General features: G+C 67.5%; 58 protein-coding genes, 1 tRNA gene and 1 pseudogene (2 of these 60 running past the window's edge). 40 read left to right on the forward strand and 20 right to left on the reverse strand.

Translation table 11 applies throughout. The features are described from left to right. The 5 genes from ACWEWT_RS14070 to ACWEWT_RS14090 all read left to right on the forward strand — a co-directional run. On the forward strand, positions 1-931 hold the 3' portion of the coding sequence (locus ACWEWT_RS14070; protein WP_452558967.1) for an L-aspartate oxidase. The gene continues 671 nt to the left of window position 1, outside the view; the window shows 931 of its 1602 coding nt (coding positions 672-1602); the start codon falls outside the window, past its left edge; its stop codon occupies positions 929-931. 103 nt (positions 932-1034) lie between these two features. Next, entirely contained in the window at positions 1035-1895 is an 861-nt protein-coding gene (gene nadC / locus ACWEWT_RS14075) for a carboxylating nicotinate-nucleotide diphosphorylase (RefSeq protein ID WP_452558969.1), read from the forward strand. A gap of 597 nt (positions 1896-2492) precedes the next feature. Further along, a complete protein-coding gene (locus tag ACWEWT_RS14080; protein ID WP_452558970.1) occupies positions 2493-3110 on the forward strand; it encodes a hypothetical protein in 618 nt (205 codons plus the stop codon). Between the two features lie 54 nt (positions 3111-3164). Next, the gene (locus tag ACWEWT_RS14085; RefSeq protein WP_452558972.1) at positions 3165-3482 is read left to right on the forward strand and encodes an inositol monophosphatase family protein; all 318 of its coding nucleotides are present in this window, start codon (positions 3165-3167) and stop codon (positions 3480-3482) included. Between the two features lie 133 nt (positions 3483-3615). Next, a complete protein-coding gene (locus ACWEWT_RS14090) occupies positions 3616-4479 on the forward strand; it encodes an arylamine N-acetyltransferase family protein (RefSeq protein ID WP_452558973.1) in 864 nt (287 codons plus the stop codon). A 48-nt stretch (positions 4480-4527) separates the two neighbouring features. Here ACWEWT_RS14090 and ACWEWT_RS14095 read toward each other — a convergent pair whose 3' ends face one another. After that, entirely contained in the window at positions 4528-5049 is a 522-nt protein-coding gene (locus ACWEWT_RS14095) for a nuclear transport factor 2 family protein (protein WP_452558974.1), read from the reverse strand. A gap of 98 nt (positions 5050-5147) precedes the next feature. On the opposite strand from ACWEWT_RS14095, the gene ACWEWT_RS14100 reads away from it, so the two are divergent. Then, entirely contained in the window at positions 5148-5600 is a 453-nt protein-coding gene (locus tag ACWEWT_RS14100; protein WP_452558976.1) for a MarR family winged helix-turn-helix transcriptional regulator, read from the forward strand. 101 nt (positions 5601-5701) lie between these two features. On the opposite strand, the gene ACWEWT_RS14105 is transcribed toward ACWEWT_RS14100, so the two are convergent. Continuing rightward, complete coding sequence (locus ACWEWT_RS14105; protein ID WP_452558978.1) at positions 5702-6340, reverse strand: GNAT family N-acetyltransferase; 639 nt, start codon at positions 6338-6340, stop codon at positions 5702-5704. Positions 6341-6372: 32 nt separating this feature from the next. Next, on the reverse strand, positions 6373-7551 hold the full coding sequence (locus tag ACWEWT_RS14110) for a winged helix DNA-binding domain-containing protein (protein ID WP_452558980.1): 1179 nt from the start codon (positions 7549-7551) through the stop codon (positions 6373-6375). An 89-nt stretch (positions 7552-7640) separates the two neighbouring features. On the opposite strand from ACWEWT_RS14110, the gene ACWEWT_RS14115 reads away from it, so the two are divergent. Beyond that, on the forward strand, positions 7641-8615 hold the full coding sequence (locus ACWEWT_RS14115; protein WP_452558981.1) for an alpha/beta hydrolase family protein: 975 nt from the start codon (positions 7641-7643) through the stop codon (positions 8613-8615). A gap of 10 nt (positions 8616-8625) precedes the next feature. Here ACWEWT_RS14115 and ACWEWT_RS14120 read toward each other — a convergent pair whose 3' ends face one another. Next, the gene (locus ACWEWT_RS14120; RefSeq protein WP_452558983.1) at positions 8626-9429 is read right to left on the reverse strand and encodes an SDR family NAD(P)-dependent oxidoreductase; all 804 of its coding nucleotides are present in this window, start codon (positions 9427-9429) and stop codon (positions 8626-8628) included. Between the two features lie 52 nt (positions 9430-9481). On the opposite strand from ACWEWT_RS14120, the gene ACWEWT_RS14125 reads away from it, so the two are divergent. Beyond that, a complete protein-coding gene (locus tag ACWEWT_RS14125) occupies positions 9482-9883 on the forward strand; it encodes a MerR family transcriptional regulator (RefSeq protein ID WP_452558984.1) in 402 nt (133 codons plus the stop codon). Between the two features lie 171 nt (positions 9884-10054). Here the strand turns inward: ACWEWT_RS14125 and ACWEWT_RS14130 are convergent, their stop codons facing one another. Next, positions 10055-10660 (reverse strand): TetR/AcrR family transcriptional regulator, encoded by a 606-nt coding sequence (locus tag ACWEWT_RS14130; RefSeq protein WP_452558985.1) that lies wholly within the window; start codon positions 10658-10660, stop codon positions 10055-10057. Positions 10661-10771: 111 nt separating this feature from the next. Between ACWEWT_RS14130 and ACWEWT_RS14135 the strand changes: the two genes are divergently transcribed. Continuing rightward, on the forward strand, positions 10772-11587 hold the full coding sequence (locus tag ACWEWT_RS14135) for an SDR family NAD(P)-dependent oxidoreductase (protein ID WP_452558987.1): 816 nt from the start codon (positions 10772-10774) through the stop codon (positions 11585-11587). A gap of 18 nt (positions 11588-11605) precedes the next feature. On the opposite strand, the gene ACWEWT_RS14140 is transcribed toward ACWEWT_RS14135, so the two are convergent. Further along, positions 11606-12196: a DUF402 domain-containing protein gene (locus tag ACWEWT_RS14140; RefSeq protein WP_452558989.1), complete on the reverse strand. Its 591-nt coding sequence runs from the start codon at positions 12194-12196 to the stop codon at positions 11606-11608. Positions 12197-12382: 186 nt separating this feature from the next. Here ACWEWT_RS14140 and ACWEWT_RS14145 point away from each other — a divergent pair, with 186 nt between their 5' ends. Then, the gene (locus ACWEWT_RS14145; RefSeq protein WP_452558990.1) at positions 12383-12901 is read left to right on the forward strand and encodes an imine reductase family protein; all 519 of its coding nucleotides are present in this window, start codon (positions 12383-12385) and stop codon (positions 12899-12901) included. A gap of 56 nt (positions 12902-12957) precedes the next feature. Here the strand turns inward: ACWEWT_RS14145 and ACWEWT_RS14150 are convergent, their stop codons facing one another. Further along, positions 12958-13839, reverse strand: a complete 882-nt coding sequence (locus tag ACWEWT_RS14150) for an alpha/beta fold hydrolase (protein WP_452558991.1) — start codon at positions 13837-13839, stop codon at positions 12958-12960. 104 nt (positions 13840-13943) lie between these two features. On the opposite strand from ACWEWT_RS14150, the gene ACWEWT_RS14155 reads away from it, so the two are divergent. After that, the gene (locus ACWEWT_RS14155) at positions 13944-14546 is read left to right on the forward strand and encodes a TetR/AcrR family transcriptional regulator (RefSeq protein ID WP_452558993.1); all 603 of its coding nucleotides are present in this window, start codon (positions 13944-13946) and stop codon (positions 14544-14546) included. Positions 14547-14973: 427 nt separating this feature from the next. Next, positions 14974-15411, forward strand: coding sequence for a DoxX family protein (locus tag ACWEWT_RS14160; RefSeq protein WP_452558994.1), 438 nt, complete (start codon positions 14974-14976; stop codon positions 15409-15411). A gap of 140 nt (positions 15412-15551) precedes the next feature. On the opposite strand, the gene hisH is transcribed toward ACWEWT_RS14160, so the two are convergent. The 7 genes from hisH to ACWEWT_RS14195 all read right to left on the reverse strand — a co-directional run bounded on the left by hisH (position 15552) and on the right by ACWEWT_RS14195 (position 22326). Beyond that, positions 15552-16184: an imidazole glycerol phosphate synthase subunit HisH gene (hisH, locus tag ACWEWT_RS14165; protein WP_452558996.1), complete on the reverse strand. Its 633-nt coding sequence runs from the start codon at positions 16182-16184 to the stop codon at positions 15552-15554. Between the two features lie 181 nt (positions 16185-16365). Beyond that, complete coding sequence (hisB, locus tag ACWEWT_RS14170) at positions 16366-16998, reverse strand: imidazoleglycerol-phosphate dehydratase HisB (protein ID WP_452558998.1); 633 nt, start codon at positions 16996-16998, stop codon at positions 16366-16368. Positions 16999-17018: 20 nt separating this feature from the next. Beyond that, entirely contained in the window at positions 17019-18176 is a 1158-nt protein-coding gene (locus tag ACWEWT_RS14175; protein WP_452559000.1) for a histidinol-phosphate transaminase, read from the reverse strand. Beyond that, a complete protein-coding gene (gene hisD / locus ACWEWT_RS14180; RefSeq protein WP_452559002.1) occupies positions 18173-19510 on the reverse strand; it encodes a histidinol dehydrogenase in 1338 nt (445 codons plus the stop codon). Before hisD ends, ACWEWT_RS14175 begins: the two co-directional genes overlap by 4 nt. A 228-nt stretch (positions 19511-19738) precedes the next feature. Beyond that, a complete protein-coding gene (locus ACWEWT_RS14185; protein ID WP_452559004.1) occupies positions 19739-20170 on the reverse strand; it encodes a hypothetical protein in 432 nt (143 codons plus the stop codon). Positions 20171-20205: 35 nt separating this feature from the next. Then, positions 20206-20796 (reverse strand): maleylpyruvate isomerase N-terminal domain-containing protein, encoded by a 591-nt coding sequence (locus ACWEWT_RS14190; protein ID WP_452559006.1) that lies wholly within the window; start codon positions 20794-20796, stop codon positions 20206-20208. Between the two features lie 9 nt (positions 20797-20805). Beyond that, positions 20806-22326 (reverse strand): serine/threonine-protein kinase, encoded by a 1521-nt coding sequence (locus ACWEWT_RS14195; protein WP_452559007.1) that lies wholly within the window; start codon positions 22324-22326, stop codon positions 20806-20808. Between ACWEWT_RS14195 and ACWEWT_RS14200 the strand changes: the two genes are divergently transcribed. The 5 genes from ACWEWT_RS14200 to hisI all read left to right on the forward strand — a co-directional run bounded on the left by ACWEWT_RS14200 (position 22267) and on the right by hisI (position 25688). Continuing rightward, complete coding sequence (locus ACWEWT_RS14200) at positions 22267-22443, forward strand: hypothetical protein (RefSeq protein ID WP_229718726.1); 177 nt, start codon at positions 22267-22269, stop codon at positions 22441-22443. The two genes, ACWEWT_RS14195 and ACWEWT_RS14200, sit on opposite strands and share 60 nt — an antisense overlap. A gap of 225 nt (positions 22444-22668) precedes the next feature. After that, the gene (gene priA / locus ACWEWT_RS14205; protein ID WP_058856659.1) at positions 22669-23400 is read left to right on the forward strand and encodes a bifunctional 1-(5-phosphoribosyl)-5-((5-phosphoribosylamino)methylideneamino)imidazole-4-carboxamide isomerase/phosphoribosylanthranilate isomerase PriA; all 732 of its coding nucleotides are present in this window, start codon (positions 22669-22671) and stop codon (positions 23398-23400) included. Positions 23401-23425: 25 nt separating this feature from the next. Next, positions 23426-24292, forward strand: coding sequence for an inositol monophosphatase family protein (locus ACWEWT_RS14210; RefSeq protein ID WP_452559009.1), 867 nt, complete (start codon positions 23426-23428; stop codon positions 24290-24292). A gap of 272 nt (positions 24293-24564) precedes the next feature. Further along, positions 24565-25338: an imidazole glycerol phosphate synthase subunit HisF gene (hisF, locus tag ACWEWT_RS14215; protein WP_452559173.1), complete on the forward strand. Its 774-nt coding sequence runs from the start codon at positions 24565-24567 to the stop codon at positions 25336-25338. Then, entirely contained in the window at positions 25338-25688 is a 351-nt protein-coding gene (gene hisI, locus ACWEWT_RS14220) for a phosphoribosyl-AMP cyclohydrolase (RefSeq protein WP_452559010.1), read from the forward strand. Before hisF ends, hisI begins: the two co-directional genes overlap by 1 nt. Before the next feature lie 8 nt (positions 25689-25696). Here hisI and ACWEWT_RS14225 read toward each other — a convergent pair whose 3' ends face one another. Further along, entirely contained in the window at positions 25697-26188 is a 492-nt protein-coding gene (locus tag ACWEWT_RS14225; protein WP_452559012.1) for a MarR family winged helix-turn-helix transcriptional regulator, read from the reverse strand. 142 nt (positions 26189-26330) lie between these two features. Next, complete coding sequence (locus ACWEWT_RS14230) at positions 26331-26795, reverse strand: peroxiredoxin (protein ID WP_452559013.1); 465 nt, start codon at positions 26793-26795, stop codon at positions 26331-26333. Between the two features lie 78 nt (positions 26796-26873). On the opposite strand from ACWEWT_RS14230, the gene ACWEWT_RS14235 reads away from it, so the two are divergent. The 9 genes from ACWEWT_RS14235 (at position 26874) to ACWEWT_RS14275 (ending at position 37043) form a co-directional block, all read left to right on the forward strand. Then, on the forward strand, positions 26874-28478 hold the full coding sequence (locus tag ACWEWT_RS14235; RefSeq protein ID WP_452559175.1) for an anthranilate synthase component I: 1605 nt from the start codon (positions 26874-26876) through the stop codon (positions 28476-28478). Further along, a complete protein-coding gene (locus ACWEWT_RS14240) occupies positions 28475-29410 on the forward strand; it encodes a TIGR02234 family membrane protein (protein ID WP_452559014.1) in 936 nt (311 codons plus the stop codon). The genes ACWEWT_RS14235 and ACWEWT_RS14240 overlap by 4 nt, the downstream gene beginning before the upstream one ends. Positions 29411-29553: 143 nt before the next feature. Further along, the gene (gene trpC, locus ACWEWT_RS14245; protein ID WP_452559015.1) at positions 29554-30372 is read left to right on the forward strand and encodes an indole-3-glycerol phosphate synthase TrpC; all 819 of its coding nucleotides are present in this window, start codon (positions 29554-29556) and stop codon (positions 30370-30372) included. Next, positions 30369-31664, forward strand: coding sequence for a tryptophan synthase subunit beta (gene trpB / locus ACWEWT_RS14250; protein WP_452559017.1), 1296 nt, complete (start codon positions 30369-30371; stop codon positions 31662-31664). Before trpC ends, trpB begins: the two co-directional genes overlap by 4 nt. Continuing rightward, entirely contained in the window at positions 31661-32461 is an 801-nt protein-coding gene (trpA, locus tag ACWEWT_RS14255; RefSeq protein WP_452559018.1) for a tryptophan synthase subunit alpha, read from the forward strand. Before trpB ends, trpA begins: the two co-directional genes overlap by 4 nt. An 81-nt stretch (positions 32462-32542) precedes the next feature. Next, positions 32543-33802 (forward strand): prolipoprotein diacylglyceryl transferase, encoded by a 1260-nt coding sequence (gene lgt, locus ACWEWT_RS14260; protein WP_452559176.1) that lies wholly within the window; start codon positions 32543-32545, stop codon positions 33800-33802. A gap of 105 nt (positions 33803-33907) precedes the next feature. Next, positions 33908-34417 (forward strand): TM2 domain-containing protein, encoded by a 510-nt coding sequence (locus tag ACWEWT_RS14265; protein ID WP_452559019.1) that lies wholly within the window; start codon positions 33908-33910, stop codon positions 34415-34417. Between the two features lie 288 nt (positions 34418-34705). Further along, a complete protein-coding gene (gene pyk / locus ACWEWT_RS14270) occupies positions 34706-36124 on the forward strand; it encodes a pyruvate kinase (protein WP_452559021.1) in 1419 nt (472 codons plus the stop codon). A gap of 187 nt (positions 36125-36311) precedes the next feature. After that, the gene (locus ACWEWT_RS14275; RefSeq protein WP_452559178.1) at positions 36312-37043 is read left to right on the forward strand and encodes an acyl-CoA thioesterase; all 732 of its coding nucleotides are present in this window, start codon (positions 36312-36314) and stop codon (positions 37041-37043) included. Positions 37044-37062: 19 nt separating this feature from the next. Here ACWEWT_RS14275 and ACWEWT_RS14280 read toward each other — a convergent pair whose 3' ends face one another. Continuing rightward, the gene (locus tag ACWEWT_RS14280) at positions 37063-37470 is read right to left on the reverse strand and encodes a hypothetical protein (protein ID WP_452559022.1); all 408 of its coding nucleotides are present in this window, start codon (positions 37468-37470) and stop codon (positions 37063-37065) included. 235 nt (positions 37471-37705) lie between these two features. Beyond that, on the reverse strand, positions 37706-38335 hold the full coding sequence (locus ACWEWT_RS14285; RefSeq protein WP_452559023.1) for an arsenate reductase/protein-tyrosine-phosphatase family protein: 630 nt from the start codon (positions 38333-38335) through the stop codon (positions 37706-37708). Positions 38336-38674: 339 nt separating this feature from the next. Between ACWEWT_RS14285 and ACWEWT_RS14290 the strand changes: the two genes are divergently transcribed. The 5 genes and pseudogenes from ACWEWT_RS14290 to ACWEWT_RS14310 all read left to right on the forward strand — a co-directional run. Next, a complete protein-coding gene (locus ACWEWT_RS14290) occupies positions 38675-40042 on the forward strand; it encodes a DUF1214 domain-containing protein (protein WP_452559025.1) in 1368 nt (455 codons plus the stop codon). Between the two features lie 40 nt (positions 40043-40082). After that, on the forward strand, positions 40083-40391 hold the full coding sequence (locus tag ACWEWT_RS14295) for a PadR family transcriptional regulator (RefSeq protein WP_452559026.1): 309 nt from the start codon (positions 40083-40085) through the stop codon (positions 40389-40391). Continuing rightward, positions 40391-41014, forward strand: coding sequence for a hypothetical protein (locus ACWEWT_RS14300; protein WP_452559027.1), 624 nt, complete (start codon positions 40391-40393; stop codon positions 41012-41014). Before ACWEWT_RS14295 ends, ACWEWT_RS14300 begins: the two co-directional genes overlap by 1 nt. Positions 41015-41738: 724 nt before the next feature. Beyond that, on the forward strand, positions 41739-41870 hold the full coding sequence (locus tag ACWEWT_RS14305; RefSeq protein WP_357426378.1) for a hypothetical protein: 132 nt from the start codon (positions 41739-41741) through the stop codon (positions 41868-41870). Between the two features lie 427 nt (positions 41871-42297). Beyond that, positions 42298-43141: pseudogene (locus ACWEWT_RS14310) on the forward strand (tyrosine-type recombinase/integrase); the annotation flags it as partial. Between the two features lie 42 nt (positions 43142-43183). Here the strand turns inward: ACWEWT_RS14310 and ACWEWT_RS14315 are convergent. Further along, positions 43184-43270, reverse strand: a tRNA-Leu gene (locus ACWEWT_RS14315). A 219-nt stretch (positions 43271-43489) separates the two neighbouring features. On the opposite strand from ACWEWT_RS14315, the gene ACWEWT_RS14320 reads away from it, so the two are divergent. The 9 genes from ACWEWT_RS14320 (at position 43490) to ACWEWT_RS14360 (ending at position 55146) form a co-directional block, all read left to right on the forward strand. Continuing rightward, positions 43490-44086 (forward strand): ANTAR domain-containing response regulator, encoded by a 597-nt coding sequence (locus ACWEWT_RS14320; RefSeq protein ID WP_452559029.1) that lies wholly within the window; start codon positions 43490-43492, stop codon positions 44084-44086. A gap of 186 nt (positions 44087-44272) precedes the next feature. After that, the gene (locus tag ACWEWT_RS14325) at positions 44273-45520 is read left to right on the forward strand and encodes a branched-chain amino acid ABC transporter substrate-binding protein (protein WP_452559030.1); all 1248 of its coding nucleotides are present in this window, start codon (positions 44273-44275) and stop codon (positions 45518-45520) included. A 94-nt stretch (positions 45521-45614) separates the two neighbouring features. Beyond that, on the forward strand, positions 45615-46652 hold the full coding sequence (locus ACWEWT_RS14330; protein ID WP_452559032.1) for a branched-chain amino acid ABC transporter permease: 1038 nt from the start codon (positions 45615-45617) through the stop codon (positions 46650-46652). Beyond that, positions 46649-48049, forward strand: a complete 1401-nt coding sequence (locus ACWEWT_RS14335) for a branched-chain amino acid ABC transporter permease (protein WP_452559033.1) — start codon at positions 46649-46651, stop codon at positions 48047-48049. Before ACWEWT_RS14330 ends, ACWEWT_RS14335 begins: the two co-directional genes overlap by 4 nt. After that, on the forward strand, positions 48046-49092 hold the full coding sequence (locus tag ACWEWT_RS14340; RefSeq protein ID WP_452559034.1) for an ABC transporter ATP-binding protein: 1047 nt from the start codon (positions 48046-48048) through the stop codon (positions 49090-49092). Before ACWEWT_RS14335 ends, ACWEWT_RS14340 begins: the two co-directional genes overlap by 4 nt. Further along, the gene (locus ACWEWT_RS14345; RefSeq protein WP_452559036.1) at positions 49089-49850 is read left to right on the forward strand and encodes an ABC transporter ATP-binding protein; all 762 of its coding nucleotides are present in this window, start codon (positions 49089-49091) and stop codon (positions 49848-49850) included. The genes ACWEWT_RS14340 and ACWEWT_RS14345 overlap by 4 nt, the downstream gene beginning before the upstream one ends. 242 nt (positions 49851-50092) lie before the next feature. Next, positions 50093-52840, forward strand: a complete 2748-nt coding sequence (gene polA / locus ACWEWT_RS14350; protein WP_452559038.1) for a DNA polymerase I — start codon at positions 50093-50095, stop codon at positions 52838-52840. Between the two features lie 615 nt (positions 52841-53455). Next, entirely contained in the window at positions 53456-54193 is a 738-nt protein-coding gene (locus ACWEWT_RS14355) for an MspA family porin (RefSeq protein ID WP_452559040.1), read from the forward strand. A gap of 512 nt (positions 54194-54705) precedes the next feature. Next, positions 54706-55146, forward strand: coding sequence for an alpha-isopropylmalate synthase regulatory domain-containing protein (locus tag ACWEWT_RS14360; protein ID WP_452559041.1), 441 nt, complete (start codon positions 54706-54708; stop codon positions 55144-55146). 100 nt (positions 55147-55246) lie between these two features. Here the strand turns inward: ACWEWT_RS14360 and trxA are convergent, their stop codons facing one another. After that, positions 55247-55539, reverse strand: the 3' portion of a protein-coding gene (gene trxA, locus ACWEWT_RS14365; RefSeq protein WP_452559043.1) for a thioredoxin. 91 nt of this gene lie beyond the right edge of the window; the window shows 293 of its 384 coding nt (coding positions 92-384); the start codon falls outside the window, past its right edge; the stop codon is at positions 55247-55249.

The raw sequence follows: 55539 nt of genomic DNA on the forward strand, positions 1-55539 counted from the left end.
GGATCTGGAATTCGTGCAGTTCCATCCCACCGTCCTGTACACACCCGACGGGTTCGGGCGGCAACCGCTGATCAGCGAGGCGGTCCGCGGCGAGGGCGCGCGCCTGGTGGACGCACGGGGTGAATCGGTGACCGAAGGTGTCCATCCGCGCGGCGACCTGGCGCCCCGGGACGTGGTGTCGCGGGCCATCGCGGCGCGGATGCGGCTGCGCGGCGAGGACCATGTGTACCTCGACGCCCGGGCGATCCCCGAATTCGGCCGGCGTTTCCCGACGATCACCATGTCCTGCCGTGCCGCGGGAATCGACCCGCGCCGGGAGCTGATCCCCGTCGCGCCCGCGGCGCACTACCAATGCGGCGGCGTGCTCACCGATCTGCAGGGGCGGACCGGTGTGCCCGGCCTGTACGCGGCCGGAGAGGTCGCGCGTACCGGATTGCACGGTGCCAACCGATTGGCCTCCAACAGCCTGCTCGAAGGTCTGGTGATGGGCGAGCGGGCCGGGCTCGCGGCCCTCGAGCGATTGGGCGAACCGGCGGGTATCGCCGGCGGATCCGGGACAGTCCGGCCCGCGGCGGCCCGCGGTGTACTCCAGCAGACCATGACCGAACACGCCTCGGTCGTCCGCGACGGTGCCGGTCTGGCGCGAGCGGCCCGGGTACTGGACACCGCGGGTGCCCCCGAGTCGTCCGCCGTCCCCCCGCGCCGGACGAGTGGCGACCTCGTGGCTCGATTCGAAGACGCCGCACTCACCGTGACAGCACGCGCACTGCTGCTGGCGGCGCGGGTGCGCGCGGAGAGCCGCGGCTGCCACACCCGCTCGGATCATCCGCGGGCAGTGCCGAGCTCGGCCCGGGCGATCGTGGTGCGACTCGACGACGACGGTGCGCCGCGGGTGATCGCGGAACCGACTCCGTTGCCGGCGCCGTCGTGACATCGAGAGATACGGCCGGCACCGGTCCGACAGGCCCGTCGTCCGATAACTGAGCGATCCCCCGCGCACGTGCCGTGGCGGATACGGAAATGAGGAGAAGGCAATGACATTGGACCCCGGCCTGGATCCCGCGGAAGTCCGCGGCGTCATCCGCGCGGCGCTGGACGAGGATCTGCGGTACGGGCCCGATATCACCACCGCGGCCACCGTGCCCGCGGACGCGGTGGTGAAAGCCGCGGTGGTGGCCCGGCAGCCGGGTACGGTCGCCGGGATCGATATCGGACTTCTCGTACTGGACGAGGTGATCGGTGCCGGCAGTTACGAGGTCACCGAGCGGGTGCCCGACGGTACCCGGATCGCGCCCGGTGAGACGGTCCTCGGGCTGGTGGCGCCGACCCGCGGTCTGCTGACCGCCGAACGCACCATGCTCAATCTGATGTGTCACCTGTCGGGTGTCGCCAGCGCCACGGCCGCCTGGGTGGACGCGGTCGAGGGAACCGGCTGCCGGATCCGGGACAGCCGCAAAACCCTGCCCGGCCTGCGCGCCCTGCAGAAGTACGCGGTCCGCGCCGGCGGTGGCGTGAACCACCGGATGGGCCTGGGTGATGCCGCGCTGATCAAGGACAATCACGTCGTCGCCGCGGGCTCGGTGGTGGCGGCGTTGCGCGCGGTACGCGCGGCCGCGCCGGATATCGACTGCGAGGTGGAGGTCGACGATCTCGACCAGCTCGACGCGGTACTGGGGGAGAACGTCCAACTGGTCCTGCTCGACAATTTCCCGCTCTGGCAGACGCAGGCCGCGGTGCAGCGTCGCAACGCCACCGCCCCCGGCACGAAACTGGAATCCTCCGGCGGTCTCAGCTTGGACATGGCCGCCGGCTACGCGCGGACCGGGGTCGATTTCCTGGCCGTCGGCGCCCTGACCCATTCGGTCCGGGTACTCGACCTCGGCCTCGATATGTAGCGGTATCGACTCCTCCGTTCCGGGACCACGGAGTCATTCGGGTCTCAGTATCGGTGGATACCAACCGCGATCCAGGATCCGTACACCCGCCCACAGACAGTGGCCGCCGCGATGCGCGCCGATCCGGTCGGCTGCTACGGGCGCGAGGCTTCGGCAACCACCTGGGCACTTGATCGCCCGGATCGGGCCGCCGGGGTGCCCGTCGGCCCGCAGCACGATCCGCAGCTGCCTTGTGGTGATGTACGGCTCGCACGCACAACTGGACACGGTCGTGGCCACTCGTACATCGACCCATGGGCAGGGACCGGGAACATTGCGGAAATGGAATGCGATCCGCCCGGCGACGACAGGCGCACCGCGCAGGCAGAAGTCCGTCTCAGGGCACCGCACGAGCACCATTCCCTCGGTGTACCGGATCTGGCCGAGCATCTGCGCAACGATCCACGGGTCGGTGTGGTGTTGGCATACGACATCACCGGTCACGGTTCTCCTCGTTCGAACGACTTTCGCGCCAGCGGTCGATCACACGATCGATCTCGCATTGCAGACGTGCGGTATCCCGGTGGCCGGTTTCCCGGTGCCGGCCGTCGGGGTCGAGTGATAGCGCTCGAATCGCAGCAGCTCGAGTTCAGCCTGGCGGCGCCGACCATCGAATACGGAAACCCCGAGATCATCGCCTTCACCTTGCCGAATCCTCGGCCCGGCCAGCTGCTCGATCTGAACTGGGAGACGTTCGGCTACGGTGTGGAGCGGCTGGCATCGCAGATCAAGAATGCCGGGCGGCAACTGGATGTCGACATATGTTTCGGTGTGAACGAAGCTGGGCTGGTCATGGCGTCTTTTCTTGCCTCCACCAGCTTCTCGCGCTGCGAGATCGGATACCTCCGCTGCAACAAGGTTCGGGACGGGATCGATCTCGACGCTGCCTCCTTCTTCCCGGATACCGAAGGCGTTACCAGCATTGTGATCTGCGACTTCGAGGTGAAGCATGCAGATGTCATCGGATACCTCACCGGCCGGTTACGTGCCCGGTACCCGAAGGCCGAGCTGTATTTCGCGGTGTTCGGTGCCATGACCAAGAGTCGTGACCTGCGAGTCGAGAGCTTCGACGAACTGACCGGGGCCGTGATCATGCGCGCCGCCGATCTGGCGGCGGTATTCATCGCTGCCACCATGAGTCCGCCCGGAATCGAGCCGCCGCTGGAGTTGCGATGACCGGCCGCCCAGCGGTTCGAGCCGCTCGCTCGGCAACGCGATTTCGTCCACGCGTTGAGTGGTGGCGGCAGCGGAAAGGCTCGTATCGGTGTCGATTTCGGATCGATCGGGCTGTGTCATGTGGCGGCCGGTTTCTCCGACGCCATGATCGAGTTCGCCAAAGGGTTCGCGGTCTGGGACCTGTCTCCTGGTCACTATGTGCTGCACGCGGCAGGCGGGACCGCTGTCGACCTGGACGGTTCGGAACTCTCGCTGGACTACGATCTGGGTTCGATGGAAACCATCAATCGCGCGATGGGCCGGCGCCAGAAGTTCATCGCCGCCGGTAACCCGGCCCTGGCCGATGAGATACGCCGAACATTGCACGTCTGAGCGGCCGGCCCGACCCGGGAGATCACCGCAATTCGCAGTCGGCTCCGGTCCCCGCAGCTGTCCGCGCGGGGTACGGAACATCTGCGGGGTTCGTGCGGTTGCTCGAGTCGGACCCGGACGAAAGAGGACAGCCATGTCGAAGCCCGCGGATGCCGCCTATCACTGGAACGGCGACGCACTGGATCTGGACGCGTATCTCGCGCGGATCGGATACACCGGCCCGCGCACGCCCACGCTGCCCGTACTGCGCGAGTTGGTCGCCGCGCACACCACGGCCGTACCGTTCGAGAATCTGGAGGCGGTGCTCGGCCGGCCGGTACCACTCGATCTGGAAACTCTGCAGGACAAGCTGATCCGGCGGCGGCGCGGCGGCTACTGCTATGAGAACGTCGCGGTGTTCGCGGCGGCGCTGGAACGCTTCGGCTTCGGCGTCACCGGATTGTCCGGGCGGGTCACCATGGGTTCGGGTGGTCTGCGCCCGGCCACCCACGCCCTGCTACGGATCACCGCCGCGGACGACGACCGGGTGTGGCTGGCCGATGTGGGCTTCGGCGCCGGACCGTCCGAACCCTATGAGCTGATCGACCGGCCGGACGAGTTCCTGCTCGGAGGCTGGCGGTTCCGGCTCGAACGCACCCGGGGCGAATCGGGTGGTGACGAGTGGATATTGCACCAGTTCGCCGGAGCCGGCTGGGTCGATCGCTACACCTTCACCACGAACCCGCAGTACCGGATCGACTACGAGGTGGGGAACCATTTCGTATCGACTTCGCCGCGTTCCCCGTTCACTCAGCGGCCCTTCGTCCAGCGTTTCCTGCCCGGAGTGCATCACACGCTGGACGGTCGCACCCTGACCACCGAACATCCCGACGGGACGAGTGCTTCCCGGGAACTGGAGCTCGCGGAGTTGCCGAAGGTGCTCGCCGAGGTATTCGATATCGATCTCTCCGGCGAAGCCGCGGAGGAGCTGATCAACGCGTCCTGGACCACGCGCTGAGCGCGGCCCGCCCGCCGGGGATCCGCGGCGCCGACGGTCCGGTACCGGTCAGAATCGGGTGCCGACGGACCAGATCGGTGTCGAGTGCACGCGGGTCAGCCGCCAGCCCTCGGGCTCGCGCCGCGCGGAGAAACGGTAGATCTCGCCCAGTGTGAAGCCGGGTGTCGGCAGGGCGGCGTCGGTGGTGGCGGGGGCGAATACGGCGAGCAGGTTCGCTCGGATCTCGGCCGTATCGGTGGCCAGGCCGATCGCGATATTGCTGACGAAATGCTGGATCACCTTGTCCGGTGAGTGGCTGCGCGCCGCCTGTGCGGTGAGGGCATCGCGGCCGGTTGCCTCACCGCCCGGGGTTCGCGCGGTGGCGTCGACGGTGTAGATCGTGCGGAACTGTTCGAAATCCCCGTCGTCCAGCGCGACGGCCAGCCGATCTACCAGCGCGGTGAGTTCGGCGCGATCGCCGAGTTCGCGCAGCGCACGGTCGGGTCGATCGGTGGCGATGTGCACACCGGCCGCGCCGGCGACGGTCGCGCAGAGAGCGGTCAGGAGTATCAGGCGGCGACGAATGGTCACGGGAATCCTCTTCTATCTGTTGGCTGTACCAACGTTGGTGAAGCCAATGATAAGCCACATTGTGGGGGTTGCCAACAATTACTTGCTACATTTCCGGTATGAAGATCGCGCACCAGGACGTCCCCGGTAGGCTTCGCTCGCTGCCGACGCGATTGATCAACCAGGCAGCGTTACTGGCCGATCGCGCCACCGAACAGGCGCTGGCCGATACCGGATCGCGGCGGTACCACTACGCCGTGCTCACCACCCTCCGGGATGGTGGTCCGGCGAGCCAGGCCGAGCTCGGGCGCCGGACCGGAATCGACCGCAGCGATATCGTGGCGGTACTCAACGACCTGGTAGCCCGAGGTTTCGCGGACCGGACGGCGGATCCCGACGACCGCCGTCGCAATATCGTCACTCTCGCCGATCCGGGTGCCGCACACCTCGCCGAACTGGATCGGCGACTGGACCTGGCGCAGGACGAGTTGCTCGCCGCTCTGTCCGCCGCCGAGCGCCGCACCCTGGTCACCCTGCTGACGCGGATCCTGGACGATCACACCGCCGGCTGAAGCTCGGATGCGGGAGTCGCGACCGACCCGCCCGGTCGCTGGTCGAGCAGCCGGGGCGGTCCGGTCGCGCAGCCACAAGACCCGAACGCCCGTCCCGGTGATCAGCAGTCGCGGACCATCGTCCGCTGATGGACCCGTTCGCCCCGGTACCGCAGACCGGGTACCAGTGGCGTCGGACCATACGGGGTGAACCCCGTCCGCTCGAAGAAGCGGACTGCCCGCGAGTTCTCGACCAGCGTCTGCAGATGGCAGCCCGGCGCTCCCTGCGCGCGTAGCCGCTCGAACCAGTGGTCCAGCAGCCCGTCGGCCGCCCCGGTCCCGCGTGCCCCCGGCGCGATATTGATGTGCAGGTGGGCCGGCCGGCGCGGATCGTGTATCTCGCCGGCCGCCGGCGCGCGGCGCAGCGCCGTGGTGGCCGCGTCGAATGCGCTACGGGCGAAGAACGTGGCCGGGCGGCGCCGCAGAACGAGACGGTGCCGGCGGATCGCCTGCTCGATTCTCGAATCCTCGCTCGGGAACGCTTCGGTGTGCACACAGCCGGCGAGGTATCCGACCAGCGTCCCGTCCACCTCGGCGAGGAACAGCGATTCCGGTTCCACATCCATGTACGGGTCGAGGTAGACGGCCGCCTCGGATTCGGGATGGCCCCACAGGGTTTCGGTGGGCGAACCCTGTCCCGCTCGCACGAAGAGCTGCCGCAGCGCGGGACGGTCGGTCTCGCGGAAAACCCGAATTCGCATACCGGCCGATGTAGATGGGAACGGGGCCGGGCTCATGCCGTCAATTCCCGCTCCAAGGGCGTGCGGAAGCGCGGGATCGGACGTACCGCGCCGAACCAGCCGCCGGCGCGTTCGGCCTCGGCCGTGACCAGCGCCGTCGCCTCGGCACCGATATCCTCCAGCAGCCGCGTCACGATCTCGCCGTCCTTGCGCTGGGCCCAGCCGCCCACGATCCGGCCGTCGTACCAGATGCTGGGCCCGATATTGCCGTTGCGGTCGAACAGTCGCGGCTGATGGTCGCCCAGATACCAGGAGCGCGATTGCCAGCCCATCGGTGTCGGGTCCAAGGGTGGCAGGAGAGCGGCCCACGGCGGCGGATCGGCTACCGGCTCGAGATCGTCGGCCAGGATCAGGCCCGGGGTCCCGTCGAGATCGACCTCGACGGTATCGATTCCGGTGAGCGCCTTGCGTACCTGACCCAGCGACCATCCGGTCCACCATTTGATATCACCGGCCGGTGCCGGTCCGAAGGTGCGCAACCAGGCCCGGACGAGATCGGTGCGGGCCTGCTCGATCCCGATATCGCCGAGGGGAGCGGACAGCCACGATTCCACCGGGGCCCACGAATACCGACTGCTCGACCAGGTGCCGTTCGGCCGGGCTCGTACGATCCGGCCCTCGGTACCGAGCAGCACCAGTACCCAGCTGGTGATATTCGTCGGCCGCGAATACGGCTTGTCCGGTGCGGTATCGACCTGCGTGCGCAGTTCGGGAACGTCCTTGCTCAACTGGGCACCGGTGGCGCTGCCCCGCTCCAGCAGTGCCCGGTGGGTGCGATCGGCGACCGCGGCGAGCCAGCCCGCAGCGTCACCGTCGCCGATTCCCGCCTGCTCCAGGTACCGCGCGTAGGTCCGGCGCTGTTTGGCGGCGAGATCGGTACCGCAGGAGGCATGCAGTACGGGCACCAGATCGACCGGCGCGACGAACATCGTGCGCCGCATCGCCAGCATCCGTACCAGCGACCGGTCCGTGTAGAGGGCCCGCTCCACCTGCGCGGGACCCAGGTCGTGACCGCGCGCCGCCACCGACAGGTGCACCGTGGCCGGATCGGTGGCGTGCAGCACCACCATCGACCGGGTGATCTCGGCCGGATCGGTACTGCGGTACGCGCCGGCCAGCCGGTGCCGGACTCCGATCCGGGCCCGGCGCTGCGCGGTACTGATCGAATACATGGCCCGGATGCTAGCCGCGGGATCCGACACCCCGTGCTGGTCCGGCCGGGTTCCGGCCAATGTGGCCCGCGCCGTGGAATATTCGAAGGATGAGCAGACGCACAGTGAGCTTCCTGGCCGGGGTGCTGTTACCGGCATTGACGGCGACGCTGCTGGCCGGGGCGCCCGCCGCCGCGACCCAGGCGTGCGCTGTACAGACCCGCCCCATCTCGGTACCGGTCGGTGGTGAGCAGGCTACCGGTCTGGTCTACGAACCACACGGCTGTGCGATCGGCAATGCGCTGATCGTGGCCGCGCACGGGCACAAGGGATCCGCGGCCCAGTACTCCGAGTACCTGACCTCGATCGCCACCCGTACCGGGACCCCGGTCGTGTCGATGGATATGCGGGGTAGCCCCCAGTGGCGCACCGGGGAGTGGAACCTGTGGGCCGGGTGGCAGGATCTCGTCGCCGCGACCCAGTGGTACAAGGGTTCGCATCCCGGTGTCGCGCGCACCATTCTCTGGGGCTGGAGCCAGGGGGCGATGACGTCGGGCCTGGCCGCCGCCTACGGTCCGGCCGGCCTGTTCGACTACTGGGTGGACACCTTCGGACCCTCGGATCTGTTCACCCACTGGTCGGGTCCGGCCGCCGACTATCCCGCGCTCCAGGCCCAGATCCAGCGCGACGCCGGCGGCTGCGTCCCGACCGTCTGCCCGCTCGCCTACGCCGAACGGTCCCCGGCGCTGCAGGCCGGCCGGATGAGTATCCGACATGCCTTCCTGATCCACGGGACCGCCGATCACGTGGTGCCGTATTCGGCCAGTACCCAGATGCGGGCCGCGCTGATGCTCGCCGGCAAACCCAGCACGCTGTACTCCATCGTCAGCGGCCGCACGCTGAACGGGATGGTCGAACCCGGGCGCCACAATGTCGGCCCGGCCCTGTTCGAGGCGGGCTGCGTGGTGGAGCGCCTCGCGCTGGGCACCGAACCGATCGACGGAAACCGTGACTACGTGGTCGATGTGGCCAAGGGCATCGTGGCCGCGCCCCCGCCGCCGCCCAACGCCAAATGCGCCGCATAGCCAGCGGTGGTCAGGCGATCGCGTAGCCGCCGTCGATACCGATCACCTGACCGGTCACCCAGGAATCCGGTCGCGCCAGCGCGGCCACCCAGGGCGCGATATCTTCGGGTCGGCCGCGGGTGCCCAGTGGGATCCCGGCGGTCTCCTGGGCTTTCAGTTGTTCGATCTCGTCGCCGGACAGGCCCATCCGATCCAGTGCCTCGCTCTCGGTGGGCCCCGGCGCCACCGCGTTGACCCGGATCTTGTGCGCGGCGAGTTCCAGTGCCCAGCTGCGGGTCAGTTGTTCGATCGCGGCTTTGCCCGCGCCGTAGTGGCTGATACCCGGTGCGGGCCGGGAGCCGAAGGTGCTGGAGATATTGACCACCGCGCCGCCGCGCACCCGCAGGTACGGCAGCGCCGCCTGCGTCACCAGGGTCGGACCCAGCACATTGGTGGACCACATGCGCAGCGCGTCGCCGGGGTCGATCTCGCCGAGCGCGGCCGGTATACCGAATCCGGCGTTGTTGACGATCAGGTCCAGCCGTCCGTGCGCACCGGCGGCCGCGGCCACCATCGCCTCGGTATCGGCCGGCACGGCGACATCACCGGTATGGACGCGGATACCCGGGCGGGCCGCGGCGGCCCGCTCGAGCGCGTCCCGGCGGCGGCCCGTGATCACGACTTCCATACCGTGATCGGCCAGTTCCACGGCGACCGCCGCGCCGATACCGGATCCGCCTCCGGTGACCAGGGCGGTCATCCCGGTGAGGTCGCCGGGGGTACCCCGCTGAGAGACGAGTGACGTGGAGGGAGCCGAGCGGGAATCAGTAGCCATGGTTCCGACGCTAAACATTGACACGGGTGTCATGAGCAAATCAGGAGGCGCTGTGCGTATCGGTGAACTGTCCCTGCGGACCGGAGCCAGCCCTCGTTCGCTGCGCTACTACGAACAGAGCCGGCTGCTGCGTTCCCGGCGGACCGCCAACGGATGGCGCGACTACGACGAGGCGGACGTCCATCGTGTCCGCCGGATCGCCGAACTGCTCGGCCACGGTCTGACCGTCGACGGCATCCGGCAGCTCGAGGAATGCCTCGACCAGCACGGTCCGGCCGAATGCGACGACCCCGCGCGGGCGGTCGAGGTCTACCGGGCCCGGCTCGCGGTACTGGACGATCGGCTCGATCGCCTCCGCGAACACCGTGACACCCTGCGGGATTCGCTCGGCCGGATCGAATCCGGTGCGGCGCAGCCCGGGGTCCGCGAACATCGGCGCGAAGAGTCGCGCTGAGGCGCTACCGCGGAGAGGGACCGGCTACCGCGGGTGAGTCCTGCTCGGACAGCTGGTCGTAGCCGATCGCGAAGGTGCTGCCGGCGGGATCGGCTCTCGTCCGGCGCCGGTCACCGATCTGCGGTCCCGGGACACCGCTGTGGACATGTGCTGCCGTCGCCCGGTCCGGGATCACCCGGCGACCTCGGGCCGCACGGCCCTGAGGAAGAGCTCGACGAGACCGTCGGCGTATTCGGGCGTGAGCGGGCCGGAGCGGAGCAGCCAGCGCTGGTAGAGGGGTGCGTACAGCAGTTCGAGCGCCAGATCGAGGTCGGCGTCGAGGGCGATTTGCCCGGCGCGCTGCGCGCTGCGCAGGCGGGCTTTCTTGGCCTCGTCCAGCGGACCTGCCAGCTTGTCGTGGTATTGAGCGGCCAGAGTGGGGTCGTTGATGATCTCGGTGTTGAGCGCCCGGATCGGGCCCTCGAACGCGGGGTCGGCGAACTCGGCCACCGTCGCCCGCATCACCAGTTGGAGATCGGCCTCCAGATCGCCGGTGTCGGGCAGTGCCGTGCTCTGTTCCGGCCCGGCTTCGCTGAGTGCCAGGAAAGCATCCAGGACCACCGCTCCTTTGGAGGGCCACCAGCGGTAGATGGTCTGTTTTCCCACGCCGGCCCGGGCCGCGATGGCTTCGATGGACAGCTTGGCGTAGCCCACTTCGGAGACCAGTTCGCGGGCCGCGGTGACGATGGCCCGGCGGGAGCGTTCGCTGCGCCGGGCGGGATCTGGCTGCTTGACCATGTCGGGATCCTAACACGGGAGCGAGACGAGACGGACCGTCTTGACAGGTAACGAGACGAGACGTACCGTACTGTCTCGTTGCATTGGACCAGCTTGAAGGAGGTGGAGCCCATGACCCGGATATGGTTCATCACGGGCGCGTCACGAGGATTGGGCCGGGCATTCGCCGAGGCCGCACTGCGGGCGGGCGACCGGGTGGTGGGCGCCGCACGCAATATCGAACCCCTCGCCGACCTCGCCCGGCAGTACCCCGACGACCTGGTCCGGTTGCCGATCGATGTCACCGACCGCGCCTCCGTGTTCGCGGCGGTGGAGCGGGCGGTGACAGCGTTCGGGCGGCTCGACATCGTGGTCAACAACGCCGGCGTCATGCTCCTGGGCATGCTGGAGGAGGCGACAGAGGAGCAGATCAGAGCTCACTTCGACGTCAACCTGTTCGGGGCGATCTGGGTGACCCAGGCCGTGCTGCCCCAGCTGCGGGCCCAGGGCGGCGGGCGAATCCTGCAGGTCACCACGATGGGCACGGGCGGCGGTTTCCCGATGGTCGGTCTGTACGCGGCCGGCAAATCGGCCCTCGACTCCGTGAGCGAGGCCGTGGCGATGGAGGCCGAGCAATTCGGCGTCAAGCTCACCATTGTCCAGATGGGCGGCTACGACACCGGTTTGTTCACCTCGGGCACCACGATGACGACACCCGAACCGCAATACCGGGAACTGCGTGACCAGCTGGTCGAGATGTGGGGAGACGACTCCGGCCCTGCCCCGGACACCGCCGCTCCCACGATCATGGAGCTGGTGGACCTGCCGGACCCGCCGCGGCGTCTCATCGTCGGCGGCGCGTCCTACGACATAGTCCAGCAGGACCTCCAGGACCGGATGGCGCAGTACCGGCAGTGGGAGGATCTCAGCCGCAAGGCGCCCGGCTGATGCATCCGCGGGTGTGGGCTATCCGATCTCGGCTTCGGGTCGCCAATCCTGCCAGCGTGGAATCCACCAGCAGTCGCCGCGATCCAAGGCGGCGGCGACGCGCTCGGCTTCGCGCCACACCATATCGGCCTCCGCGGGGGTGAGCCGGCCGACGGCGACCTGCTCCGCGACGTCGTCGCGGTCCTTCCACTCCCATACGCCGTCCCGGACGACGATATCGAGTCCGTGATCATCGGTGTCGAAATAGCCGTCGCCTCGGCGGTAGGGCCGTTCGAAGTTGATGTACCAGCGATCGAACCGGCTGTGGCGGAAGAACGCCCACACCGAATAGGCGTCGCCGGGGCGATACAACTGCAGCACACTGCTGCCGGTCCAGCAGTCCTGGCCCGACCAGGGGTGTGGACCGAACGGATGTGGGAAGAACACGAAGGGGGTGCCGTCTGTGATCCATACGGCCAGTACGTCGTCATCCGCGATGACACGCACCGGCATGGTCATCCACACCCGGCCGTGCAGTACTTCACGGCGCTGCACCGTGGACCCGACCACGAATCCGGACCCGGCGTCGTCTCCCACGCCTCGACAACTCCCACCCCGGTCAGTGCCCATCGATCGATGCTAGATGGGGCGGCACCGTCACCGTCCGGCGTTCGGCGAACGGATATGTCCAGCAACGCCCCGGTGCCGACCGGCTGGGATCAGTATCTCGTCCGGCACCTGTCGTGCCTCTCCGACTGATGGTCCACGGATCCGGAGGTGATGCTCGTGGGCGGCCGAACGGCAGTGGTGTCTCCTGTGCCCGCGGCCGTCGGAAAGCCGGACACACTGCTGTATTTCGGCGGTGAACGTGCGGTCTTCGATACGCACCGGGCGATATTGCGGACTTTCGGGGGCGATCTCGTCCATCTCGGCGGGGAGCCGGATCTGGCCGCCCTCTACGAGTCGGCCGTCGGCGCGACACTCCTTCCGGCACTGCTCGGATTCTTCGAAGGCGCGGCACTGCTGGCCGCGCGTGGTATCCCAGCGCAGACGATGGTGCCCTATTCCGTCGAATGGCTACAGATGATCGAGTCACTACTACCGATCATGGCCGGTGAGATCGACGACCGCGACTACACCCGGCTCGGCTCCTCGATCGCGTTGTTCCACGACGCGATCTCCCATGACGAGCAGCTCGGCGCGGAGTCGGGTGTCGATAGGTCCTGGCACGCTCCGATGCACGAACTGTTGCGCCGGGCGGTGGTCCGCGGCCGGCGCGAACAGAGCGTCACCGCGTTGTTCGAGCTCCTGGCGTCCGACCGGCCGGGCGGATGACCGAGTACCCCGACTCCGGACGCGGACCGGCACAGAGTCACCGGGAGCCCGTTTGTTCAGTTCCGGACTCGATCGTGGCGGTCGGCGAAGCTCAGGAAGCGGGGGATCACCACTTCCTGGTTCGCCCACAGCAGGTCGTGGCCGATACCGGGGTAGATCTCCACATCGACCGACGGAATATGTTGCCGGGCACGGGCTGCCCCCTTCTCGGGATCGTTGACGACCGTATCGGCGCCGAAGAGCACCAGCGTCGGCGCGGTGACGGCTGCCAGCTCTTCGTCGCTGAGTACTCGGTCCCATGGCATCCCGGTCCGGAACTTCAGGCTCGCCATGATCATCGCGAACTCGTCCTCGGAGAGCTCGGCGCGGGGTGTCAGCCAGGCGTTGAGTTTGCGCATACGTTCCGGGGTCGGACGCAGGCCGGCGGCAAGGAATTTGAGCAGCAGGCTCCATTTCGGCCTGGTGAAGGTGGCCCCGCCGGGTTCGAACATGGTGAGGCTCGCCAAACGATCGGAGTGGTAGACCCCGACCATGACGGCCATCCAGGCGCCCAGGGAATTCCCGGCCAGGTGCACTCGATCCGCACCGAGTCCATCGAGGATCTCGACCACCCACTTCGCTACATCGGCACCGTCGCGTACGGGCGCGGTCTGCACACAGCGTCCCGGCCACCCGATGACGTCCGGTGTGTACACCACGCGCTCGCTCGCGAAATCCTCGATGAATCGATGCCACACCAAGCCGTTGCCCGAGGTTCCGGGCAGCAGTAGGACCGGGGCACCTTTCCCGCTTCCGGACTTGCGCACATGTGTCGTCCCGAACGATGTCTCGATATCGAGGGTGGTCGAGGGAACCGGCCACCGCTCCGCCCATGCGTCGTAGATGCGCAGAAAGTCGGTTTTCGCTTCATCGCTGGTGAATCGCCCGATCTTCGGCATGAGTGCACCCCTTCTCTTTTTTATAGTATGAGCATACTACGTTAGATGGTACAGGCATACTATGAATCCGGAAGTTGTTCACAGCAGAGGTCAGGAGCGAGCCGGTGCCACGATTGGTCGACCACGAACTGCGACGGCGGCAGATCACCAGCGCGGTACGGCGGCTCATCGTCCGTGGCGGCCTGGACGCCGTGGCTTTCCAGTCGGTCGCCGCCGAAGCCGGCTTTTCGGTGAGCCTGGTGCAGTACTACTGCGGCACCAAGAAAGACCTCCTCCTCGCGACCCACCGATCGGTGATGGAAGACGTCGGCGCCCGATTCGCGCAGCGCTGGGCCGGCCTGGGCGATGATCTGACCCCCCGCGAAGCCATCTACGCGGTACTGACCGAACTCCTTCCGCTCGATGATCAGCGCCGTGAGGAGGCCATCGTGCTCGGCGTATTCGGCACGGCATCGGTCACCGGCGAGGGCATGACCCCCGAGGAAACCCACACAGCTGCGCGCCTTCTGGTCTCCATCCTCGCCGACCAGCTCGGCCGAGCCCCCCGCCTCGAACCGACGGTGACTCGAATCGATCTCGTCGCCGAACTCATCACGGCCGCTGTCGCCGGGATCGCCCAGGGCATGATCCAAGGCCACGGGACAGCCGAACTGGCACTCGAACTCGTCGACCAGCAACTCGACCTCGTCCTCGGAAATCGGAACTGAAGGCCGCTCGAGTGGGCCGTTGAACCGGAATGTGGAGTACGTGCCGCACACCTCGGGTCGAGCCACTGCGCGGCCGCCTCGTCATCAGCCGCCCCCTGCTGCCGCCGAGACCGCACCACCCGCGTCTACGACACCGGAACGGCTACCCGGCCCTCTCCCGAGGAGCCGTCACGCCGGATCTGGTCCACCCACCGATTCGACACTCTGCCACCGGGCCGGCGGAAGCTGAACCGGCAACTTCGAGTCGCTCGAGCTCATCGGGCAGCGTTTCGGTGGACCACCGTCCGGGCGGCCGGTCGGGTGTGGGTGCGGGTGTCGAGCATTCGGAAAAGAATTTCCGCGTCCGGCGATGACTCCTCCGGGGTCGGCCCGTCCTATCGGTTGAACGCGCTACCCACCCGGCGCGACCGACCGGAAGGACCCGGACATGACCACCGCCGACTCCACCACCGCTTTCTCCGACGACGTCACCGGCCGTCGCGGCACGATCGGCAATCGCGCCCTGTGGGCCCTGCAGATCCTGCTCGGCCTGTTCTTCGTCATCGCCTCGGGCGGGCCCAAACTCGTGATGCCCAACGCCTTGGCCGAGAACGCCCCCGAGAACCTGACCATCCCCTTCGCGCTGCTCATCTTCATCGGAGTGGCCGAGGTCGCCGGTGGTATCGGCCTGATGGTGCCCCGGCTGTGTGCCCTCGCCGCCGCGGGGCTGTCGGTGCTGACCGTACTCGCCGCCGGGACACAGGCTTTCATCGCCGACAAACCGGCGATGGGGATCTTCCCGCTGGTACTCGCCGTGATCTTCGCCTGGATCGCCTACGTACGCCGCGGTACTCTCACCGATCTGCGTAACTCGCTGTCACGGTGACATATCGACAACGTACGGCCGGTGATCGGTGCGAACCACCGATCACCGGCCGTACGTTGTCCGGTCCATTCCTTCGGGTACACAACGGTCGGTGTACCCGAAGGGGCGGGTATTCCTCGTGCCGAGGCCGCCTGTCGGCGTCAGAGCGATTTCACCCAGTTGGAGAGCAGTTGCGCACCGGCGTCACCCGATTTCTCCGGATGGAACTGCGTCGCCGAGAGCGCACCGTTCTCCACCGCGGCCAGGAATCGGCCGGTGCCGTACTCACACCAGGTCAGCCGGGGTGCGGCGAGATGATCGCTCGGTGGCAGTTCCCAGGTGCGGGCGGCATAGGTGTGTACGAAATAGAACCGGGTGGTGGGGTCCATCCCGGCGAAGAGCACGCTGTCCCCGGGCGCGGAGACGGTGTTCCAGCCCATATGCGGTAGGACCGGCGCCTCCAGCTTGTCCACGGTGCCCGGCCACTCTCCGCAGCCCTCGGTCTCCACCCCGAACTCCACCCCGCGGTCGAACAGGATCTGCATACCGACGCAGATACCCAGCACCGGCCGCCCGCCGGCCAGCCGCTGACCGATGATCCGTTCCCCGCGTACCGCGCGCAACCCGGCCATACAGGCGGCGAACGCGCCCACCCCGGGTACCACCAGCCCATCGGCGGCGAGCGCCGCCTCGGGATCGGCCGTCACCTCCACCCGCGCCCCCGCCCGGACCAGCGCCCGCTCAGCGGAATGCAAATTGCCGGACCCATAATCCAACAACACCACCGACGTCATAGTGCGACCTCCGTAGGGAATGCATGCGGTCCGCGGAGGCCGTAGCGAAGGCGGAGGTATCGCATCACAGTGCGACCGAGTACATGCCGTCCACGGAGGTATCGCAGCGACGTTCTTCCGCCAGATGAAATGCCTGTGGAAGCGGAGGCCGTAGCGAAGGCGGAGGTATCGCAGTATCGCATCACAGCGCCCCCTTCGTCGACGGCACACCCTGCACCCGTGGGTCCGGCTCCACGGCGGCGCGCAACGCGCGAGCCACCGCCTTGTACTCGGCTTCGGTCACATGATGCTGGTCGCGGCCGTAGAGCACCCGGATATGCAACGCGATCCGGGCATTGAGGGCGATCGATTCGAAGACGTGCCGGTTGAGCACCGTCGAATACGGTGCGCCGGGATCGTTGCGGCCCCGGACCGGCGCCCCGGGGATCACGGTGTGCAGCAGATGATCCGGTTCGCCGGTGTGCACGCAGTAGGGCCGTCCGGAGATATCCACCGCGGCGTGTGCCAGGGTCTCGTCCATCGGGATGTAGGCGTCACCGAACCGGCGGATACCCTTCTTGTCGCCGAGCGCCTGCCCGAGCGCCTGCCCGAACACGATCGCGGTGTCCTCGACGGTGTGGTGGGCCTCGATCTCGATATCGCCGTCCGCCCGCACCGTCAGGTCGAAACTCGCGTGGGCGCCGAGCGCGGTGAGCATATGGTCGTAGAACGGGACACCGGTGGATATATCGGTTTTCCCGGTGCCGTCCAGGTTCAGATCCACCACAATGCTGGATTCCTTGGTGGTGCGCTCCACCCGCGCGGTTCGGTTCATACTCACTTCCGTCTCGGTGATCAGCGCTGTGCTGTCGGTTCGGTGGCGGCCAGTTTCGCGCTGACCCGCAGGAATTCGTCGTTCTCGGCGGCCAACCCGATGGTGACGCGCAGATAGCCGCCGATCCCGACATCACGGATCAGCACACCTTCGTCCAGATAGTGCTGCCAGGCGCCGGCCGCGTTCTCGAACTTGCCGAACAGCAGGAAGTTCGCGTCACTGGGCACCACCTCGTACCCCATCTCGGCCAATGCCCGGGCGACCCGATCGCGCTGGGCGGCCAGTTCGGCGACACTGCCCAGGGTTTCGTCGGCATGCCGTAGCGCGGCCCGCGCCGCCGCCTGGGTCACCACCGAGAGGTGGTACGGCAGCCGCACCAGCAGTAGTGCGTCGACAACCGCCGGGGCGGCGACGAGATAGCCGAGGCGGCCGCCCGCGAACGCGAACGCCTTGCTCATCGTCCGGCTGACGACCAGCTTCGCCGGATAGCGGTCGATCAGCCCGATGGCGCTGGGCGTCGCGGAGAACTCGGCGTAGGCCTCGTCGACGATCACGATTCCGGGTGCCGCGTCGAGGATCCGGGCGAGGTCCCCGGGCGCGATACTGTGCCCGGTGGGGTTGTTCGGACTGGTCACGAACACCACATCGGGGCGGCGTTCGGCGACGGCGGCCAGGGCGGCGTCGATATCGATGGCGAAATCGGCGCCTCGCTTCGCCTCTACCCATTCGGTATCGATGCCCTCGGAGATGATCGGATGCATCGAATACGACGGGACGAAGCCCAGTGCTCGCCGGCCGGGCCCGCCGAAGGCCTGCAGCAACTGCTGCAGGATCTCGTTGGATCCGTTGGCCGCCCACACATTGGCCGTATCGACCGCGAATCCGGTCTGCCGGGTGAGGTAGGCGGCGAGGTCGGTGCGCAGGGCCACCGCGTCGCGGTCTGGGTAGCGGTGCAGATCCGCGGCCGCGGCCCGGACGGCCGCGGCCACCTCGTCGACCAGCGCCCGGCTCGGCGGATGCGGATTCTCGTTGGTGTTGAGCTGGACCGGAACGCTGAGTTGCGGTGCGCCGTACGGGGATTTGCCCCGTAGGTTCTCGCGCAGTGGTAGCGCGTCGAGCCCGATGGCGGACCCGGGAACAGCGGTCGCGCCGGTCGCCGCGCTGTCGGAAGTGGTCACGACAGCGCCTCGAAACGCGCGCGAACGGCCTGCCCGTGCGCGGGCAGATCCTCGGCATCGGCCAGCGCGACCACATGTCCGGCGACGTCCTTCAGCGCCGATTCGCTGTATTCCACGATGTGGATTCCGCGCAGGAAGGTCTGCACGCTGAGGCCCGACGAGTGCCGGGCACAGCCGGCCGTGGGCAGAACGTGATTGGAGCCGGCGCAGTAGTCGCCGAGACTCACCGGGGCGTAGGGGCCCACGAAGATGGCACCCGCGCTGCGTACCCGCGCGGCCACGGCCGCGGCGTCGGCGGTCTGGATCTCCAGGTGTTCGGCGGCATAGGCGTTGACCACCCGCAGGCCCTGATCGATATCGTCGACCAGCACGGTCCCCGACTGGGTGCCGGTCAGCGCGGTGGTGACCCGGTCGGCGTGCTTCACCACGGTCAGTTGCGTGGTGAGCGCGGCGTCCACCGCGTCGGCGAGTTCGGGGCTGTCGGTCACCAGCACACTGGCGGCGAGCACATCGTGCTCGGCCTGGCTGATGAGGTCGGCTGCCACGTGCACCGGATCGGCGGTGGCGTCGGCCAGTACGGCGATCTCGGTCGGACCCGCCTCGGCGTCGATGCCGACCAGGCCGCGGCACAGCCGTTTGGCGGCGGTGACGTAGATATTGCCGGGGCCGGTGATCAGATCGACCGGCAGCAGATCGGCGCCGTCGGTATCGGTACCGCCGTAGGACAGCAGCGCGACCGCCTGCGCACCGCCGACCGCCCACACTTCCTCCACACCCAGCAGCCGGGCGGCGGCCAGGACGGTCGGATGCGGAAGCCCGCCGAACTGCTGTTGCGGTGGCGAGGCCACCACCAGCGAGTCCACCCCGGCGGTCTGGGCCGGGACCACGTTCATCACGACGCTGGACGGATACACCGCGTTACCGCCGGGCACGTACAAACCGACCCGCTCCACCGGAACCCAGCGTTCGGTCACGGTCCCGCCGGCCACCACCTCGGTGGTGGTATCGGTGCGCCGCTGATCGGCGTGGACGGCCCGCGTCCGTTCGATCGCGACCTCGAGCGCGGTGCGTACCGCCGGATCGAGTTCGTCCAGGGCCGCGGCCAGCCGGTCCGCCGGGACCCGGACGGATTCCGGGGTGACTCCGTCGAATTTCGCGCCGAATTCCAGCGCAGCGGCCGCGCCGCGATCGCGCACGGCCTCGACGACGGGCCGCACCTGATGGAGTACCGAGTCCACATCGACCCCGCCGCGCGGCAGCGCGGTGCGCAACTGCGCGGTAGTGGGAGTGCGACCGCGTAGATCGACGCGGGCGAGCTCGATACGGGATGTCATGGTGGTTCCGGTCCTTGTCTTCGGCCTGGCTACATCAGCACAAGGTGCCGTACCAGCCTAATCGGTGCTGTCGGGCGGAGCCCATCCGCCGCCCGCGCACGGCCGGAGCGGCGGCGGGGTACGTCGCGGTTTGTCCGCGGGTGGCTGGTTGTGTGGTGGGGGGATGTGGACGCACACGGCCGGGGCGACCGCGGAGGTACGCCGACCGTGTATTCGCGTAGTCGGTGATCAGGAGGTTCTCGTGTAGATGAAATCGAGCTCGTGATCCCAGTGGCGCGGGTCCAGTTCGGAGTTCGAGCGCTCCCAGGTGGCGCGGAATGTGTTTCCCGTCTCGTCCAGGTTCCCGGTGAACCGCTGGGAATGGCCGGGCGCATCGCGCCAGACCCGCCACAGCGGTCCGTCGAAGGCGCCCTGGTAAACGCGGTGTTCACCGTACTGGTCGTAGTGCAGGATGACGAGGTGATCCTGGTACAGATCGTCGGCGCCGACGAGCCACGTCCAGCTGATCCCGGGATCCGGGACCGTGTAGCGGACCACCAGGAATCGCACGCCGGGCATCCACTCGATCGCCGTATGCCCGGTGATATCGGGGTGCAGGCTGTTGGTCGTCGTCCATTCACCGACCATCCTGGCCATCGCGTCCAGTGCCGATTCGGTCATCTGCGCGTCTCCCATCGATGGGCGAACTCGAACGTTCAGCTGCAGCGGCGACGCAGTTCCGGGACCCCCTCGCCCTCGAACTCGTCGAGGACTACCGGACGGCCCACCATCGCCAACGCTAGCGCCTCACCCCGGCCCCGTACGGGAGGACTGTATCCCTTGACCCAGTCGAAATCTGTCGCGACGAACTGTAACCCCTTCGTATACCGCCACGGGTGGGCGAACGGGTCGGGCCGGGCGTACCTCCGCCTCTGCTCCGGCCGTGCGTGTCCACATACCGACCCTCCGTGCGGACCGCCATCCGGCCGCTCACCTCGTCGAGCACGGCCCGTAGCCGATCGGCCGGTATCTCCCTGGTCCGGCCGAGTGGCCGGCGGATGTCCTGCTGGTGGACGAACAGATCGACCGGGTCGAGGCGGGGCCACCACCGCGATACCGAACCCGGTGCCGCGACCATGCGCGACGAGCTCTCGGACCCGCCAGCCGATGCACAGGGTGGGTGTATCCCGATCCGCCTCGGACAGCTCTCCGAGCAGGGCGATCATCTCGGCGCGCTCATCGGCGAACTTCCCCGGATACTCTTGCCGCACACCATAATCCGGTCGTGCTCCGGTGTCCCGGGGCACGACCGCCGGTCAGTGGGTATCGCTGTCGATCAGCAGAGTGCCGCCGGAGCTGATGATCCGCAGCGTCGGATTGCTGGTCTGGCCCCCGTAACTGAGGTTGTTCACCCGCATATCCACCGAGCCGTCGGGGTTGTTGCCCTTGTACGCCTCGATGCGGCTGAAGTTCTGCACGGTCCGGGTCGACCAGTACTGCTGGAACTCCTGCTGACTGCCGTACGCCTGCTGCGCGGCCGGGGTGAGCAGCGACCACGAACCGGCGGGGTCGAGATAGAACTGCTCGATCAGCTGACCGGCCTGGACCCATTCGACCGAACCGGTGCTGGGAGTCGACCCCAGCGCGGGGCTGTTCGCGGCGGGGATATCGGGCGAATTCGAGACGGTGGCGCTGGTCGAGGTATCGGCCTGCGCGGAGCCGCCGTCCCCGGAATCGGAGGAGTTGAAGAACAGCACCCCGCCGACGACCGCGGCACCGGCGATACCGCCGATGATCACCGCGCGTTTGACCCCGCCGTTTCCGCCGGATTTGTGTGCGACAGGCTGGGTACTGGTCGGCGGGTGGTTCGCCGACCGGCGTGGCGGGCGGGTGTCCGGGCCGTTGCGTGCACCGGATCGCGGTTCCGGCCGGCGTCGCCGCGGCGCGTCTTCGTCCGGGTTGCCGTATCTGCCCGGCGCGGGGGATTCCATGGTGCTGACCGCGGCGCCGCCGTGGCCGTTGCGGTCGTGGCCGTTGCGATCGAAGGCTTCCCGGGCCGGCACGAAACCGGCATGCTCGGACGCCGCGTTGTCGTAGCCCGCGAAACGGGCCAGCGCTTCCCGGGCCTCGCGCATACTCGGCCGGTCCCGCGGATCCGAGCTGAGCAGGTCGAGTACGAAATCGGTGGCGGGGCCGGCGTTCTGCGGTTCGCTCACCTGGCCGTTGGCCGCCGCGTAGAGCACCTTGAGCGGATTGCCGGACCCGAACGGTGGTTCGCCTTCGAGAGCGTGGAAAAGCGTGGCGCCGAGGGCGAATACATCCGCGGCGGGTGTCGGATCGGAGCCGCGCGCCACCTCCGGCGCCAGATACGCGGCGGTCCCGCAGATCAGGCCGGTTTCGGTCAGGGTCACATCGCCGGTGGCCCGGGAGATACCGAAATCGGTGATCTTGACGGTGCCGTGATCGTCGAGCAGCACATTGCCGGGCTTCACATCGCGGTGCACGATGCCGGCCTGATGCGCCGCGATGAGGGCCGAGGCCACCTGTTCACCGATCCGCGCCACCTGGGACAGCGGTAACGGGCCCTGCGCCGACAGCACCTGCGCCAGGCTGCGGGATTTCATGTACTCCATCACCAGGCACGGATCGCCACCGTGTTCGGTGATATCGAAGACCACAATGGCGTTCGGATGCTGGAACCGGGCCGCATTGCGGGCCTCCCGGGTCGCTCGCTGGCGGAGCACATCGCGCTCCGCGGGCGGCAGACTGGGTTTGATGTGGATCTGCTTGATCGCCACCGACCGTTGCAGACGCTCGTCGACAGCACGCCAGACCACGCCTGTGCCGCCGCTACCAATCTGCTCGACCAGGCGGTAGTGATCCGCGATCAACTGACCGGTATCGATGGCGCCTACTCCGAACCTTCTCGAAATCGTGACATGCCGCGTCCTTGACCACTCACGCGTTCGGGACGAGTGTAGCGGGCACCTCGACCGCCCCAGTGGGTGATGTCACCTTAACGGGCTCCCGGTCGCCGGGCCGCGGGGGCCGGGCGATCCGTCCGGACGTGCCGCCGGGTCCGGGCGAACAGTGGGCAACCAGCGGCTGCGCGAGGAGCCGGCGGTGGCGCGCGTACGGCGAATGAGCCTCGCCGGACCGCACCTACTAGGCTGTTCCGAGTGAGTCTTGTGCTACTGCCCGCTGTCGATGTCGCCAATGGAGAGGCCGTCCGCCTGGTACAGGGCGCGGCGGGCAGCGAAACCAGTTACGGTTCGCCCCGTGACGCGGCGCTCGCCTGGCAGGAGTCGGGGGCGCAGTGGGTGCATCTGGTCGATCTGGACGCGGCCTTCGGCCGCGGGTCCAATCGGGAACTGCTCGCCGCGGTCGTCGGTGAACTGGATGTCGCTGTCGAACTGTCCGGTGGCATCCGGGACGACGAATCGCTGAAAGCCGCCATGGCGACCGGCTGCGCCCGGGTCAACCTCGGAACCGCCGCGCTGGAGGACCCGCAGTGGTGTGCCCGGGCCATCGCCGAGTACGGCGAGCGGGTCGCGGTCGGCCTGGATGTGCAGAAGGTCGACGGTGAGTACCGGCTGCGCGGGCGCGGCTGGGTCAGTGACGGCGGCGATCTGTGGGAGGTGCTCGAGCGGTTGGAGCGCGACGGCTGCTCCCGCTACGTCGTCACCGATGTCACCAAGGACGGCACCCTCACCGGCCCGAATCTGGATCTGCTGCGCGAGGTGTGCATGGCCACCGAGGCGCCGGTGATCGCCTCCGGCGGCGTCTCGGCGCTCGCGGACCTGACCGCGATCGCCGAGCTGGTACCCGACGGTGTGGAGGGCGCGATCGTGGGCAAAGCCCTGTACGCGGGCCGGTTCACCCTCCCCGAGGCGCTGGCCGCCGTCCGTTGAATCGCGAAGATCGGGGGCCGAGGCGATGACCGGGGCAGAGACCGAACTGGCCACACTGCTGGCCACCGCCGCCGAGGTCCTCGACGGTGTGAGCGCACGTTTTCTCGAGGGCCGGGGCGCGCCCAGCGCGGTGGCCAAGGGGTCACGGGATTTCGCGACCGAACTGGACCTCGAACTCGAACGCACCATTTCCGGCCGGCTGCTCGACCGGACCGGTATCGAGGTGCACGGTGAGGAATTCGGTGGTCCCGCGCTCACCAGCGGCACCGCCTGGGTCCTGGACCCCATCGACGGCACCTTCAACTATTCGAACGGGCATCCGCTCACCGGCACCCTGCTGGCACTGGTCCGTGACGGGGAACCGGTCCTGGGTCTCGCCTGGTTCCCGCCGCTGGGGCGCCGGTACGCCGCGATGACGGGCGGCCCGCTGCTGCTCGACGGAAAACCGCAGCCGCCGCTGGCGCCGGTCGTACTCGACGAGGCGATGATCGGGTTCGGTGCTTTCAACATCGAATCCACCGGCCGGGTCCCGGGTCTGTTCCGGCACCGCGTCCTCGGCGCGCTCAGCGCATTGTCCTCCCGGGTCCGGATGCACGGGTCCACCGGAATAGATCTCGCCTTCACCGCGGAGGGCACCCTCGGCGGGGCCATCGTCTTCGGCCACCACCCGTGGGACAACGCCGCGGGCGCGCTCATGGTGCGTTGCGCGGGTGGTGTGGTCACCGATCTCGAGGGGATGGACTGGACCATCGAATCCGGTTCGGTGCTGGCCGCCGCTCCAGGGGTACACGCCGAGCTGCTCGATATGATCGCCGCGACCCGGGGCAGCGGGTACACCGCTGTCTCCGATCGCGTGGATACGGCCGGACCTCGCGGTGCGGAGAACTCATGATGCGATACCGCGATTCCTCCGCCTTCGCTACGGCCTCCGCGGATCGTGTGTATCGGTTCGGAGGAGGGTGTATGTATGGCTCCGGCTCGGCTGCGATCTCCGTGGGGCGGCTCGTATCGGCTTCGACGAGGGACTCGTAATGCGGTACCTCCGCCTCGGCTGCGGTCTTCGCGGATCACTTGTGCCGGTTCGGAGAACCTACGCATGAGGCGGTTCGTCCACCGGCGGTGCGGTCTCCGCAGGCCGCATCGATCATCTTCGACGAGGGACTTGTGATGCTTGCTACGCGTGTTATTCCCTGCCTGGATGTCGATTCCGGGCGGGTGGTCAAGGGGGTCAATTTCCAGAACCTCCGCGATGCCGGGGATCCCGTACAACTCGCCGCGGCCTACGACGCCCAGGGCGCCGACGAACTCACCTTTCTCGATGTCACCGCCTCCAGCGGCGATCGCGGCACCATGCTCGATGTGGTGACCCGTACCGCCGAACAGATCTTCATTCCGCTCACGGTCGGCGGCGGTGTCCGCACGGTCGAGGATGTGGATCGGTTGTTGCGCGCCGGCGCCGACAAAGTATCGGTCAACACCGCCGCCATCGCGCGGCCCGAGGTGCTGCACGAGATGTCACAGCGGTTCGGTTCCCAGTGCATCGTCCTGTCGGTCGATGCGCGCACCGTGCCGGAGGGCGAGCCGGCGACTCCGTCGGGCTGGGAGGTCACCACCCACGGTGGGCGGCGCGGTACCGGAATCGATGCCGTCGAATGGGCGATCCGCGGCGCGGAACTCGGGGTGGGGGAGATCCTGCTCAACTCGATGGACGCCGACGGCACCAAGACTGGGTTCGATATCCGGATGATCGAGGCGGTACGCGCCGCGGTGTCCATTCCGGTGATCGCCTCGGGCGGCGCCGGTGCGGTAGCGCATTTCGCCCCGGCCGTACGGGCGGGCGCGGACGCTGTACTCGCCGCCAGCGTCTTCCATTTCGGCGATCTGACCATCCCACAGGTGAAGGACGCCATGCGCGCGGCAGATCTGGTGGTGCGGTGATGAGCGAGACCCTCGATCCGGCGATCGCGGCCCGGCTCAAACGCAACGAGGCGGGTCTGGTGGCCGCCGTCGCCCAGGAGCGATCGACCGGTGCGGTGCTGATGATGGCCTGGATGGACGACGAAGCCCTGGCCCGCACCCTGGCCACCCGGCGCGCCACCTACTATTCGCGCTCGCGGCAGCAGTACTGGGTCAAGGGGGAGACCTCCGGGCATACGCAGTACGTACACGAGGTCCGGCTGGACTGCGACGGCGATACCGTACTGCTGGTCGTGGATCAGGAGGGCGCCGCCTGCCATACCGGCACCCATACGTGTTTCGATACCGATGTGCTGTTGCCGGTGGAGTAGTTCGTGGACTAGCGCCGGGTATCCGAGCCCGTCGGCTGCCCGGCCCTGCCGAGAACCGTCCCCAGGTGGGTGGTGAGGGTTTCCCCGAGATCGGCCAGCGCGGCGGTCTGCTCGGCGTCCAGACTCTCGAACACCAGCCGACGCACCACGTCCATATAGCCGGGCGCGGCCTCCACCACCTTCTTGTGGCCTTCGTCGGTGAGCAGCGCGAGCACGCCGCGGCGGCCGGTGGTGGCCGTACGGGTCGCCCAGCCCATCCGTTCCAGTTTCGACACCACATGCGAAAGTCTGGATAGCGATGAGTTAGCTCTATGGGCGAGTTCGCTCATCTGCAGTCGCCGGTCCGGCGCTTCCGAGAGCAGTGTGAGTACCCAGTACTCGAAATGAGTGACACCGGATTCTCGCTGCAGGTCTGTGTCGAGAGCGCCCGGCAGGCGGTTCAGTAGTGCGACCACCGCGCGCCAGGCGCGTCCTTCGACAGGGTTCAGCCAATCCGTCACTAGTCCGCCTTCTCTCCACCCCGGCGACGATTGCGGCAGCGGTCGCTCGGCTACAGAGAGTTTGCCACGACTTCGCTCGGTCGTGTGGCATCTCGGAAACGAAGGTGAGTTCACTCACAAGGCCGGGGCAGTGGCCGGTGGATCAGGCTCCGGTTTGCTCGCGCAGGAACTCCAGGGCCTTGTCCGCGTGCACGTTCGCACGCAGTTCACTGCTGATCACGGTGCGTATCCGGCGGTCGGTACCGATCACGAAGGTGTGCCGTTTGACCGGCATGAGCTTGCCCAGCAGACCGCGTTTCACCCCGTACTGCTCGGCAACCGTGCCGTCGGAATCGGAGAGCAGCGGGTAGTCGAGCCGCTGTGCTCCCGCGAATCCGGCCTGTACGTCCACGGCATCGGCACTGATTCCGGCGCAGCCGGCGCCGAGCGCGGCGAATTCGGCGGTGAGATCCCGGAAATGGCACGCTTCGGCGGTGCATACGGGCGTGTTCGCGGCGGGGTAGAAGAACAGGACGAGTGGCCCGTCGGCAACCAGGGCCTCGAGGGAGCGCACTGTGCCGGTCTGATCCGGGAGTTCGAACGCGGGGGCGAGCTGGCCGATCTGCATACCCGGACAGTACCTGCGGCGGCGGGTCGCGCGGGGTGCGTCGCGACGCCGGGGAGCGGAGCTGGAATGATGATACGAATGCACGGCGCGCACACTCCCGCGACTACTTCCCGCGAACGATTCCTCGAACTCGCCGCCGAACACCGGGTCGTCCCGGTGACCCGGAAGGTGCTGGCGGATTCGGAGACTCCGCTGTCGGCCTATCGCAAACTGGCCGGTGACCGCGCGGGAACCTTCCTGTTCGAATCGGCGGAGAACGGCCGATCGTGGTCGCGCTGGTCGTTCATCGGCGCGGGCAGCCCATCCGCGCTCACCGCGGTGGACGGTGCCGCGACCTGGCTCGGCGCCACCCCCGCGGGCGCGCCGTCGGGCGGCGACCCGCTCGACGCGCTGCACGAAACCCTCGAACTACTGCGTACCGAACGACTGCCCGGTCTGCCTCCGCTCACCGGTGGCATGGTCGGTTATCTCGGCTACGACGCGGTCCGTCGGATGGAACGGCTGCCCGAACAGGCCCTCGACGATCTACGGCTGCCGGAGATGGTGCTCCTGCTGGCCACCGATCTGGCCGCGTTCGATCATCACGAAGGCGCGATCACACTGATCGCCAACGCCGTGAACTGGAACGGCACCTCCGAGAACGTCGACGCGGCCTACGACGACGCCGTGGCCCGGCTGGACCGGATGACCGCCGCGCTGGCCGCGCCCGCGGCCTCCACGGTCTCGGTGTTCGACCAGCCCGAACCGCAGTTCCGGCGGGCCCGCACCCCCGGTGAATTCGGGGCGGGGGTGCGCCGCCTGGTCTCGGAGATCGAGGCCGGGGAGGCCTTCCAGGTGGTGCTCTCGCAGCGGTTCGAGATGGACTACGGCGGCGCCCCCATCGACCTCTACCGCATGCTGCGCGCGGCCAATCCCAGTCCGTACATGTTCCTGTTGCACATCCCGGACGGAGCCGGCGAGACCGCGTTCTCCATCGTCGGGTCCAGTCCCGAGGCGCTGGTGGCGGTGCAGGACGGGGTCGCGACCACCCACCCGATCGCGGGTACCCGGTGGCGCGGGGCCACCGAGGAGGACGATCTGCTGCTCGAGAAGGGGCTGCTGGCCGACGAGAAAGAGAACGCCGAGCATTTGATGCTGGTCGATCTCGGCCGCAACGATCTGGGCCGGGTGTGTGTGCCGGGCACCGTGCGGGTGACCGAATACCGGCACGTCGAGCGGTACAGCCATGTGATGCACCTGGTATCCACGGTCACCGGGCGGCTCGCTCCGGGCAAGATCGCGCTGGACGCGGTCCGCGCCTGTTTCCCGGCGGGCACGCTGTCCGGGGCGCCGAAGGTCCGGGCGATGCAGTTGATCGAAGAACTCGAGCCGACCCGGCGCGGGGTCTACGGCGGCGTGGTCGGGTATCTCGATTTCGCCGGTGACGCAGATACCGCGATCGCGATCCGTACCGCCCTGTTGAAGGACGGCACCGCCTATGTGCAGGCGGGTGCCGGAGTGGTCGCCGATTCGGAAGCCGAATACGAGGACACCGAATCCCGGAACAAGGCGATGGCGGTGCTGCGCGCGGTGGCCGCCGCCGAGACCGTGCGGGCTTTCGACGACGAAGCCGACGCCGACGAAGGGACCGATGCCGGTGAACCGGATCGGGAAGCGGCGTCCGTTCCCGGCGGCAGCGCATGACGGCGGACGAACCCGCGTCCGAACCGGTACGTGGCTCCGGCCCCGACGGCGGGGAAACCCCTGCTTCCCCGACCGGCGGCCCGCGACCGGGCCCGGTGGACTGGGGTGACGAGGAACTGCCCACCACCGAATCCACCACACCCGCACCGGGCAGCCGGTATCCGGTGGCCGCGCTCGTCCTGCTGGCCGTGGCCGCGGCCGCGTTGTGGGGGTCGTCGCGGCTGACCTGGGTCACCGTGACCTCGGCGGACGGCCTCACCGAACCCCGTACCGACGAGTTGAACGGTGGTGTGTGGTTCGGTGCGCTGACGCCCCTGGCGCTGGTGCTGCTGGCCGCCGTCGCCGCCGTCCTGGCCACCCGGGGCTGGGTCCGCCGCGTGGTCGGGATCCTGGTCGCGCTGATCGCCGCCGTAACAGCCGTACCGGCTCTGGCGCTGCTCACCGGGTCGGGAGCGACCCGCGAGCGGGCGGCCGTGCTGGCCGAACTACCCGGCCGGGCCGAGGTGCAGGAGTTGACGACGGCACCCGGCTCCGCCGCGCTCGCGATGGCCGGGGCGTTGGCGGCGTTCGGTGCGGGACTGCTGCTCGCCCGGATGCCGGCCGGTACGAAACAGCTCTCCGGAAAGTACGACGCCCCGGCCACGCGTAAGGCCGCGGCGACCCGTGCGGTCCAGGAGGGGGCGTCGGGCGGACCGCTACCGGAACGCGTGCTGTGGGACGCCCTGGACGCCGGTGCCGACCCGACCGACCCCGCGGATTCGGAATCGGAGCGGAAGCCGGGCGGCCCGCGGGACACGCCCGACGACACACCGGACACGCCCGCTACCCATTCCGATCCGTCCGGAAACATCGAAAACGGGCGTGCGCAGGCCGGGAAGCGGCCCGATGCGGCCGGAAAAGCCGGTGCCGAGGAATCCGGCGACGCCCCCTAGCAGGTCGGCCGGGGCGGGGTGACCCGCCCCCGGCGTCACAGCTCCGCGCCCTTCCATTTACTCTTGTTCAGCATCGGTGAGACATCGCCTGGGGGAGTCCTTCAGGCAATAACTCGCGTCTCCCCAGAAAGGATTCGAGCCAGATGACGGTACTCGACTCGATTCTCGACGGGGTCCGCTCGGATGTAGCCGCTCGGGAAGCGGTGCTGGACTTCCCTGCGGTGAAGGCAGCGGCCGCCGCCGCGATGCCGCCGCTCGATGCGAAGGCAGCGCTTCTCGAAGACGGTATCGGCGTGATCGCCGAGGTCAAGCGGGCCAGCCCTTCCAAGGGGGCACTCGCCGAGATCATCGATCCGGCCAGCCTCGCCAAGGCCTACGAGGACGGTGGCGCCCGCGTGATCAGCGTGCTCACCGAGGGCCGCCGCTTCCACGGGTCGCTGGACGACCTCGACGCGGTTCGCGCGGCGGTGAACATCCCGGTATTGCGCAAGGACTTCGTCGTCGGCCCGTATCAGATCCACGAGGCCCGCGCCCACGGCGCCGATGTGATCCTGCTGATCGTCGCGGCGCTGGAGCAGGACACGCTGTCCTCGCTCATCGATCGCACCGAATCGCTCGGAATGACCGCGCTGGTCGAGGTACACACCGAGGAGGAGGCCGATCGGGCACTCACCGCGGGTGCCACGGTCATCGGGGTCAACGCCCGCAATCTGAAAACCCTCGAGGTCGACCGGGATTGCTTCTCCCGTATCGCGCCGGGTCTACCCACCGAGGTCATCCGGATCGCCGAATCCGGCGTCCGTGGCACCGCCGATCTGCTCGCCTACGCCGGTGCCGGCGCCGACGCGGTACTGGTCGGTGAAGGGCTGGTCACCAGCGGTGACCCGCGTGCCGCGGTATCCGAACTGGTCACCGCGGGTACGCACCCGTCCTGCCCCAAACCGGCCCGGCGGGGGCGATGATGGCCGGGGGCGGCCCGTCGTCGACCAGTACCCCGCTGCCCGCCGCGAGTCGCGGGGTCGCGCAGCGCAGCGAACACGAGCCCGACGAGGGCGGCCATTTCGGCGTCTACGGCGGCCGGCATGTCCCCGAGGCGCTGATGGCGGTGATCGAGGAGGTCACGGCCGAATACGACAAGGCGCGGCTGGACCCGGACTTCCTCGGCGAACTGGACCGGTTGCAGCGTGACTACACCGGCCGTCCGTCGCCGGTCTTCGAGTGTGCGAATCTGGCCGAGCACGCCGGCGGCGCACGGATCCTGCTCAAACGCGAGGATCTGAACCACACCGGTTCGCACAAGATCAACAATGTGCTGGGTCAGGCACTCCTCGCCAAACGGATGGGCAAGACCCGGATCATCGCCGAAACGGGCGCCGGCCAGCACGGCGTCGCGACCGCCACCGCGTGCGCGCTGCTCGGCCTGGACTGCATCGTCTACATGGGCGCGGTCGATACCGCGCGGCAGGCGCTGAACGTGGCCCGTATGCGGCTGCTCGGCGCGGAGGTCGTCTCGGTGACCCTGGGTTCGCAGACCCTCAAGGACGCGATCAACGAGGCTCTGCGCGACTGGGTGACCAACGCCGACGACACCTACTACTGTTTCGGTACCGCCGCCGGACCCCACCCGTTCCCGGTCATGGTCCGCGATTTCCAGCGCGTCGTCGGACTGGAGGCCCGCGCCCAGGTACAGGCCCTCACCGGGCGGCTGCCCGATGCCGTCACCGCCTGCGTGGGTGGCGGTTCCAATGCGATCGGTATCTTCCACGCCTTCATCGACGATCCCGGCGTCCGGTTGATCGGCTACGAGGCGGCCGGTGACGGTGTGGACACCGGCCGGCACGCCGCCACTTTCGCGGGTGGGTCTCCGGGTGCCTTCCAGGGCGCCTACTCGTACCTCTTGCAGGACGAGGACGGTCAGACCATCGAGTCGCATTCCATCTCCGCCGGCCTCGACTATCCGGGAGTCGGCCCCGAGCACGCCTTCCTCCGGGATACCGGCCGCGCCGAGTACCTGCCGGTGACCGATTCCGCCGCCATGGACGCCCTGCTGCTGCTGAGCCGCGCGGAGGGCATCATCCCGGCCATCGAATCCGCGCACGCGGTCGCGGGCGCGGTGGAACTGGGCCGCGAACTCGGTGAGGGCGCGATCATCCTGGTGAACCTGTCCGGTCGCGGTGACAAGGATATGGACACCGCCGCCCGCTGGTTCGGGCTCTTCGACGATCCGGACACCGGCAAGGAGAACGGTCAGTGAGTTCCGAGTCCCGCCTGGGTGCCACCTTCGCCGCCTGCCGGGCCGAGAACCGGGCCGCGCTCATCGGGTACCTGCCCGCCGGCTATCCGGACCTCGAGGGCTCGCGTCAGGTCGTCCGGGCGATGGTCGAATCCGGTTGCGATATCGTCGAAGTCGGGGTGGCCTACTCCGATCCGGTGATGGACGGGCCCACCATCCAGGCCGCGGCCGAACAGGCGTTGCGCGGCGGGGTCCGGGTACGCGATGTGTTCTCCGTGGTCGAGGCGGTGACCGATGCGGGCGCGCAGGCCGTGGTGATGAGCTACTGGAATCCGGTGCTCAAATACGGTGTCGACCGTTTCGCCCGGGATCTGGCCGCGGCCGGCGGTGCCGGGATCATCACCCCGAATCTCATCCCGGAAGAGGCCGGTGACTGGTTCGCCGCCTCCGACGCCCACTCGCTGGATCGTATCTTCCTGGTCGCCCCGTCCTCCACCGAAGAGCGACTGGCCTCCACCCTCGATGTGACCTCGGGTTTCGTGTACGCGGCATCCACAATGGGCGTCACCGGCGCCCGGGACGCGGTCTCGACCATGGCGCCCGCGCTGTGCGCCCGGATCCGCGAGCACAGCGATATCCCGATCGGGGTGGGCCTCGGCGTGCGCTCGGGGGCGCAGGCCGCCGAGATCGCCGCCTACGCCGACGGTGTGATCGTCGGTTCGGCGCTGGTCTCCGCGGCGGCCACCGGTCTGGACTCGGTCCGCGCGCTGACCGGCGAGCTGGCCGGTGGGGTTCGCTCCGCCGCGGTCGCGTCCTGATCCGAGCCCTGCCGAGGACACACGGGCGGAGCCCGTACTTGCTCGGATAACAGTCTCGACTACGGTGGCCCCGTGACCGTTATCGCCGCACCGGATACCGTCGCGACCGCCGGAACCCCCGGTGGCGCCGTCCCGCACGCCGCCGATCTACTGGCCTATCTGCCCAGCCCGCCGCAGGGCGTCTGGGAGATCGGGCCGTTCCCGCTGCGGGCGTACGCCATCTGCATCATCCTCGGCATCATCGTCGCCATCTGGTGGGGTGAGAAACGCTGGCAGGCCCGGGGCGGAGAAGCGGGAACCGTACTGGACGTCGCCGTCTTCGCCGTCCCGTTCGGACTCGTCGGCGGGCGTCTGTACCACGTCGCCACCGACTGGCAGAAATATTTCGGGGCCGACGGTAACCCGATGGACGCGCTGAAGATCTACCAGGGTGGTCTCGGGATCTGGGGCGCGGTCTTCTTCGGCGCCATCGGCGCCTGGATCGCCTGCCGTATCTACAAGATTCCGTTGCCCGCCCTCGGCGACGCGATCGCTCCCGCGATTCTGCTGGCACAGGCCATCGGGCGGCTCGGCAACTACTTCAACCAGGAACTCTACGGTCGCGAAACCGATCTGCCCTGGGGTCTGGAGATCTATCTCCGGTTCGACGATTCCGGCCGGCTCGACATGATGAACGGTGTGTCCTCCGGCGAGGTGCATTCGATCGTGCACCCCACCTTCCTCTACGAACTGATCTGGAACGTACTGGTGGTGATCGCGCTGGTGCTGATCGACCGTCGCTTCCGGATCGGCCACGGCCGGTTGTTCGCCCTGTATGTGGCCGGGTACTGCTTCGGCCGCTTCTTCGTCGAACTCATGCGCGACGACGAGGCCACCCAGATCGCGGGTATCCGGATCAATTCGTTCACCTCCGGTCTGGTGTTCCTGGCCGCCGTCGCCTATGTCCTGTTCGCGACCAAGGGGCGCGAGACTCCCGAACAGTTGAGCCCCGACGCGGGCCCGCGCCCGTGGCCCTGGCAGTTGGGCGCCCTGCGCGCCGCCGGTGCCGCGGCCTCGTCCGGTTCCGGGGATGCCGCTGACGAGGCGACCGAGGACGGCGAATCCGGAAGTGCCGAGGACTCTTCCGAATCCGCGAGCTCGGAAGCGCCGGAGAAGTCCGACGACGCCGAGACGGCCACTCCGGACGCCGTGGCGGAGTCCGCTGCGCCGGAGGAGAACTCCGATTCCGATACCGCGCCGAGCGCGAAGGAATCGGCGGATACCGAATCCGAATCATCCGATGATCCGGCGGCGAAGCAGGACGGCGCCACCGCCGAATCCGGTGCTCCGCGAGGTAAATAGGGCTCCGTTCGGCGGGCGGTGCGGTCGTCTGGCAGCATCTTGCCGGTGGGGAGGCGACATCCGGTTGTCCTCCGCTGCCCGGGGGCACCGATCTAGGAGGAATTCATGACCGATCCGTACCAGCAGGGTGGACCGCAGTACGGTCCACCCGGAACCGGCCCGGATCTGAGCAAATCGCCGGGGGCTCCGGGCTACCCGTCGCAACCGCAACCGCAGCCGTACCAGTCCCAGCCGTACCCGTCGCAGCCGCAGCAGTACCCGCAGGGCCCCCAGTACGGTGCCCCTCCCGGTTACGGTCAGCCGCAGCCGGGCTACGGCGCCCCGATGGGGCCCGGGGGATACAACCCGATGGATCCCGAGGCGCCCTACGGCCGCGATATGAACGGCGTTCCGTACTCGGACAAACAGAAGCTGACCGCCGGTCTGCTCCAGATCTTCCTGGGTGGATTCGGTGCCGGCCGGTTCTACATCGGTGATAACGGTATCGCGGTCGCCCAGATCGCGGTCACCTGGCTCACCTGTGGTTTCGGTGGTATCTGGCCGCTCATCGACGGCATCATGATGCTCACCGGCAGCGTGCAGGACCCGCAGGGACGCCCCTTGCGCGAGAGCTGACCCGACGCGCACCGTCGGCAGACCCCCGGGATACCGGGGGTCTGTTCCGTTTCCGGGCGCTCCGCGGGTCGCTGCGCGTACCGTCGCCGTCCGTCCCCGGATCCGGCCCGCGGTGCGCGCCGATTTCGTATGTCGTAGCGCGGCGTTCACCTTCCTGTAGCTGACCAGTGAAATTCGTATGGCAGAGTTAGCTTCGCAGGTCTGCCCACTGATTCGCCGCATGCCGCGGTCCGGCGGACGCCCGGGGGCGGACGGAACAGGACAACCCGGCAGGATTAGGCTCGACACGTGATGCGACGGACGAAGATTGTGTGCACCCTCGGCCCGGCCACTGCCACCGAGGAACGTATTCGAGAGCTCGTCGAGAGTGGTATGGATGTCGCCCGGCTCAATTTCAGCCACGGCGAGCACTCCGACCACGCCGAGAACTACAAGAAGGTGCGGCAGGCCTGCGACGATCTCGGCCGCGCCGTCGGCATACTCGCCGATCTGCAGGGCCCCAAGATCCGGCTGGGCCGTTTCGCCGAGGAACGGACGGTCTGGGCGAACGGTGAGACCGTGCGTATCACCGTCGACGATATCGTCGGCAGCCACGACAGGGTCTCCACCACCTACAAACAGCTCGCCGCCGACGCGAAATCCGGCGACCGGTTGCTGGTCGACGACGGCAAGGTCGGCCTGGAAGTGATCCGCGTCGAGGGCAACGACGTGGTGTGTGAGGTCACCGAGGGTGGCCCGGTCAGCAACAACAAGGGTGTTTCGCTGCCGGGCATGGATGTCTCGGTGCCCGCCCTCTCCGAGAAGGACATCGAGGATCTGGAGTTCGCCCTCAATCTGGGCGTCGATTTCATCGCGCTGTCGTTCGTGCGGTCGCCGTCGGATATCGAACTCGTCCACGATGTGATGGACCGGGTCGGCCGCCGGGTGCCGGTGATCGGCAAACTGGAGAAGCCGGAGGCCATCGACAATCTCGAGGCCGTGGTCCTGGCCTTCGACGCGGTGATGGTGGCCCGTGGCGACCTCGGTGTGGAACTGCCGCTCGAACAGGTGCCGATCGTGCAGAAGCGCGCGATCCAGATGGCCCGCGAGAACGCGAAGCCGGTCATCGTGGCCACTCAGATGCTCGAATCGATGATCGAGAACTCCCGGCCCACCCGCGCCGAGGCCTCGGATGTGGCGAACGCGGTGCTCGACGGCGCCGACGCGGTGATGCTGTCCGGGGAGACCTCGGTCGGCAAGTACCCGATCGAAACGGTGCGCACCATGGCCCGCATCGTGCACGCCGTGGAGACCGAGTCGACCAGTGTCCCCCCGCTGACCCATACGCCGCGTACCAAGCGCGGTGTCATCTCCTACGCGGCCCGCGATATCGGCGAGCGCCTCAACGCCAAGGCGCTGGTCGCGTTCACCCAGTCGGGCGATACGGTGCGCCGCCTGGCGCGGCTGCACACTCCGCTGCCGCTGCTGGCGTTCACCCCTCTTCCGGAAGTGCGCAGCCAGCTGGCGCTCACCTGGGGTACCGAAACGTTCATCGTGCCCACCGTGGACAGCACCGATGCCATGATCAAACAGGTCGATCAGGCGCTGCTGAGTATGAATCGATACCGCAAAGGCGACCTCGTGGTCATCGTCGCGGGCTCCCCGCCCGGTACCGTCGGTTCCACCAACCTGATCCACGTGCACCGTATCGGCGAGGAGGACCACTGATGATCGAGGACCGCGGAGTCGCCCGGTGAGCGCGCCGGTCGGCGAAACCGAGACGGACAATCATTCCGATCTCGACACCCTGCTGGAACTGCTGGATCTCGAGGAGATGTCCGAGGACGTCTTCCTCGGACACCATCCGGAAAAAGTGTCCAGCCGGACGTTCGGCGGCCAGCTGGTCTCCCAGGCGGTGATAGCGGCGGGACGGACCGCGGGTCATCGCCCGATCCACGCGCTCAACGCCCATTTCGTCCGCGGCGGCGATGTGAAGAAGCCGATCGAGTACCACGTGGAGCGGCATCGCGACGGGCGGGCGTTCGCCAACCGGACCGTGACCGCACTCCAGGACGGCCAGGAGCTGTTCGTGATGCTGGCGTCGTTCCAGGAGTGGGGTAAGGGTCTCGAGCATGCGCACGAGCGTCCCGAAGTACCCGATCCGGAAACGCTGCCGCGGATCCAGGAGAGCTTCGCCGGTTTCGAGGACAAGCTCGAGATGTTCGTCAACGCGCCGCATCCGATCGATATGCGGTACACGAACGATCCGGCCTGGATCCTCAAGGGTACCGGCGCGAAACTCAATCACAACCGGGTGTGGATGCGTGCCGACGGGACCCTGCCCGACGACCCGCTGATCCACGTCGCCGCGCTGAGCTATTCGTCGGATACCACCGTGCTCGATTCGATCATCACCACGCACGGCCTCTCGTGGGGTCTGGATCGGATCGTCGCCGCCACCGTGAACCATTCCATCTGGTTCCACCGGCCGTTCCGCTTCGACGACTGGGCGCTCTATTCGACCGAATCCCCGGTCGCCGCCGGATCCCGTGGACTGGCCACCGGCCGGTTCTACTCGCGTGCCGGCGACCTGCTGGCCACCACCGTGCAGGAAGGCGTGATCCGGCACTTCCCGGCTCGCCGCTGAGTACAGGCCTACTGCCGGATCAGAGTCGTTCCGGCAGCAGCGGCTCCATATCGACATCGGTGCGCTGTTCGGTGCGGAAGGTGAACGGGTCGCCGGGGCCCAGTGTTTCCAGGCCCCGGAGCAAGCGGTGTTCGAGCGTGGCGAGGTAACTGTCGGTGAGTTCGGCCGGATCACCGACCAGGCTCAGCGCGATCTCGAAGGTCGCGCGCCCCAGTGGTTCGGCGCCCGGATTCGCGGTACGCCAGCGGTCGTCGAAATCCCGGTGCCGGGCATCGTCTTCGGCGATCGGCAGGGTGAAGCGCCATGCGCAGATATCACCGTCGCCCAGCTGCTCGGCCAGTTCCACTCGGACGGTGTCGACGAGATCTTTCAGGATTTCCGGTGTCACATAAACATGAAGCGAAACATCCGAAATGCGTTTCGGCATGCCTGATTCCTGTCGTGTGTCGTACCTGCAACGGGATCGGATTGTTCGGATCGATGGTCCGGATGGCGAGTGTAGTGCCCGGAACGTCGAAAGTCAGGGTGCACGTAGGCATTCGTGATCTGCGGGACCGGAGGGACCGGAATCCGGCCGCGGAATGCCCGTCGCGCCGCCGTGCACCGGGCAGTGCCTGCCCCGCCGCCGGTAACGGCCCGGCGGCCCGGTCGGACCGGTGTTCTCATGCGTACCAGCCGGTGTGCTGGGCGGCCACCAGCGGCGAGAGCCGGGCCGGGGCGGCGTTCGGCTGTACCACCAGCGGCGGCCGGTTCCATTGCTGGTGCTCGGGCGTGGCGGCCGGGGCCAGGGCCACCAGCAGCGGTACCAGCGCGTCGGCGATCTTGTCCCCGACTTCGCAGTACGCCCTGGCCGTCAGCCCTACCGGGTCGGCGATGTTCTCCCGCCCGACCCGGGACAGGTTGTGCCGGTAGCGATGCAGATCCGCCACGGTTCGGGCACCGGTGACCCGGGCGATCCGGTATGCCTCGAGTAGCGTGAAGGTCCGGGAATTCGAGCCGGCGGCCAGTTCGCCCACATCGTCGCGGATGTTCTCAGTCATGGCGAGTACGAGATCTGCCCGATCGATATGCTCGGGTACGAGTTTGCGAGCACGGAAACCGCCGGGGTCACCACCGAGCCCGGTGATGGCCTCCGCCGCCCGCGGTTCCACCGGAAACCCGACCAGGGCCCGGGTACCGGCGCTTTCGGCAGTGATGCCGCTGAGCCGGTATTCGACCGCGATGGAGCGGGTGAGCCGTTCGGCGATCACCGAGCGGCACACGTTTCCATTGCAGACGAACAGGATGTGCATAGCGCAACGGTAATTCGCGCTACCTGTGCGCAGCGGTGCAGTCTGTGCAAAATCACAACGCTCCGGCCGTTAATTCATCAGCGTGTAGCGTGCCGTACACGAATCCGGCCATATTTTTCCCTGCGGTACAAAAAATGTTTCCGTGATTGCCGGTTCGAACCTCGCGGTATACGAGAGTGGCGCTGTGGTACGGCGCCGGATTCATTCGGTGTGGTCCGTTCCGCATGTTCGCATGCCCGGTTCACCCGAACCGGGTGAACCGGCACCCGGATTCGGCGGCGTACGGTCGTGGGTCGGATGTGTCCGCGGGGGCCGTCGAGCCAGGGAAGGTAGCTGCTGATGGACGGTTCCGATGGTTTCGCCACGTCGAGGATGACCCGCGAGTACGCGCGCGCGGTGGCCCGGACGGCGTACCTGTGGGGCTGGCCGCTGGTGAATATCCACAACCGGCGCGCATATATGGAACAGCTGCCCGAGCCCGGCCTGATGGCCGGTATCGTGCCCGCCGGTCCGCCCGGCACCCTCGGGATGCTGCGCGATTACATCCGGCCCGAAGAACGGGTTGTGGCGTGCCCGAATCAGGATGTCGCATACGGGTTCGGTGTCCTGGACGCGAAACGGGAGCCCGCAGTGGTGCAGGTGCCCGAATTCGGTGACCGGTTCTGGGTCTATCAGGTGGTGGACCAGCGTACCGATTCGTTCGTCCGACTCGGCCGGATGTACGGCACCGCACCCGGGTTCTACCTGCTCGCGCCCGAATCCTGGGCAGGTGTGGTGCCTGCCGGGATCACCGACGTGTTCCGCTACGACACGCGATGCGGGGTGGTGATCCCGCGAGTCTTCCTCGACGACACCGAGCGCGACCGGGCGGCGATCGCACCCCTGGTCGACCGGATCACGATGTATCCGCTGTCGGCGTTCGACGGCAGGGTGAAGGTTGTCGATTGGTCGGCGGTGCCATCGTTCGCGGGTGGCGCCGCGACCGGCGGCCGGGCTGAAACGCAGTGGGTGGACCCCGAGCGGTTCTTCGACGTTCTGGGGGAGGTCCTGGACGAAGTACCGGCCTTACCCGGTGAGGAAGCGCTGTACGGCTGGTTCCGCTCGATCCTCACTGCCGCCGAACGCGATACCGATATCGCCGCTGTGCTGCGGCAGGCGGCACTCGATACAGACGCCGTGGTCGGGGAGTTGTTCGAGTTCCGCAATATCGGTATCCCGGCAGCCCATCACTGGACGACTCAGCGCAACGGTGCCGCGTTCGAAACCGACTACCTGTCGCGGACGGCGATCGGTAAATCGAACATCTTTGTCAACACTGCGAATGAAACTGCCTATTACTATCAGGATCTCGACGAGGCCGGTGAGCGCCTGCACGGTTCCCGCGGCTACACCGTGCACTTCCCGGCCGGGCAACTACCGCCTGTCCGTGGGTTCTGGTCGTTGACGGTCTACAACAAACACCACTTCTTCCACTCCAACGAGCTCGACCGTTATTCGCTGGGTACCAAGAATCACGACCTCGCCTACGGTGACGACGGCTCACTGACCCTCACCGTCGGCGGGGCCGGTCCCAGCGAGCCGAAGCTGCTCGCCAATTGGCTACCCGCGCCCAGCGCCGAATTCTCGCTCTATCTGCGCGCCTATTGGCCCGATACCGCCACGCTCGACGGTGGCTGGCAACCCCCGGCAGTCGTACCACAGCGCTGAGCATCGAACCGGCCTTTCGCTACCTATGTAGACTACGGGCATGCGGAAGACCCACTCGCTGGTCCGGGTCGCGGTCGCCCTCCTGGCCGAACCGGACGCGCGGCACTGGGGCTACGACCTCGGCCGGCGCTCCGGGGTCCGGTCCGGCGTCCTGTATCCCATGCTCACCAGGATGCTGCACGAGGGCTGGCTGACCGACGGCTGGGAAGATCCGGCCACACTGACCGAACGGCGCCCACCGCGCCGCTACTACGAACTGACCGAGCACGGAAAGCGCGAACTGGCCGGCACCGTCCGCGCGGCCCGGGCCGACCGCCGGTTCTCCGCACTCGACCTGGGGTGGGCATGATGACGACACTGCTGGATATCGTGGCATCGTGGGAGAGCCTCACCGCCTTCGCGCTCGCGGTGGCGGTATTCGGATTCTGTCCCGGTTTCCTGCTCCGGACCCTGGTGCGGATCTATCCCGCCGACGATCCCCGGCGTCGTGAACTTCCCGCCGAGCTGTACACCGTCCCTCGGCCGGTACGCCCGTTCTGGGTCGCCGAGCAGCTCGAAACGGTATTGCACGAGGGTGTCGCGCTCCGGTATCGCGCCCGGCGAACGCGGATACTCGCGAACCGGATCGCGCGCGACGGCTTCGCCGCGCTGGACGCCGAAGCGGTGCGCGCGATCGAGGAATCCGGCGCTGCCGACGAGGAGATGGTATTCGTCGACCTCGGATCCACCAACCTGGTGGCGCAGCGAGTGGGCGTGGTGCGCCGGGGTGAGCCGCGCGAGCGGTTGCGCGCCGCGCTCCGGTGGGCGCTGCTGTCCCGGCAGCGGAAGGCCTATATCCGCGATCTGCGACTCCGGTTGACCGTGCGCGTCGGGCCGCCGGTATCCCGGGACAGTGATCACCCGGATGATCCGCAGGTGGCAGCCGTGGAAACAGGGTCTGGAGCAGCAGGGAACCCGCTGGGGCGGAGATAGGGGATGGTTCGAATCGGAACTACCGTCCGACCTCGGTGCCGAGTGTGGGACTCGAACCCACACGTCCTTTCGGACAACGGTTTTCGAGATTGACTCACTGAATAGTTGCAGGTCACGGGATCGTTGGTGATTGTGGGCGAATCGCCGTGACCTGGGTAGACACCCCGCTGACAGTGTTGGCGGGGTTTGTCGTGTGCGTACCTACTGCGGACCGACTGCGGACTGTCCACCTGGATGCGCTTCTGCTCCGGAGGCAGCTCAGAGGCTATTTTCGGGGTCTGTAGATGGCTCCTATAGTCGGCTGACGGGCTGGTTCTGTCTGCGGGTGTCCGGGCTGGTTTGCGGCACTTGTGACACCGGCGTGACAACGAGCCTCGGCAACTTCTCGTCCCCCTGTTTCCTCATACTGGCCATCCTGTGCTGAGGGAAGGGCTAGTCAAGGGTGGCCGTCGCCATCGCGTAGCGACGCGCAGCGCCCTTGACTCGCCCGTACCGAAGTCAGACACTGTGGCCAATCGGAGGAAGCAGGGACCTCGGCCCCGCCCGATATGCGGCATGAGCGCACCCTCGGCTGGGCATAGCGAGAGTGGCCGTTATCTCCTGGCAGCGGTGAAACATCGACTCCCGATGAGCCGATTCGACCACAGTGGACTCCAATCACGCAGATAGCTACCCGATGTACGCTGATCAAGCACCTGCCATAGCTTTGCTCATCGGAATTCTCGTGCTTACCACCCTCGTGGTGGTGACACTTCGGTGGCGCGGCAAGTCCTGGCTCGTAGTGCTGCTCGGTGGTGCGGCTGCGGCGGTTATCGGCTACGTCGTGGGCCTGGAGGCGATCTTTCTGATGTGGTGAAGACCGTTGTCCGAAGGGGTCGATCGTTCGCGCGGTCAAGGGTGGCGAATGCCATCAGCGAAGCTGACGCCCCTGTCTGCCCTGGACGGTGGAGGGGCGCGGGAACACAATGCAGGCCACCAGTCAGCAGGGCTACGCGGCCGGAGTTCGCGCACATCCACGCCGTGAACTGGTCGATTCTTCTGCTCGGCAATTCTATGGACTGGATCACGGCTAGTCATCCCGGGCGTTGCCGGCCGTTTCGTGTTCGGGCCGCGGGAGAGCAAGTCGGGTACGGCTCTCGTCGTGCCCACACTTCTCGGTTATCGAAAATCAACCATGTCGGGTCGGAAGCGGGTGGCGCTGGCGTGCCGCCGACGCGCCGGTGGGGCCGCCAGCGTAGCCAGGTCCCGCCGTAGCGTGGCGGCGGCGCGCATGCGCCGCCGCTCTTGATGGTGACGTGACCACGAAGGTTGTCACCGGGACATGGGTCGATCCGGACCGCAGTGGCGTGCTGTTCGAGGTGGTGGCGGAGAAATGGTTCTCGACGAAGAAATTCCGCAAACCGAAAACGGTCGCCGGCTATCGGTCGCTACTGGACACGATCATCCTGCCGCGCTGGGGTTCGGTTCCGCTTCGAGATATCGAGTTCGAGGACGTGCAAGAGTGGGTGGTCACCCTCTCGGAGTCCGGTAGTGCTCGCTTCCAGGGCCGCGGGTTGTCGGCGTCTCGGGTGATCCAGTCGTACCAGGTGCTCAGCCAGATTCTGCGGTTCGCGATCAAGGCGATTCGGTGAAGCGATCGCTCTCCGCACCGCCGATGTCGTCCTGGATCAGCGTCGTGTTCGCGTCACTCGTTCGGCAACTCCGGTCACTGGGCAGGGGATCGTGGAAACGGACACGAAGAATCACACGAGTCGTGTCGTCCCCGTCCCGAGACTGCTGGCGAAGGATCTGGAGAACCTGCTGGCCGGCCGGCGGGCCGAGGCGTTGGTGCTCCCCAGTCATAAGGGCGGCTACCTGACCTCGACGGAGTTTCGCTGGGTGTTCGACCAGGCGGCCCGGGAGGTTGGTCTCACCGGGGTCGTCCCTCATGGTCTCCGGCATACCGCGGCCTCGCTGGCGATCAGTGCCGGGGGAAATATCAAGGTCGTTCAGCGGATGCTCGGGCACAAGACGGCCACGTTGACCCTCGATCTGTACGGGCACCTGTTCCCGGATGATCTGGACGCGGTGGCGGACGGAATGGACTCCGGAGCGAGAGCTGCTGCGGACTATCTGCGGACTGCGTGAGGGTGAGGGAGATGGTCGAGAATCGGATACACCGTTTGACCTTGGTGCCGAGTGTGGGACTCGAACCCACACGTCCTTTCGGACAACGGTTTTTGAGACCGTCGCGTCTGCCAGTTCCGCCAACTCGGCGCACCGGATGCACATAGTAGCCGCCGGTCGGCCGGAACACCGAATCGCGGGGTGTGCGGTACCCCCGGAACCCGGTTAAGCAGGGTATATGCACCGGCGATCACCGTGAAAGGTAGTCTCAACACCACCCGATCGCGTGACGGCGGATCGACGGCCGTGCATCGGCCGGATCCGCCGTCCCTGCGTCGGGACGAGGCATCGGAACCAGAGGGGTCGTTTATGAGCACTAGTGCGGGCGCCGCGGCGAAACGCGTGGTCGTCGCCGAGGACGAGGCGTTGATCCGGATGGATCTGGTCGAGATGCTGACCGAAGAGGGATACCAGGTGGTGGGAGAGGCCGGCGACGGTCAGCAGGCCGTGGACCTCGCGGTGGAGCACCGGCCGGATCTGGTGATCATGGATGTGAAGATGCCGCGCCGCGACGGGATCGACGCCGCGGCCGAAATCGCGTCCAAACGTGTTGCGCCCGTGGTCATCCTGACCGCGTTCAGTCAGCGCGACCTGGTGGAGCGGGCCCGTGACGCCGGTGCCATGGCCTATCTGGTGAAACCTTTCACCAAATCCGATCTGGTTCCGGCCATCGAACTCGCCGCCAGCCGGTTCCACGAGATCACCGCGCTGGAGAGCGAGGTCGCGGGCCTGTCCGAGCGGCTCGAGACGCGCAAACTCGTCGAGCGGGCCAAGGGCGTGCTCATGCAGACCCAGGGCCTGAGCGAACCGCAGGCCTTCAAATGGATCCAGCGCACCGCGATGGATCGGCGCACCACGATGAAAGCGGTGGCCGAGGTCGTTCTGGAGAACCTCACCCCGCAGTAGCTCGCCGCGTCCGGCGACAGCGGTCTTAACCGGCCGGAAACACAAGCCGGAAAATAATGTGTGGCGACATCATCGGAGATGATCCGAATGTGACACGGGATCAACATGCCGGAGCTATGTTTCTCACGAGTCGGACTTTTCGGCTCCCTCGGCCGGCCGAGGTGATGAGGAACATAGGGGTAGATCGTGCTTGGTTCTACTTGGCTGCCGGGGGTCTCCCGGCGCGGACGCACGGTACGGGCAATTCTGGGTATCAGCGCTGCCGCGGCGCTGGTCCTGACCGGTTGTGGTGATAAAACCGCCGGTGAGACGGATACATCGGGAGCGGGGGGACTGTCCATCCAGCCGCTTGTGCAGATCGATGCGGCAGGTAAGGAAGTACCGGCGGCCGATATCGCCGCCGCGGCCGATCCGGCCGGTAACGGTGCGGCCACCTGTCCGGAGAAAACCGCCATCGCGATGGCCGGCGCGCTGACCGGCCCCGACGCGGCGTTGGGCAAGAACATCGTCAACGGTGTGAAGCTGGCGCTGGATCAGCACAACAAGGCCAATCCCGGCTGTCGGATCGACTTGAAGGAATTCGACACCGAGGGCGATCCGCAGAAGGCCAGCCAGGTGATCCCGCAGATCGTGAACGATCCGTCGGTGCTCGGCGTGGTCGGTCCCGCGTTCTCCGGCGAGACCAAGGCCACGGGGCAGATCCTCAGTGACGCCGGACTGGTGGCGGTCTCCTCCTCGGCCACCAACGCCACGCTGACCAAGAACGGCTGGAAGACCTTCTTCCGCGGCCTGGCCAATGACGATGTGCAGGGCCCGGCGGTGGCCAAGTACCTGGTCGATACGGCCGGCTACAAGAAAGTGTGCGTGGTGCAGGACAACACCGATTACGGTGTCGGCCTGGCCCAGAGCGTCGCCGCCGGGCTCGGCGCGGCCGCCGACCCGGCCTGCGCGGCCAGTATCAAGAAGGGCGACAAGGACTTCTCCGCCACCGTCACCAAGATCTCCGGCGCGCAGCCGGACGCGATCTTCTACTCCGGCTACTACGCCGAGGCGGCGCCGCTGGTGCATCAGTTGCGCATCGGCGGGGTGGACGCCACCTTCGTCTCCGCCGACGGCACCAACGATCCGCAGTTCGTCTCCCAGGCGGGCGGTTCGTCGGAAGGCTCGCTGCTGTCGTGCCCGTGCGGTCCCGGACCGGACGAATTCTCCCAGGCCTATGAGGAACTGAACGGTCAGGCGCCGGGCGTGTACTCGGTGGAGGGCTACGACCTGACCACGATCCTCGCGGCCGGTATCGACGCCGGCAAGATCACCCGCCCCGAACTGCTGGAATTCGTGCGCGGCTACAGCGGCGACGGCCTGGCCCGGCACTACCAGTGGGATGCCGACGGTGAACTGTCCTCCGCGCTGATCTGGGTCTACAAGGTCGGATAACGGACGGCGGGTGGTACGCGCACCGGCGATCGCCGGGAGCGCGTACCGCGCGCTGCTCGGGTGAGGGTCCGATGATGATGAGGGCGGATTTCCAATGACAGCATCCTTGCCGGCCGCCGCGGCCGTTCTCGCGCAGGGATCGATCGACTTCAACTACCAGGGCGTTATCGATCAGTTCTGGCGGCTCACGGTCGACGGTTTGTCCTACGGTGCGATATATGCGCTGGTGGCGGTGGGATACACCCTGGTCTACGGGGTGCTCCGGCTGATCAACTTCGCGCATTCCGAAGTGTTCATGCTCGGGATGTTCGGGCAGTACGTGGGCCTGATGCTGCTGGGGTTCGCGCCCAGCGGCAATGTCTACAGCCAGGGCGTGATCCTGACGGTGACCTATATGGGTCTGGCCATGCTCTTCGGAATGGCGGTCTCGGGCGCGGCCGCCGTGGGTCTGGAGCGCGCGGCCTACCGGCCGCTGCGCCGTCGCGGCGCCAGACCACTGACCTTCCTGATCACCGCGATCGGAATGTCGTTCGTACTCCAGGAGTTCGTGCATTTCGTACTGCCGAAACTCTGGCCGGATCTGGGCGGTACCAATGCGCAGCAGCCGATCATGCTGGTCGAGCCGACTGTGCAGTTCACCATCGGCGGCGCCGATGTCACCAATGTGACGCTGGTGATCGTGGTATCCGCTGTGACGCTGGCGGTGCTGGCCGAAGTCGCCATCAACCGGACCCGGTTCGGACGCGGTATCCGCGCGGTGGCCCAGGACCCCGATACCGCCACGTTGATGGGAGTTTCGCGGGAACGGGTCATCATGCTGACGTTCCTGATCGGCGGACTGCTGGCCGGAGCCGCCGCGATGTTGTATGTCATGAAGATCCCCAACGGCATCATCTTCTCCGGCGGGTTCGTACTCGGTATCAAGGCGTTCAGCGCCGCGGTGCTCGGCGGTATCGGGAATCTGCGCGGCGCCCTGCTCGGTGGTCTGCTGCTCGGCCTGGTGGAGAACTACGGCCAGATGCTGTTCGGTACCGAATGGCGGGATGTGGTGGCGTTCGTGGTGCTGGTACTGGTGCTGTTCTTCCGGCCCACCGGCATTCTCGGTGAGAGTCTCGGGAGGGCCCGCACATGAGCACGGTGCACACCGGTAAGGACGAGAAGGCCGCCGGACACGGTCTGGGCGACGAGATCCGCACGTGGTGGGCCGGGTTGAGCCGACCGGCGCAGTGGGCGGTGGGTATCCCCGTACTCGCGGCGCTGGCGCTGCTGCCGCTGTTCCCCCCGCCGCTGCTGGACACTCCGGGGACCAGTTTCGGCGGGGTGATGGCCCAGTTCGCCATGTACGCGCTGATCGCCATCGGGCTGAACGTGGTGGTGGGGCAGGCGGGACTGCTGGATCTCGGCTATGTCGGCTTCTACGCCGTCGGCGCCTATACCGTGGGCCTGCTGACCAGCCCGAACAGTCCGTGGAACCAGACCGACGGTGGCTGGCTGAACTCCGATTGGGCGTGGCTGGCCTGTGTACCGCTGGCCATCCTGGTGACCGCGGTATCCGGCCTGATCCTCGGTTCGCCCACCTTGCGGCTGCGCGGGGACTATCTGGCCATCGTGACCCTCGGGTTCGGTGAGATCGTGCGGTTGCTCGCCGACAACCTGGGTGAACTCACCAACGGCAGCCTCGGCCTTTCCGGAATCGCCTATCCGCATATCGGCGAATCCGAGACCCGGCCCAACGGTGTGTTCTCGGCGGGCAACGTCGGAGCGCCCGACAGTTCGAATCTGATCGACCGCGCCAACTCCGGCACCTGGTGGTACTGGGTCGGCATGCTCGCCGTGGTGGCGGTACTGCTGCTGGTCGGCAACCTGGAGCGCAGCCGGGTCGGCCGGGCGTGGGTGGCCATCCGCGAGGACGAGGATGCCGCCGAGATCATGGGTGTGCCCACCTTCAAGTTCAAACTGTGGGCGTTCATGATCGGCGCCGGCATCGGCGGGCTGTCCGGTGCGCTGTTCGCCGGCCAGGTGCAGTTCATCAATCCGACCGGGTTCAACATCATCAACTCGATGCTGTTCCTGTGCGCGGTGGTGATCGGCGGTCAGGGCAACAAACTCGGGGTGATCGTCGGCGCGTTCCTGGTGGTGTATCTGCCGAACCGTTTGATGTCGGTGGAGATCACCGAGAACGAAACGACCGGTTATGTGCTGCTGGCGGTGTCGATCGCCGTGGTCGCGGCGCTGGTGGCGGGCTGGCGGCTGCGCGCCCGGGACCTGACCGGGCCGTGGCGCTGGGTGTATCTCGCGGTGACCGTGCTGGCCGCCGTGTACACCGTGCTGCTGCTGAGCAGTGTGCTCATGTTCTACTCCGGCGGCGCGCAGAGTCTCGGCGACCTCAAATATCTGTATTTCGGTATCGCACTGGTGGTGATGATGATCCTGCGACCCCAGGGCCTGTTCCCGGTCCGGCAGAAACTGCTCGCCTACGGCCGGCAGATCGTGCGGGCCGTGCGCCGGCCCGCGGAGGCGGCGTCGTGACCGGGCCGAACGCGGGTGACGCGCTGTTCGACAACGAGGACCTGGCGGCCGGGTACGCCGATGAGCGTCCGGTGGAATCGGTCGGTGAGGTCGATGTGACGGCGGTCGATCCGGCGCTGGCCGACGCGGCGACCGTCGCCGAGGTGGTGGCCGCGCACCGGGAGATCCGTACCGCGGTCGGGGCGCCGCTGCTGCGCACCGAGGACCTGACGGTGAAATTCGGCGGGCTCACCGCGCTGGACGCGGTGAGTTTCGAGATCCGGCGCGGCGAGATCCTGGGCCTCATCGGGCCCAACGGTGCCGGTAAGACGACCTGTTTCAACGCGATCACCGGGGTGTACCGGCCCACGGCGGGCGCGGTGTACTTCGACGGGAAACCGCTCACCAAGAGCAAACGCAACGCCATCACCCGGCTGGGTATCGCCCGGACCTTCCAGAACGTCCGGCTCTTCGGCGAGATGACCGCACTGGAGAACGTGGTCGTGGGCACCGACGCCCGGCACCGGACCTCGGTGCCCGGCGCCATCCTGCGGACGAGCAGGCATCGCCGGGAGGAACGCGACGCGATCGAACGCGGGATGGCGCTGCTGGAGTTCGTGGGAATCGCGCCCCGCGCGGTGGAGAAGGCCCGCAATCTCTCCTATGGAGATCAGCGCCGCCTCGAGATCGCGCGGGCGCTGGCGACCGAGCCGAAACTGCTGTGTCTCGACGAACCGGCCGCCGGGTTCAATCCGAGCGAGAAATCCGCGCTGATGGAATTGATCCGCAAGATCCGCGACGACGGGTTCACCGTGCTGCTGATCGAACACGATATGCGGCTGGTGATGGGGGTGACCGATCGGATCGTGGTCCTGGAGTTCGGCCGCAAGATCGCCGACGGCCTGCCCGAACAGATCCGCGCCGATCCCGCTGTCATCGCCGCGTACCTGGGCGTACCCGACGACGAGCTCACCTCGGCGGACCTCTCGGCATCCACGGTGGCGCTACGCGCGGAGAAGGACGCGGCGCGCGACGCCGGCGAAGGCTCGGAGGAGCGGGGATGAGTACAGCACCGGAGCGGTCCGCGAAGGACACCGATCCCGAACCGTTGCTCGAGGTCACCGATATGGTCGTGAACTACGGCCGGATCCAGGCGCTGCACGGTATCTCGCTGCGGGTGGCGCCGGGAGAACTGGTGACCCTGCTGGGCGCCAACGGTGCCGGTAAGACCACCACCATGCGCGCGCTGTCCGGGCTGCTGCCGTTGACCCGCGGGCAGATCCGGTTCGAGGGAGATGACATCAGCCGGGTGAAGGCGCACGAGCGGGTGGTCGCCGGGCTGATCCAGGCGCCCGAGGGTCGCGGGGTGTTCCCGGGAATGACCGTGCAGGAGAACCTCGATATGGGGTGCTATGCCCGGCCCTTCGCGAAGAAACCCGAATACACGGCCGTCCTGGACCGGGTCTTCGAGCTGTTCCCGCGGTTGCTGGAACGGCGCAGGCAGGTCGGGGGCACGCTCTCGGGCGGTGAACAGCAGATGCTCGCCATCGGCCGGGCGCTGATGGCCCGCCCGCGGCTGCTACTGCTCGACGAGCCGTCCATGGGCCTGGCGCCGATGGTGATCCAGCAGATCTTCCGGATCATCGCCGAGATCAATGCCACCGGGACCACTGTGCTCCTGGTGGAGCAGAACGCCCGGCAGGCCCTGGCCCGCAGCGATCGCGCCTACATCATGGAGACCGGGGCGGTCACCAAGACCGGGCGCGGTCGCGAACTGCTCGACGATCCCGCGGTACAGGCCGCCTATCTGGGCGTCGGCTGAGGTACGCCGCGGTTCCGGTGGTGCCGGGGTCTCGGCCGGGGGCGGGTCGCCGTCGGCCCGGTAGCGGGTGGCGCCGGTGACGGCCCGACCGGTATGGGTGGCGCGGTGGAGGTCCGACCGAGAGCCGGTGGTGCCGACGGAGGCTCAGCGGGTGGCGGGTGGCGGAGGCTCGACAGATATGGGTGGAGGTCGGCGGGACGGGCGTGCGCGGGTGTCGGTGGGAGTCCCTAGACTCTCGGGGTGTGACCACACCGACCACTGCGCAGCCGACCTCCGCCTCCGCCGCTCCCGACGCTGTCGGCTCCTCGGAGGAACGGCCCACGCTGCTGCTATTGGACGGGCATTCGCTGGCCTACCGGGCCTTCTACGCGCTTCCCGCGGAGAATTTCCAGACGGTCACCGGCCAGACCACCAACGCGGTGTACGGGTTCACCGCCATGCTCATCAACCTGCTGCGCGACGAGAAGCCCACCCATGTGGCGGCGGCCTTCGACGTCTCCCGGCAGACCTTCCGGGTCGACGCCTACCCGGAGTACAAGGCCAACCGGTCCAAGACACCGGACGAATTCCGCGGGCAGGTCGAGCTCACCAAGGAGGTCCTCGGCGCGCTCGGTATCCCGGTGATGGCGATCGAGGGATACGAAGCCGACGATCTCATCGCCACGATCACCACCCAGGCCGTACCGCAGGGCTACCGGGTACTCGTGGTCACCGGCGACCGTGATGCGATCCAGCTGGTCAACGACGATGTAACGGTGCTGTACCCGCGCAAGGGCGTCTCCGATCTCACCCGGTTCACCCCCGAGGAGGTCGAGAAGAAGTACGGCCTCACCCCCACCCAGTACCCCGATTACGCCGCGCTGCGCGGCGACCCCAGCGACAACCTCCCCGGAATTCCGGGCGTGGGGGAGAAGACCGCCGCCAAATGGATTCGGGAGTACGGGGATCTGAACACCCTGGTCGACAAGGTCGACGAGGTCCGCGGCAAGGTCGGTGACGCGTTGCGCGCCAATCTCAGCAGTGTGGTGCTCAACCGGCAGCTCACCGAGATGGTCCGCGATGTCCAGCTGCCCTACACCCCGGATCAGCTGGCCCAGGGGCCCTGGAACCGGGAACGGATCCACCAGTTGTTCGACGATCTGGAGTTCCGGGTACTGCGCGACCGGTTGTTCGAGACCCTGGCCCCGCCGACCGCGGAGGCCGAATCGGGTTTCGAGATCAGCGGGCGCACGCTGGAACCCGGCAGTGTCGCGGACTGGCTCGCCGAGCATGCGAAATCCGGTGCCCGGCACGGGCTTTCGCTGTCCGGTACCGGTACACCCGCGGCCGGTGACGTGCGCGCGCTCGCCATCGCCGCCGCGGACGGCGAATCCGCCTATATCGATGTCACCGCGCTCACCGCCGAGGACGAATCGGCCCTCGGCGCCTGGCTCACCGATCCGGCGCACCGTAAGGCCCTGCACGAGGCCAAGAGCGCCCTGCACGCGCTGGCCGGTCGCGGCTGGACGCTGGGCGGCCTGAGCAGCGACACCGCATTGGCCGCCTATCTGGTGCGGCCCGGGCAGCGCAGTTTCAACCTCGACGATCTGTCGCTGCGGTACCTGCACCGGGAACTGCGTACCGAAACCGAGGCGGCTCCGCAGCTGTCGCTGCTCGACGCCGAGGACGCGGTCGACGCCGAACTCGCGCAGAACGAGATGCTGCGGGCCCGCGCGGTCGCCGATCTGGCCGACGCCCTGGACGCCGAACTCGCGAAGATCGAGTCCACCCCGCTGCTCGACGAGATGGAACTGCCGCTGCTCGGGGTGCTCGCCGACCTCGAGGACGCCGGTATCGCCGTCGATACCGATCAGCTCGGCGAATTGCAGCGGCAGTTCGCCGACAAGGTCGCCGAGGCCGCGAACGCCGCCTACGAGGTGATCGGCAAGCAGATCAATCTCGGGTCCCCGAAGCAACTCCAGGTCGTGCTGTTCGACGACCTCGATATGCCCAAGACCAAGCGCACCAAGACCGGTTACACCACCGACGCGGACGCGTTGGAATCCCTCTACGAGAAGACCGAGCATCCCTTCCTGGCGCATCTGCTCGCGCACCGGGACGCCACCCGCCTCAAGGTCACCGTGGACGGTCTGCTGAAGGCCGTGGCCGACGACGGCCGGATCCACACCACCTTCAACCAGACCATCGCCGCCACCGGGCGATTGTCGTCCACCGAGCCGAATCTGCAGAACATCCCCATCCGCACCGATACCGGCCGGATGATCCGCGACACCTTCGTGGTGGGCCCGGGCTACGAATCGCTGATGACCGCCGACTACAGCCAGATCGAGATGCGGATCATGGCACATCTGTCCGGCGACGAAGGTCTGATCGAGGCCTTCAACTCGGGCGAGGATCTGCACAGTTTCGTCGCCTCCAAGGCGTTCGACATCCCGATCTCCGAGGTTTCCCCGGAAGTGCGCCGCCGAATCAAGGCCATGTCCTACGGCCTGGCCTACGGCCTCAGTTCCTACGGGCTGTCCGCGCAGCTGAAGATCAGCACCCAGGAGGCGAAGGAGCAGATGGACATCTACTTCGCCCGATTCGGTGGTATCCGCGACTACCTGCACGCCGTCGTGGAGCAGGCCCGCAAGGTCGGCTACACCCAGACTCTCTTCGGCCGCCGCCGCTATCTGCCCGATCTCGACCACAGCAACCGTCAGCGGCGCGAAGCGGCCGAGCGGATGGCGCTCAACGCCCCGATCCAGGGCACCGCCGCCGATATCATCAAGGTCGCCATGATCAATGTGCAGGCCGCGCTGGCGGAGTCGGGGCTGCGTTCGCGAATGCTGTTGCAGATCCACGACGAACTCGTCTTCGAGGTCGCCGCGGGCGAGCGGGCACAGCTACAGGAGCTGGCCCGGGAGAAGATGGCCTCGGCGATCGAACTGTCGGTCCCGCTGAGCGTTTCGGTCGGCGTCGGGCGCAGCTGGGACGCGGCGGCCCACTGAGATCCACTGCCGGGGTACCGGGAGGGTCGCTCTCGGGGCGTGGATGATCGACGGTGAGCCGGTCGTATCCGCCGGTGCCCCGTCGCCGCCCTCGTCGGCCGCTCGGACCGGGCCGAGCGTATGCGGCGCCTCCGGTCCGGCGAGTGGGAACCGGTGATCGCCACCCGCTGGAATACCGTGCGGCGGCGGTGCGTCCCGGACAGTGCCGGCGACACGTCGACCCAGCGGAACCGGGCCGACGACGGATGGGCTGCGCGGGTGCAGGCTCCGGCGATCGCTCGGCGGCCCCTGATCGATTCGAAGACGGTATCGCTCGGGTGATTCGCTCGGAGAATTGTCCGTTTCGCGTATTCGGACGTCCGTTCCGGGATTTCGGTCCGGCGAAATCGCTGCCGATACCCCTGGATATCCGGCGCGTGGTCACCGCTTGGTGGTTGCGGACGTGTTTATGATGCTCCGCGAGTACTACGTGTAGACCGTATCGGTGAATATTTCGGTGCGGTACAAACCGTCTCCGGCTGTCGCGTGCCGAATTCGCGGTCCGGACCAGTGGCTCGTGAATGCGCGCCGGCCGACGGTGTGGGGTGAGTTCGTGTGTGATTTTCCGATCCGATCATGACTGACTGGAGCACGATGAACCGCAAGTTTCCGTACACAGTCGCGGCCCTGGCCGCGGTGATCACGACCGTTACCGGTGTCGGCTCCGCTGTCGATACAGCGGCGTGGGCGGCGCCGGGGGAGATAAATTCCGGCGGGCTGCACCTGGTGGCGTCCGCGAACTCCAATAACGTTGTACCGTCCCCGGATACGGCATTGGGGGTGCCGTTCGTCCACACGGTCAAGGTATCCGGCGACTTCTCGGTGTCACTCGACGGCAGCGCGCCGATCCGCGGCGGTGAGATCGCGGTGGGTTATCTGATCGGCTGCGCCGTCGATATCGCCAACGGCATCTCGATCGGTATTTCGCCGAGCGTCGGTACCAGCGCCGGGCTCGGCACCTCGTTCGGCGTGGACCTCGGTGTCGATCTCGGCCTGGCCATAGATACGCCGCCGACGATCGGGATCGGTGTGGGCGTCAACATGGGTGTCGAGCCGGCCATCGGGGTCGAAAGCGCTCTCGCGGGCGAGCTCGCCGTGAATCTGGCCCCGGGGACCGTCACGGCGGCGGTGGTCGGTGAGGCGGCTCTCGACGAGAATTCGACCTTTCCGTACACCTTCGCCCACAGCAATACACCGCTGAACGTCAACGGTTGTCTGTCGCCGGCCTCGGCGATGCCGTTCGTCGCCGTCCGCGCCGATTCGACCGGTGGCAGCGTGCAGACGACCGGCTACGGGGACGTGTTCGGGTTCTGAGCGGTCCCGGCGGCCCGCCGACAGGGCTGGTGAGCCTGCCCGCCGGGCCTTGCGACTCGGGCCGCGCACCCCGCCTGTGCTCATGGCCGAACGGGTGCTGTGCTCGCGGAGCACCGGGTGAAAGCGGTGTCCGGATGGAACCGGCCGAGTCTGCTCCGTCACCCCGGGTGCGGGCCCGGCTCCGGGTTGCGCGCCGATGACCAGCGAGAACAGTACTCGTCAGTAGCGGAAACGGCAGGCGAATATGGTTGCCATCTTCCCGGGAAGTCTTTATCCTCGACCCCGTGCAAATTCTTGCCGATGGCCTGTGTGCCGCGCCGATGATCGCAGATCGCGACGGTGCGGTGCTCCTCTCGCGTACCGCGGAGTCGGCTCGTCGGCTACTTGCCGTAGTAGTAACCCGCCGTAGCGGGGTCTGATTCGGACCGGCCCCCTCGCTGCGGGCCCCCTCTTTTTCTGCTTTTGCTGGTCCCCCCAACCTGCCGACCATCTCTGGGAAGACCTACGTGCTCATGACCACACTGACTCTGGAAAACGACGCCCTGACCACGGCCGCCCCGCGCAGCCTGCGCACCGAATGCGCGGAACTGACGGCCAACCAATTCCACGACCGCTACGGCGAATGCGCCGGCCCGATCCGGCTCGCGGGCTGGTCGTCCACCGGCGCGCGCGGTGGCGCCTTCACCGCGACCCTCGAATTCGCGGGCTGGTCCCGATCGGTCGTGGCGGCGGGTAGTCCGATCGCCGCCATGACCTCGGCACTCTACGAGGCCGGCTATCCCGTCGAGATCCTGCGGTTCCACCAGCGCCGCACGCCGGCCGGTACGGCGACGTTCGTGCAGTGCGAAAGCGACGGCCGGCGCGGCTGGGGCGCGGCCCTCGCCTCCGACGGTGCCGAATCCTCGGTGCGGGCCATGATCGCCGGCGTGAACCGGCTCGGGACGATGCGCTAGCGACCGGTGGTCGCGCGGAACGACGACAACGCGGAACAACGACAACGGCGGGCTCCACACCATCCCCGGAAAGTGTGGAGCCCGCCGTTGTTCGTCGATTCTATTCGGCTACTTCGCCATTGGCCGCCTGCTGCTCGGCGAGTTGCTTACGAACCTCGTCCATATCCAGATCCTTCACCTGGGACACCAGATCCTCGAGCGCCGCGGGCGGCAGGGCCCCGGGCTGGGCGAAGACGAGTACGCCCTCACGGAAGGCCATGATCGTCGGGATGGACTGGATATTGGCGGCCGCGGCCAGGCCCTGTTCGGCCTCGGTATCGACCTTGCCGTGCACGACATCGGGGTGTTTGTCCGACGACGCCTCGTAGGTCGGCGCGAAACTGCGGCACGGTC

This window comes from Nocardia sp. NPDC003963, assembly GCF_053605105.1.

Excerpts from the sequence above, each read along its gene's own strand:
- nadC (WP_452558969.1), top strand. The coding sequence starts at position 1,035 with ATGACATTGGACCCCGGCCTGGATCCCGCGGAAGTCCGCGGCGTCATC.
- ACWEWT_RS14090 (WP_452558973.1), top strand. The coding sequence starts at position 3,616 with ATGTCGAAGCCCGCGGATGCCGCCTATCACTGGAACGGCGACGCACTG.
- ACWEWT_RS14100 (WP_452558976.1), top strand. The coding sequence starts at position 5,148 with ATGAAGATCGCGCACCAGGACGTCCCCGGTAGGCTTCGCTCGCTGCCG.
- ACWEWT_RS14105 (WP_452558978.1), bottom strand. The coding sequence starts at position 6,340 with ATGCGAATTCGGGTTTTCCGCGAGACCGACCGTCCCGCGCTGCGGCAG.
- ACWEWT_RS14110 (WP_452558980.1), bottom strand. The coding sequence starts at position 7,551 with ATGTATTCGATCAGTACCGCGCAGCGCCGGGCCCGGATCGGAGTCCGG.
- ACWEWT_RS14115 (WP_452558981.1), top strand. The coding sequence starts at position 7,641 with ATGAGCAGACGCACAGTGAGCTTCCTGGCCGGGGTGCTGTTACCGGCA.
- ACWEWT_RS14120 (WP_452558983.1), bottom strand. The coding sequence starts at position 9,429 with ATGGCTACTGATTCCCGCTCGGCTCCCTCCACGTCACTCGTCTCTCAG.
- ACWEWT_RS14130 (WP_452558985.1), bottom strand. The coding sequence starts at position 10,660 with ATGGTCAAGCAGCCAGATCCCGCCCGGCGCAGCGAACGCTCCCGCCGG.
- ACWEWT_RS14135 (WP_452558987.1), top strand. The coding sequence starts at position 10,772 with ATGACCCGGATATGGTTCATCACGGGCGCGTCACGAGGATTGGGCCGG.
- ACWEWT_RS14140 (WP_452558989.1), bottom strand. The coding sequence starts at position 12,196 with ATGGGCACTGACCGGGGTGGGAGTTGTCGAGGCGTGGGAGACGACGCC.
- ACWEWT_RS14150 (WP_452558991.1), bottom strand. The coding sequence starts at position 13,839 with ATGCCGAAGATCGGGCGATTCACCAGCGATGAAGCGAAAACCGACTTT.
- ACWEWT_RS14160 (WP_452558994.1), top strand. The coding sequence starts at position 14,974 with ATGACCACCGCCGACTCCACCACCGCTTTCTCCGACGACGTCACCGGC.
- hisH (WP_452558996.1), bottom strand. The coding sequence starts at position 16,184 with ATGACGTCGGTGGTGTTGTTGGATTATGGGTCCGGCAATTTGCATTCC.
- hisB (WP_452558998.1), bottom strand. The coding sequence starts at position 16,998 with ATGAACCGAACCGCGCGGGTGGAGCGCACCACCAAGGAATCCAGCATT.
- hisD (WP_452559002.1), bottom strand. The coding sequence starts at position 19,510 with ATGACATCCCGTATCGAGCTCGCCCGCGTCGATCTACGCGGTCGCACT.
- ACWEWT_RS14185 (WP_452559004.1), bottom strand. The coding sequence starts at position 20,170 with ATGACCGAATCGGCACTGGACGCGATGGCCAGGATGGTCGGTGAATGG.
- ACWEWT_RS14210 (WP_452559009.1), top strand. The coding sequence starts at position 23,426 with ATGACCGGGGCAGAGACCGAACTGGCCACACTGCTGGCCACCGCCGCC.
- hisI (WP_452559010.1), top strand. The coding sequence starts at position 25,338 with ATGAGCGAGACCCTCGATCCGGCGATCGCGGCCCGGCTCAAACGCAAC.
- ACWEWT_RS14230 (WP_452559013.1), bottom strand. The coding sequence starts at position 26,795 with ATGCAGATCGGCCAGCTCGCCCCCGCGTTCGAACTCCCGGATCAGACC.
- ACWEWT_RS14235 (WP_452559175.1), top strand. The coding sequence starts at position 26,874 with ATGCACGGCGCGCACACTCCCGCGACTACTTCCCGCGAACGATTCCTC.
- ACWEWT_RS14240 (WP_452559014.1), top strand. The coding sequence starts at position 28,475 with ATGACGGCGGACGAACCCGCGTCCGAACCGGTACGTGGCTCCGGCCCC.
- trpC (WP_452559015.1), top strand. The coding sequence starts at position 29,554 with ATGACGGTACTCGACTCGATTCTCGACGGGGTCCGCTCGGATGTAGCC.
- trpB (WP_452559017.1), top strand. The coding sequence starts at position 30,369 with ATGATGGCCGGGGGCGGCCCGTCGTCGACCAGTACCCCGCTGCCCGCC.
- ACWEWT_RS14265 (WP_452559019.1), top strand. The coding sequence starts at position 33,908 with ATGACCGATCCGTACCAGCAGGGTGGACCGCAGTACGGTCCACCCGGA.
- ACWEWT_RS14280 (WP_452559022.1), bottom strand. The coding sequence starts at position 37,470 with ATGCCGAAACGCATTTCGGATGTTTCGCTTCATGTTTATGTGACACCG.
- ACWEWT_RS14285 (WP_452559023.1), bottom strand. The coding sequence starts at position 38,335 with ATGCACATCCTGTTCGTCTGCAATGGAAACGTGTGCCGCTCGGTGATC.
- ACWEWT_RS14290 (WP_452559025.1), top strand. The coding sequence starts at position 38,675 with ATGGACGGTTCCGATGGTTTCGCCACGTCGAGGATGACCCGCGAGTAC.
- ACWEWT_RS14295 (WP_452559026.1), top strand. The coding sequence starts at position 40,083 with ATGCGGAAGACCCACTCGCTGGTCCGGGTCGCGGTCGCCCTCCTGGCC.
- ACWEWT_RS14300 (WP_452559027.1), top strand. The coding sequence starts at position 40,391 with ATGACGACACTGCTGGATATCGTGGCATCGTGGGAGAGCCTCACCGCC.
- ACWEWT_RS14320 (WP_452559029.1), top strand. The coding sequence starts at position 43,490 with ATGAGCACTAGTGCGGGCGCCGCGGCGAAACGCGTGGTCGTCGCCGAG.
- ACWEWT_RS14330 (WP_452559032.1), top strand. The coding sequence starts at position 45,615 with ATGACAGCATCCTTGCCGGCCGCCGCGGCCGTTCTCGCGCAGGGATCG.
- ACWEWT_RS14335 (WP_452559033.1), top strand. The coding sequence starts at position 46,649 with ATGAGCACGGTGCACACCGGTAAGGACGAGAAGGCCGCCGGACACGGT.
- ACWEWT_RS14345 (WP_452559036.1), top strand. The coding sequence starts at position 49,089 with ATGAGTACAGCACCGGAGCGGTCCGCGAAGGACACCGATCCCGAACCG.
- ACWEWT_RS14355 (WP_452559040.1), top strand. The coding sequence starts at position 53,456 with ATGACTGACTGGAGCACGATGAACCGCAAGTTTCCGTACACAGTCGCG.
- ACWEWT_RS14360 (WP_452559041.1), top strand. The coding sequence starts at position 54,706 with ATGACCACACTGACTCTGGAAAACGACGCCCTGACCACGGCCGCCCCG.